55 protein-coding genes are annotated in these 56,333 nt (G+C 63.7%); 19 read left to right on the plus strand and 36 right to left on the minus strand.

Translation table 11 applies throughout. From position 1 onward, the window contains the following. Positions 1–259: 259 nt before the first annotated feature. Both JWR51_RS14255 and JWR51_RS14260 read right to left on the minus strand, forming a co-directional pair. The gene (locus JWR51_RS14255) at positions 260–1,180 is read right to left on the minus strand and encodes a cell wall hydrolase (protein ID WP_299748593.1); all 921 of its coding nucleotides are present in this window, start codon (positions 1,178–1,180) and stop codon (positions 260–262) included. Between the two features lie 368 nt (positions 1,181–1,548). Further along, positions 1,549–2,232, minus strand: coding sequence for an HAD family phosphatase (locus JWR51_RS14260; protein ID WP_299748596.1), 684 nt, complete (start codon positions 2,230–2,232; stop codon positions 1,549–1,551). A gap of 76 nt (positions 2,233–2,308) precedes the next feature. Between JWR51_RS14260 and JWR51_RS14265 the strand changes: the two genes are divergently transcribed. From JWR51_RS14265 to JWR51_RS14280, 4 genes are all read left to right on the plus strand, one after another. Then, the gene (locus JWR51_RS14265; RefSeq protein WP_299748599.1) at positions 2,309–3,736 is read left to right on the plus strand and encodes a protein adenylyltransferase SelO; all 1,428 of its coding nucleotides are present in this window, start codon (positions 2,309–2,311) and stop codon (positions 3,734–3,736) included. 75 nt (positions 3,737–3,811) lie between these two features. Continuing rightward, entirely contained in the window at positions 3,812–4,585 is a 774-nt protein-coding gene (locus JWR51_RS14270; protein ID WP_299748602.1) for a DeoR/GlpR family DNA-binding transcription regulator, read from the plus strand. A 117-nt stretch (positions 4,586–4,702) separates the two neighbouring features. Next, positions 4,703–7,360, plus strand: a complete 2,658-nt coding sequence (locus JWR51_RS14275) for an EAL domain-containing protein (RefSeq protein WP_299748605.1) — start codon at positions 4,703–4,705, stop codon at positions 7,358–7,360. Between the two features lie 9 nt (positions 7,361–7,369). Then, positions 7,370–8,413, plus strand: a complete 1,044-nt coding sequence (locus JWR51_RS14280) for a Gfo/Idh/MocA family oxidoreductase (RefSeq protein WP_299748608.1) — start codon at positions 7,370–7,372, stop codon at positions 8,411–8,413. On the opposite strand, the gene JWR51_RS14285 is transcribed toward JWR51_RS14280, so the two are convergent. From JWR51_RS14285 to JWR51_RS14305, 5 genes are all read right to left on the minus strand, one after another. Then, positions 8,410–9,243 (minus strand): dipeptide ABC transporter ATP-binding protein, encoded by an 834-nt coding sequence (locus JWR51_RS14285; RefSeq protein ID WP_299748612.1) that lies wholly within the window; start codon positions 9,241–9,243, stop codon positions 8,410–8,412. The two genes, JWR51_RS14280 and JWR51_RS14285, sit on opposite strands and share 4 nt — an antisense overlap. After that, positions 9,240–10,088: an ABC transporter ATP-binding protein gene (locus JWR51_RS14290; RefSeq protein WP_299748615.1), complete on the minus strand. Its 849-nt coding sequence runs from the start codon at positions 10,086–10,088 to the stop codon at positions 9,240–9,242. Before JWR51_RS14290 ends, JWR51_RS14285 begins: the two co-directional genes overlap by 4 nt. 4 nt (positions 10,089–10,092) lie before the next feature. Continuing rightward, a complete protein-coding gene (locus JWR51_RS14295) occupies positions 10,093–10,989 on the minus strand; it encodes an ABC transporter permease subunit (protein ID WP_299748619.1) in 897 nt (298 codons plus the stop codon). Positions 10,990–10,996: 7 nt separating this feature from the next. After that, positions 10,997–12,004, minus strand: a complete 1,008-nt coding sequence (locus JWR51_RS14300) for an ABC transporter permease subunit (protein WP_299748622.1) — start codon at positions 12,002–12,004, stop codon at positions 10,997–10,999. A 63-nt stretch (positions 12,005–12,067) separates the two neighbouring features. Further along, entirely contained in the window at positions 12,068–13,666 is a 1,599-nt protein-coding gene (locus JWR51_RS14305) for an ABC transporter substrate-binding protein (protein ID WP_299748625.1), read from the minus strand. Between the two features lie 221 nt (positions 13,667–13,887). On the opposite strand from JWR51_RS14305, the gene JWR51_RS14310 reads away from it, so the two are divergent. The 3 genes from JWR51_RS14310 to JWR51_RS14320 are packed head-to-tail and all read left to right on the plus strand — an operon-like array spanning position 13,888 to position 15,735. Then, positions 13,888–14,313: a VOC family protein gene (locus JWR51_RS14310; protein ID WP_299749363.1), complete on the plus strand. Its 426-nt coding sequence runs from the start codon at positions 13,888–13,890 to the stop codon at positions 14,311–14,313. Further along, positions 14,283–14,807 (plus strand): hypothetical protein, encoded by a 525-nt coding sequence (locus JWR51_RS14315; RefSeq protein ID WP_299748628.1) that lies wholly within the window; start codon positions 14,283–14,285, stop codon positions 14,805–14,807. The genes JWR51_RS14310 and JWR51_RS14315 overlap by 31 nt, the downstream gene beginning before the upstream one ends. Before the next feature lies 1 nt (position 14,808). Continuing rightward, positions 14,809–15,735: an aldo/keto reductase gene (locus JWR51_RS14320; RefSeq protein WP_299748631.1), complete on the plus strand. Its 927-nt coding sequence runs from the start codon at positions 14,809–14,811 to the stop codon at positions 15,733–15,735. Between the two features lie 134 nt (positions 15,736–15,869). On the opposite strand, the gene JWR51_RS14325 is transcribed toward JWR51_RS14320, so the two are convergent. The 3 genes from JWR51_RS14325 to JWR51_RS14335 all read right to left on the minus strand — a co-directional run bounded on the left by JWR51_RS14325 (position 15,870) and on the right by JWR51_RS14335 (position 18,621). Next, entirely contained in the window at positions 15,870–16,808 is a 939-nt protein-coding gene (locus tag JWR51_RS14325; protein WP_299748633.1) for a Gfo/Idh/MocA family oxidoreductase, read from the minus strand. 73 nt (positions 16,809–16,881) lie between these two features. Next, positions 16,882–17,235: a VOC family protein gene (locus JWR51_RS14330; protein ID WP_299748636.1), complete on the minus strand. Its 354-nt coding sequence runs from the start codon at positions 17,233–17,235 to the stop codon at positions 16,882–16,884. A gap of 132 nt (positions 17,236–17,367) precedes the next feature. Next, a complete protein-coding gene (locus JWR51_RS14335; protein WP_299748638.1) occupies positions 17,368–18,621 on the minus strand; it encodes a glycerate kinase in 1,254 nt (417 codons plus the stop codon). A 141-nt stretch (positions 18,622–18,762) separates the two neighbouring features. Here JWR51_RS14335 and JWR51_RS14340 point away from each other — a divergent pair, with 141 nt between their 5' ends. The 5 genes from JWR51_RS14340 to JWR51_RS14360 are packed head-to-tail and all read left to right on the plus strand — an operon-like array spanning position 18,763 to position 21,539. After that, entirely contained in the window at positions 18,763–19,458 is a 696-nt protein-coding gene (locus tag JWR51_RS14340) for a DUF1045 domain-containing protein (protein ID WP_299748640.1), read from the plus strand. After that, positions 19,458–20,588 (plus strand): alpha-D-ribose 1-methylphosphonate 5-triphosphate diphosphatase, encoded by a 1,131-nt coding sequence (locus tag JWR51_RS14345; protein ID WP_299748642.1) that lies wholly within the window; start codon positions 19,458–19,460, stop codon positions 20,586–20,588. The genes JWR51_RS14340 and JWR51_RS14345 overlap by 1 nt, the downstream gene beginning before the upstream one ends. A gap of 3 nt (positions 20,589–20,591) precedes the next feature. Beyond that, positions 20,592–21,155 (plus strand): phosphonate metabolism protein/1,5-bisphosphokinase (PRPP-forming) PhnN, encoded by a 564-nt coding sequence (gene phnN, locus JWR51_RS14350; protein WP_299748644.1) that lies wholly within the window; start codon positions 20,592–20,594, stop codon positions 21,153–21,155. A 53-nt stretch (positions 21,156–21,208) separates the two neighbouring features. Beyond that, entirely contained in the window at positions 21,209–21,355 is a 147-nt protein-coding gene (locus JWR51_RS14355) for a hypothetical protein (RefSeq protein WP_299748646.1), read from the plus strand. Further along, on the plus strand, positions 21,348–21,539 hold the full coding sequence (locus JWR51_RS14360; protein WP_299748648.1) for a hypothetical protein: 192 nt from the start codon (positions 21,348–21,350) through the stop codon (positions 21,537–21,539). Before JWR51_RS14355 ends, JWR51_RS14360 begins: the two co-directional genes overlap by 8 nt. Positions 21,540–21,603: 64 nt before the next feature. Here JWR51_RS14360 and JWR51_RS14365 read toward each other — a convergent pair whose 3' ends face one another. Continuing rightward, positions 21,604–21,822 (minus strand): hypothetical protein, encoded by a 219-nt coding sequence (locus tag JWR51_RS14365; protein WP_299748651.1) that lies wholly within the window; start codon positions 21,820–21,822, stop codon positions 21,604–21,606. 489 nt (positions 21,823–22,311) lie between these two features. On the opposite strand from JWR51_RS14365, the gene JWR51_RS14370 reads away from it, so the two are divergent. Then, positions 22,312–23,358 (plus strand): LacI family transcriptional regulator, encoded by a 1,047-nt coding sequence (locus JWR51_RS14370; RefSeq protein ID WP_299748654.1) that lies wholly within the window; start codon positions 22,312–22,314, stop codon positions 23,356–23,358. A gap of 182 nt (positions 23,359–23,540) precedes the next feature. Here the strand turns inward: JWR51_RS14370 and JWR51_RS14375 are convergent, their stop codons facing one another. Beyond that, entirely contained in the window at positions 23,541–25,352 is a 1,812-nt protein-coding gene (locus JWR51_RS14375; RefSeq protein WP_299748657.1) for an ATP-binding cassette domain-containing protein, read from the minus strand. A 520-nt stretch (positions 25,353–25,872) separates the two neighbouring features. Here JWR51_RS14375 and JWR51_RS14380 point away from each other — a divergent pair. From JWR51_RS14380 to JWR51_RS14390, 3 genes are read left to right on the plus strand one after another with little or no spacing between them, the layout of a single operon-like run. Next, positions 25,873–27,156: a polysaccharide biosynthesis/export family protein gene (locus JWR51_RS14380; protein WP_299748660.1), complete on the plus strand. Its 1,284-nt coding sequence runs from the start codon at positions 25,873–25,875 to the stop codon at positions 27,154–27,156. Between the two features lie 19 nt (positions 27,157–27,175). Further along, a complete protein-coding gene (locus JWR51_RS14385; RefSeq protein ID WP_299748663.1) occupies positions 27,176–27,967 on the plus strand; it encodes a family 16 glycosylhydrolase in 792 nt (263 codons plus the stop codon). Positions 27,968–28,009: 42 nt separating this feature from the next. Then, positions 28,010–28,903: a polysaccharide pyruvyl transferase family protein gene (locus tag JWR51_RS14390; protein WP_299748666.1), complete on the plus strand. Its 894-nt coding sequence runs from the start codon at positions 28,010–28,012 to the stop codon at positions 28,901–28,903. A 256-nt stretch (positions 28,904–29,159) separates the two neighbouring features. Here JWR51_RS14390 and JWR51_RS14395 read toward each other — a convergent pair whose 3' ends face one another. From JWR51_RS14395 to JWR51_RS14425, 7 genes are all read right to left on the minus strand, one after another. Continuing rightward, positions 29,160–30,641, minus strand: a complete 1,482-nt coding sequence (locus JWR51_RS14395; RefSeq protein WP_299748669.1) for a lipopolysaccharide biosynthesis protein — start codon at positions 30,639–30,641, stop codon at positions 29,160–29,162. A 25-nt stretch (positions 30,642–30,666) separates the two neighbouring features. Beyond that, positions 30,667–31,668, minus strand: a complete 1,002-nt coding sequence (locus JWR51_RS14400) for a glycosyltransferase (RefSeq protein ID WP_299748672.1) — start codon at positions 31,666–31,668, stop codon at positions 30,667–30,669. Continuing rightward, complete coding sequence (locus JWR51_RS14405; protein WP_299748675.1) at positions 31,661–32,932, minus strand: O-antigen ligase family protein; 1,272 nt, start codon at positions 32,930–32,932, stop codon at positions 31,661–31,663. The genes JWR51_RS14400 and JWR51_RS14405 overlap by 8 nt, the downstream gene beginning before the upstream one ends. Further along, positions 32,929–34,140, minus strand: coding sequence for a glycosyltransferase family 2 protein (locus JWR51_RS14410; RefSeq protein ID WP_299748678.1), 1,212 nt, complete (start codon positions 34,138–34,140; stop codon positions 32,929–32,931). Before JWR51_RS14410 ends, JWR51_RS14405 begins: the two co-directional genes overlap by 4 nt. 34 nt (positions 34,141–34,174) lie before the next feature. Next, complete coding sequence (locus JWR51_RS14415) at positions 34,175–34,540, minus strand: hypothetical protein (RefSeq protein ID WP_299748680.1); 366 nt, start codon at positions 34,538–34,540, stop codon at positions 34,175–34,177. A gap of 10 nt (positions 34,541–34,550) precedes the next feature. Beyond that, positions 34,551–35,222, minus strand: coding sequence for a sugar transferase (locus JWR51_RS14420; protein WP_299748683.1), 672 nt, complete (start codon positions 35,220–35,222; stop codon positions 34,551–34,553). A 467-nt stretch (positions 35,223–35,689) separates the two neighbouring features. Next, a complete protein-coding gene (locus JWR51_RS14425) occupies positions 35,690–35,863 on the minus strand; it encodes a hypothetical protein (protein WP_299748686.1) in 174 nt (57 codons plus the stop codon). Positions 35,864–36,417: 554 nt separating this feature from the next. Between JWR51_RS14425 and galU the strand changes: the two genes are divergently transcribed. Then, positions 36,418–37,329: a UTP--glucose-1-phosphate uridylyltransferase GalU gene (galU, locus tag JWR51_RS14430; protein WP_299748689.1), complete on the plus strand. Its 912-nt coding sequence runs from the start codon at positions 36,418–36,420 to the stop codon at positions 37,327–37,329. A gap of 82 nt (positions 37,330–37,411) precedes the next feature. Here the strand turns inward: galU and JWR51_RS14435 are convergent, their stop codons facing one another. The 5 genes from JWR51_RS14435 to rirA form a co-directional block, all read right to left on the minus strand. Continuing rightward, complete coding sequence (locus tag JWR51_RS14435) at positions 37,412–39,721, minus strand: Wzz/FepE/Etk N-terminal domain-containing protein (protein WP_299748691.1); 2,310 nt, start codon at positions 39,719–39,721, stop codon at positions 37,412–37,414. A gap of 21 nt (positions 39,722–39,742) precedes the next feature. After that, complete coding sequence (locus JWR51_RS14440; protein WP_299748694.1) at positions 39,743–40,654, minus strand: glycosyltransferase family 2 protein; 912 nt, start codon at positions 40,652–40,654, stop codon at positions 39,743–39,745. A gap of 9 nt (positions 40,655–40,663) precedes the next feature. Continuing rightward, complete coding sequence (locus JWR51_RS14445; RefSeq protein WP_299748696.1) at positions 40,664–41,665, minus strand: glycosyltransferase family 2 protein; 1,002 nt, start codon at positions 41,663–41,665, stop codon at positions 40,664–40,666. Next, positions 41,662–42,822, minus strand: coding sequence for a glycosyl transferase family 1 (locus JWR51_RS14450; RefSeq protein ID WP_299748699.1), 1,161 nt, complete (start codon positions 42,820–42,822; stop codon positions 41,662–41,664). Before JWR51_RS14450 ends, JWR51_RS14445 begins: the two co-directional genes overlap by 4 nt. Before the next feature lie 396 nt (positions 42,823–43,218). After that, complete coding sequence (gene rirA, locus JWR51_RS14455) at positions 43,219–43,683, minus strand: iron-responsive transcriptional regulator RirA (protein WP_299722921.1); 465 nt, start codon at positions 43,681–43,683, stop codon at positions 43,219–43,221. A 240-nt stretch (positions 43,684–43,923) separates the two neighbouring features. On the opposite strand from rirA, the gene JWR51_RS14460 reads away from it, so the two are divergent. Continuing rightward, entirely contained in the window at positions 43,924–44,247 is a 324-nt protein-coding gene (locus JWR51_RS14460) for an integration host factor subunit alpha (protein WP_299748702.1), read from the plus strand. An 86-nt stretch (positions 44,248–44,333) separates the two neighbouring features. Beyond that, on the plus strand, positions 44,334–46,073 hold the full coding sequence (locus JWR51_RS14465; RefSeq protein WP_299748704.1) for an acyl-CoA dehydrogenase: 1,740 nt from the start codon (positions 44,334–44,336) through the stop codon (positions 46,071–46,073). A gap of 3 nt (positions 46,074–46,076) precedes the next feature. Here the strand turns inward: JWR51_RS14465 and JWR51_RS14470 are convergent, their stop codons facing one another. From JWR51_RS14470 to JWR51_RS14525, 12 genes are all read right to left on the minus strand, one after another. Beyond that, on the minus strand, positions 46,077–47,006 hold the full coding sequence (locus tag JWR51_RS14470) for an FAD-binding protein (protein ID WP_299748707.1): 930 nt from the start codon (positions 47,004–47,006) through the stop codon (positions 46,077–46,079). Position 47,007: 1 nt separating this feature from the next. After that, entirely contained in the window at positions 47,008–47,757 is a 750-nt protein-coding gene (locus JWR51_RS14475; protein ID WP_299748710.1) for an electron transfer flavoprotein subunit beta/FixA family protein, read from the minus strand. 81 nt (positions 47,758–47,838) lie between these two features. Then, the gene (locus JWR51_RS14480) at positions 47,839–49,470 is read right to left on the minus strand and encodes an electron transfer flavoprotein-ubiquinone oxidoreductase (protein ID WP_299748713.1); all 1,632 of its coding nucleotides are present in this window, start codon (positions 49,468–49,470) and stop codon (positions 47,839–47,841) included. A gap of 123 nt (positions 49,471–49,593) precedes the next feature. Further along, a complete protein-coding gene (locus JWR51_RS14485) occupies positions 49,594–50,697 on the minus strand; it encodes a TonB family protein (protein WP_299748716.1) in 1,104 nt (367 codons plus the stop codon). A gap of 1 nt (position 50,698) precedes the next feature. After that, positions 50,699–51,148, minus strand: coding sequence for a protein TolR (tolR, locus tag JWR51_RS14490; protein WP_299748719.1), 450 nt, complete (start codon positions 51,146–51,148; stop codon positions 50,699–50,701). After that, positions 51,148–51,837, minus strand: coding sequence for a protein TolQ (gene tolQ, locus JWR51_RS14495; RefSeq protein ID WP_299748721.1), 690 nt, complete (start codon positions 51,835–51,837; stop codon positions 51,148–51,150). The genes tolR and tolQ overlap by 1 nt, the downstream gene beginning before the upstream one ends. 11 nt (positions 51,838–51,848) lie before the next feature. Continuing rightward, positions 51,849–52,271 (minus strand): hypothetical protein, encoded by a 423-nt coding sequence (locus tag JWR51_RS14500; RefSeq protein WP_299748724.1) that lies wholly within the window; start codon positions 52,269–52,271, stop codon positions 51,849–51,851. Next, positions 52,271–53,089: a heme ABC transporter ATP-binding protein gene (locus tag JWR51_RS14505; protein ID WP_299748727.1), complete on the minus strand. Its 819-nt coding sequence runs from the start codon at positions 53,087–53,089 to the stop codon at positions 52,271–52,273. Before JWR51_RS14505 ends, JWR51_RS14500 begins: the two co-directional genes overlap by 1 nt. Positions 53,090–53,093: 4 nt before the next feature. Beyond that, positions 53,094–54,194 (minus strand): iron ABC transporter permease, encoded by a 1,101-nt coding sequence (locus tag JWR51_RS14510; protein WP_299748731.1) that lies wholly within the window; start codon positions 54,192–54,194, stop codon positions 53,094–53,096. Next, positions 54,191–55,030, minus strand: coding sequence for an ABC transporter substrate-binding protein (locus JWR51_RS14515; protein ID WP_299748734.1), 840 nt, complete (start codon positions 55,028–55,030; stop codon positions 54,191–54,193). The genes JWR51_RS14510 and JWR51_RS14515 overlap by 4 nt, the downstream gene beginning before the upstream one ends. A gap of 48 nt (positions 55,031–55,078) precedes the next feature. Continuing rightward, positions 55,079–56,071: a ChuX/HutX family heme-like substrate-binding protein gene (locus JWR51_RS14520; RefSeq protein WP_299749365.1), complete on the minus strand. Its 993-nt coding sequence runs from the start codon at positions 56,069–56,071 to the stop codon at positions 55,079–55,081. Positions 56,072–56,145: 74 nt separating this feature from the next. Next, positions 56,146–56,307 (minus strand): hemin uptake protein HemP, encoded by a 162-nt coding sequence (locus JWR51_RS14525; RefSeq protein ID WP_299748737.1) that lies wholly within the window; start codon positions 56,305–56,307, stop codon positions 56,146–56,148. Positions 56,308–56,333: the final 26 nt, after the last annotated feature.

Genomic DNA, 56,333 nt, shown 5'->3' on the forward strand with positions numbered 1-56,333 from the left:
GCCGTGGGGAGTTTGGTGGGAGGGGAATGCGGTCGCGCGATCCCTGGGCCAGCGCGACGTTCGTCATCCCACTCAAAGGATGGCCACGTTCGGGCGGCCAGAAACCCCATCGCATGCGGCGAGACGCGGTCTCGCTTACTAATATAACCCATGAGGCACGTCTCGCCGCATGCCGCAGTCTTTCAACCGCAGGTGCAAGCCATGCGTCGCTTCAACACGTCTATTTTCGAGGGAAACCGGGGCCAATGCCCCACCGCACTCAGTTCGGTGCGTAGAACAGGTGCGAGCCGATCTGGGCGACCTGCGTGTAGGTATTGGACCAGGACGGGTTGGACGAGCGGGTATGGTAGTACAGCACCGAGCGCGGCAGCGAGTCCATCTGCTGGCCGGTGGCGAATTCGGCATAGACGGCTTTGGCGATGGCCTTGGAGCGGTTCCAGGCATTGCGTTCGCCGGGGGTGTCATCCTTGCCGTCGCAGGCGAAGGTGAACTGGCAGCGATGATAGCCCTTGCTGGCATTCTGGTAGATCACGCCGCACAAAGTGGCGGGGAACTTGCCCGAGAGCGCGCGGTTGACGATGACATTGGCCACCGCATATTGGCCGGCTTCGCTCTCGCCGCGGGCTTCGTGATAGATCGCTTGTGCCAGGCAATCGCTTTCGGACTGGCCGGCGCCGGTCGCGGCCAGCGCCAGGTTGCGCTTCTTGACGCGCTCGGCCGTGGGCTCGAAACCAGCATCGATATAGCGCGCCAGAAAGGTCGGGTTCAGCGCCGGCTCGGCGGGCTTGGCCGGGGTGGTGAAGCTGGCAATGGCCGACAGCGCGCCATTATCGCCACCGAAGGAGGCGCGGGCGATATAGCCCATCAGCACGTCTTGCGTCAGCTCGGCCTGCGGTTCGGCGGCATCGACGTTGAAATCGTGCAGCGCCTTCTGGCGGGCAACGTAATTGGCCAGCAGTTCGGGCGTCAGCGCCTGTTCGCCCGGCGCCGGCGCCACCATGGCGGGCTGCGAGCGTACCTGCACCAGATCGGGCGGCAGTTGCACGGGCATTATATCGGCAACCTGGGTGGTTTCAGCGTGGGCGACGCCAAAGGTGATGGCGAGCACGAGCACAGCGGCACAGACGGCAAGCGCGCGCGAAGCGGCACGCGATGCGATGGTCAGCCCGGATTGCGTCAATGCCCCGTCCTTGCCCCTGAGCCGCGTCCGGTCGTATCCGGCGGGCCTTCTTGGTGGGTCCCTCATTGGAGACCCCGTCACTTCCCGGCTGCACCCTATCCAAGCTTTTGCCCGGAGGGAACCCAAAATTTACCGGTAATTAACCATACCGGTTAGTCTCTTAAGTTAGGGTTAACCGAGAGGGCGCCATCTGAAAACCCTTGCTGGGCAATGGTTTGCCGGGTGGAGAACAGGACTTTAAGGGGATCGCTAAAGGTTTACGCAGTTCCGGGCCGCCCGAGTCGCTTTTCCACCGCGTGTTGCGTGGCAGAAACGCAAACGCCCGGCACGAGGCCGGGCGAGTGGAAAAATCAGCGGTGAAAAGCGCGCTAGTGGGCGGGGAAAGCCGCGTGCCGGACGTGGTCGAGGCTCTCCATGATGGCGATGCCCAGGGCGCGGATTTCGTCGCTGGGATGCACCAGATCGGGCACCATGATGGTCTGCATGCCGGCGGCATGGGCTGCCCGCACGCCGGACGGGCTATCCTCCAGCGCCAGGCACACCAGCGGATCGACCCCCAGCCGTTCGGCTGCCAGGAGGTACGGTTCGGGATGCGGCTTGGGATTGATGACGTCGTCACGCGTCACGATGGTCTGGAACATATCGATCAGCCCGACGGCCGCCAAATGCGTCTGCGCATGGGGCGAGCGCGAGGACGTCGCCACCGCCATGGGAATATTGCGCTCGCGCAGTTCGACCAGCAGTTCGCGCGCCCCGGTCTTGACCGGCACGCCCTCATGAGTGCGTTCGCGCATGGTGATGCGGCAGCGCTCGTCGAACTGCGTATAGGGGAAGCTCACCCCATAGGCCTCCACCAGCAGCCGATTGGTGGTCTCGTGGCTGGAACCCACCATGGACATGTGGACCGCTTCGGTCATTTCGAAGCCGAGATCGGTGCAGACCTCGAAGACGATGGTCTTGAAGACGCTCTCGGTATCCAGAATGGTGCCATCCATGTCGAAGATGACGGCCTCGAAGGGGCGCAGGCGCAGTGTGTCGAAATCAGTTTTCATCTGTCCCGATATAGTGCCGATCACGCCGCTTCGCTAGCCGCCTGCGCGAAAGGCTGGGTTGCAGCCAGGCGCCACGATGACTAGCTTCCGCTCCATGGACTCATTCAAGCCAGCCCGCCAGCACGAAAGTCTGGGTGATGCGTTTTATGACCGCGTCGCCCCGGCCAACTTCCCCAAAACTATCCTGCGCCACCGCGACCAGCGCTGGGCCAGCCGCGTTGGGCTGGACGGATTGGACGAGGCGGAATGGCTGGCCCATTTCGGCCGCTTCGAACCCCTGCCCGGCTCGCTGGAAACCCCGCTGGCGCTGCGCTATCACGGCCACCAGTTTCGCACCTACAATCCCGACCTCGGCGATGGACGCGGGTTCCTGTTCGCGCAGGCCTATGACCTCAAGGACGGGCGGCTGCTGGATTTCGGCACCAAGGGCAGCGGGCGCACGCCGTGGTCACGGGGCGGCGACGGGCGGCTGACGCTCAAGGGCGGCGTGCGCGAGGTGTTGGCCACCGAGATGCTGGAAGCGCTGGGCGTCAACACCTCCAAGAGCTTTTCGCTCATCGAGACCGGCGAAGAACTGCAGCGCGGCGACGAGCCATCGCCGACCCGCTCATCGGTGCTGGTGCGGTTGAGCCATTCCCATATCCGCATCGGCACCTTCCAGCGGCTGGCGTATCTGGAGGAGCATGCGGCTATCCGGCAACTGCTCGACTACGCCATCGCGCAATATTATCCCCACCTCGCCGGCGAGGGCGATACTGCAGCCAGGTTCCTGGGGGCGGTGGTCGCGACCGTGGCGAAGACAGGCGCACAGTGGATCGCGGCGGGTTTTGTGCATGGGGTGCTCAACACCGACAATATCAACATCACTGGCGAGAGCTTCGATTACGGCCCGTGGCGGTTCCTGCCGGTTTACGACCCCAATTTCACCGCCGCCTATTTCGATGAAACCGGGCTCTATAGTTTTGGCCGGCAACCCGACACGCTGGCCTGGAATTTAACGCGGCTGGCCGAATGCCTGCTGCCGCTCTCCAGCATCGAAGCGCTGGAGCCGGCGCTGAATAAGATCTGGCCGATTTTCCGCGCCGAATTGCCCAAGGCCATGCTCCGGCGGCTGGGGCTCAAGCCGCGCGGCGAGGAGGCCGACAGCGCTTTCATCACAGCCCTGTTCGGCTTTCTGTCGGCCTCGCAGGCGCCCTATGAGCAATTCTTTTTCGACTGGCGCGGCGGCTCACAAAGCGTCGAGCGCGCGGCCCGGGGCCCGAGCGCGGCATTTTATGCCACCGAGGCCTTCGTGCCGATTGCCGATGCGATGGAGGGTTACGAGGCTACCGATGACGTCAATCTCAACCATGCCTATTTCGCCCGCAATACGCCGCGTACCATGCTGATCGAGGAGGTCGAGGCGATCTGGGCGCCGATTGCCGAACACGACGACTGGGGCGTGTTCCACGCCACCCTGGCCGAAATCGCGGAAATGCGCGAGGCCTATGGCGTGACGATCTGACTTCCGCAACGCCTTCCCTCAGGTTTCGCTTTGCCCTAATTTGCGCGTGAAACGAAAGGCAGGCCAGTGGCGGGATTGAGCGAGCGGCACCAGCGGATATTGGAGCTGGCACGGGTGCGCGACCGGGTAACGGTCGAGGGCCTCGCGGCCGAATTCGGCGTCTCGGTGCAGACGATCCGCAAGGATCTCAATACGCTGTGCGACAACCAGGTGCTCAAACGCGTCCATGGCGGGGCTGAGCTGCCATCGGGCATCGAGAACTTGCAATACGAAGCACGGCGGCTGATCGCGGCCGCCGAAAAGGACGCGATCGGGCGGGCGGCGGCGGCGCTGATCCCCAATGATGCGTCGGTGTTCATCAATATCGGCACCACAACTGAGGCCGTCAGCCAGGCGCTGCTCAACCATTCGGGCCTCATGGTGGTCACCAATAACATCAACGTCGCCAATCGCATGCGGATCTATCCGCAGTTCGAAGTGGTGATCGCCGGTGGCGTCGTGCGCGGCTCGGACGGCGGCATCGTGGGGGAGGCTGCGGCGGCGTTCTTCTCGCAGTTCAAGGTCGACTATGCGGTGATCGGGGCCTCGGCACTGGACCAGGACGGCGCCCTGCTCGACTATGACTACCGCGAGGTCAAGGTGGCGCAGGCCATCATCGCCAATGCGCGCCACGTCATCCTCGTCGCCGATGCCAGCAAGTTCGCCCGCACTGCGCCGGTGCGGATTGCGCGCATCGACCAGATCGGCACCTTCGTGACCGACCGTTGCCCGTCCGAGCGCTTCGCGGCCCTCTGTCGTGCTGCCGGGGTGGTGCTGGTGGAGACGGAGGGCCAAAGCCCCGCCAGCTAGCCGTTTGCATCCTGTTTACCACGCTGGCGAATGGGGCCACCGGTAAGCCAAATGGTAACCGTCGTTCCGTTAATTTGGCGGCAGGGCGGCCTTAGGGGCCAAGGGGCGGTCAGGCTGGTGGCGTTTTTAGCTTCGAAAGACGGACGACGCAGTTGGCTGCGCCCGACGCTGATCCCGGCTGCCATCGCCCTGGTGGTGATCGTGGCCGCGGGCTTCTTCGCGGACCGTCAAAACAACGTCATCAGCGAAGAGCGCAGCCGCAGCACCGTGCTGGATCAGGTCGCGGTGATCCGCGCCAAGCTCGAAGGCAATCTCAACGCCAATATCCAACTGGTGCGGGGCCTCGTCTCCACCATTTCCACCGAGCCGGATATGGACCAGGCGCGCTTTGCGGCCTTGGCCAGCAACCTATTCGAGGAACAGAGCCAGTTGCGCAGCCTCGCCGCCGCGCCGAACCTGGTGGTCAGGCTGATGTATCCGATGGCGGGCAATGCCCAGGCGGTCGGACTGGATTATCGCACCAATGATGCGCAGCGCGCCGCCGCGTTCCTGACGCGAGACAGCGGCAAGCTGGTGCTGGTGGGGCCGGTCGATCTGGTTCAGGGCGGCCGCGCCTTTATCGGCCGCTTCCCCGTCTATGTCGACGGCACCGACAAGCGGCAATTCTGGGGGATCGTGTCGGCGGTGGTGGATGTCGATCGGCTCTACGCCGATAGCGGCCTGCTCGATCCGAACCTGCCGCTCGATATCAGCATCACCGCCACCGATCCGGCGACCCACCTCAAAGACCGTTTCTTCGGTCCCGACCTGACCGGCACCGATCCGGTGACCGCCACCGTGCTGGTGCCCTCGGGCGGCTGGGAGATCGCCGCACAACCCAAGGGTGGCTGGGGTGATACGCCCAACGCGTGGATGTTGCGGCTGGGCATGGTGGTATCGGCGCTGCTGATCCTGTGGCCGATCGTGGTGACCGGCCGCATGGTGGGCGAGCGGCAACAGCATTTCCGCGTACTCAAGGACCGCGAGGCCGAACTCGAGCGGCTATCGCGGCGGCTGGGCCTGGCGCTGGACAGCTCCCAGGTCGGCGTCTGGGAGACCGATATCGCCACCGGTGACCTGGTCTGGGATGCGCGGATGAACGAACTCTATGGCCTGCCGGAGGATGGCGGGCTGCGCGACTACAATCATTGGCGCGATACCCTGCATCCCGACGACCTGGCCCAGGCCGAGGCCGACTTTGCCCTGGCCCTGCGCACCGGTAGCTATCGGTCGGAATTCCGCGTGGTGCACAAGGATGGTTCGAGCCGCAACATTCGTGCCATCGGAGCCGTCTATGTGGGCGCCGACGACGCCCCCAAAATCCTGGGCGTGAACTGGGACGTCACCGCCGACGTGGCGCTCAACGCCGATTTGAAACGCGCCAAGGAGCTGACCGAGGCGCGCAATCACGAGTTGGAACTGGCGCGGGTCCGCATCGAGCATAATGCCCTGCATGACAGCCTGACCGAACTGCCGAACCGGCGCTATCTCGACGAAGTGCTCAAGCGCCACGCCGCGACCGGCTACCTTGGCAGCGGCAGCATCGCGCTGCTGCATATCGATCTCGACCGCTTCAAGCAGATCAACGACACGCTGGGCCATGCGGCGGGCGACGCCATGCTGATCCACGCGGCACAGGTGCTGCAGCGCAATAGCCGGCCGGGCGATTTCGTGGCGCGTATTGGCGGCGATGAGTTCGTCGTGGTGTGCACGGCCAGCGACGGCGACAGCGAACTGGCGGCATTAGCTGACCGCATCGTGCAGCAGATGCGCCAGCCGGCGACCTATGAGGGCCACCAATGCCGCTTCGGCGTTAGCATCGGCATTGCGGTGGAACGCGGAGCCGAGCTCGACGTCAAGCGCCTGCTGATCAACGCCGATATCGCGCTCTATCGCGCCAAGGGCCGGGGCCGCAATCGCTTCGAATTCTTCAGCGCGGCGCTGCAGGCCGAGGTGGTCAAGACCAAGCGCGTGGCCGACGAGATTTTGAGCGGGCTGGAGCGCAACGAATTCGTGGCCTTCTACCAGCCGCAGTTCGACGCCCACACGCACGACATGGTGGGCGTCGAAGCCTTGGCGCGTTGGCAGCACCCGACCCTGGGCCTCAAATCGCCCGACGCCTTCCTCGCCATCGCCGAAGAGCTCAACGTGGTCGCCACCATCGACCGGCTGATTCTCGAACAATCGCTGGCCGATCTCGACCGCTGGGCGGCAGCTGGGCTCGATGTGCCGCGCGCCTCGGTCAACGTCTCGCTGCGCCGGCTGCACGACGAAGACCTGATCAAGGGGCTACGCCAACTCGATATCCAGCCGGGCCGGATTTCGTTCGAACTGGTGGAATCCATTTATCTCGATGAGAACGACGCCATCGTCGGCTGGAACATCGACCAGATCAAAGATCTGGGCATCGATATCGAAATCGACGATTTCGGCACCGGCTACGCGTCGATCGTCTCGCTGCAAAAGCTGCGACCCAAGCGCCTCAAGATCGACAAGCAATTGGTGGATCCCATCGTCGAGGAACCGGGGCAACGGCGCCTGCTGGCCTCGATCGTGGACATCGGCAAATCCATGGGCATCGAAGTGGTGGCCGAGGGCGTCGAGACCATGGAACAGGCGCGGCTGCTGCGCGAGCTTGGCTGCGACATCCTGCAGGGCTATGTGTTCGCCAAGCCGATGAGCGCCACGGACCTCGCCGCGTTCATCACCGAACAGCGCTGGCGCAAGGCGTCCTAGGATAGATCGATGACGAACCCAAAACGCCTCGGCCTCGGCATTGTGGGCGCCGGCATGGGGGCCAAGCCGCATGCGCTGGCGCTGCAGGCATTGACCGCCGAAATTGACGTGCGCGGCGTCTATCGGCGCAACGCGGCCGAGCTGCAGACGTTCTGCGACGCCTACGGCTTCCCGACCGCCGCCAGCTACGAGGCGCTGCTGGCTGACCCGGAAATCCAAGCCATATTGGTGCTGACGCCGCCCAATGCGCGCGAAGACATCGTCGCGGCGGCGGCGCAGGCCGGCAAGCATGTGCTGCTGGAAAAGCCTGTGGAACGCACCATCGCGGCCGCCGAACGCATCGTCGCGAGTTGCGCTGAGGCCGGGGTGACGCTGGGCGTAATCTTCCAGCACCGCTTCCGTGCGGCTTCAAAAGCGCTCGCCGCCAGCATCGCGGCCGATGCCTTCGGGCCATTGCGCGCGGTCCATCTAACGGTGCCGTGGTGGCGGCCGCAAACTGGATACTACGACCAGAAGGGGCGCGGCACACTGGCCCAGGACGGCGGTGGGGTCCTGATCACCCAGGCGATCCACTCGCTCGACCTGATGCTGAGCCTCTGCGGACCCATCACTGAAGTGACCGCCATGGCGGTGACGACTGGCTTGCACCAGATGGAAACCGAAGACTTCGTGTCAGCCGGTCTCTTGTTCGCCAATGGCGCCGTTGGCGCGCTGGTGGCGACGACGGCCAATTATCCCGGCGGGCCGGAAATGCTGGTGCTGAATTTCGACCGCGCCAGCGCGACCCTGACCGCCGGAGCCCTGACCATAAGCTGGATGGACGGCCGGATCGAAGAGATCGGCGAGCCCGGTGAGGGCGGCGGCGGGGCCGATCCAATGGCGTTTCCCTTCGCCTGGCACAAGGCGCAGATCGCCGATTTCGCGGAGGCGATCCGGGCCGGACGGCAGCCGCTGTCGACCGGCGTGAGCGCATTGCGCGTGCATCGACTGATCGACGCACTAATGGAATCGGCGCGACAGGGAACGAGAATTCGCCCGGCCGACGAAAGCTAGCCCGCCAAAGCGGCCTTCTTCGCCAGTCGGGCCTTGATGCTCTCGACATCGGCACGGGGCGTCGCGGCGAATAGCGAGCGGGTGTAGGTGTGCTGCGGATCGCCGAATACGGCGTCGCGGCTGCCGTGCTCGACCACGTCGCCGTAATACATCACCATGACTTCGTCGGCGATGTAGCGCACCACCGACAGGTCGTGACTGATGAACACATAGGTCAGGCCGAACTCGTCCTGCAGATCCTTGAGCAGGTTGAGGATCTGTGCCTGCACGCTGAGGTCGAGTGCGGACACGGGTTCATCCAGCACGAGGAAGCTGGGATTGAGCATCAGGGCCCTTGCGATGGCGATGCGCTGGCGCTGGCCACCCGAGAACATGTGCGGATAGCGGTTGAAGTGTTCTGGGGCGAGACCGACCTTGGCCAGCATGGCGCGGGCGCGGTCCTGCCGTTCCGACTTGGGCATGTCGGTATTGAGCAGCAGCGGCTCGGCCAGTACGTCGCCGATCTTCTGGCGCGGATTGAGCGATCCATAGGGGTTCTGGAACACGATCTGCACCTTCTGGCGCATCTCGCGGGTGACGCCGTGGGTGGCGTCGACGGGCTTGCCGTCGATCAGGATCTCGCCCGAGGTGGGTTGGTCGATCAGCGTGATCATGCGCGCCAGCGTGGACTTGCCGCAGCCGCTTTCGCCGACCACCGCGAGGGTCCGGCCCTTCTCCAGCGTGAAATTCACGCCCTTGACCGCATGGACGACCTTGGCCGGGCGAAACAGGCCGCCGGAGCCGTGATAGTCGCGCTTGAGGTCTTTGACTTGCAGGACTGGGACGCTCATTGGGCGGCTCCGGTTTCCGGATCGAAGGCAAAATCGGCGACGGTGGGCAGCCGGTTCCCCACGGCGTTTTCCGGCAGCGCCGACAGCAGCGCACGGGTGTAGCTGGAGGCTGGGTTTTCAAACAGGGTCAGCACATCGGCCTCCTCCATCTTGTGGCCTTTGTACTGCACGATCACCCGGTCGGCCGTCTCGGCGACGACGCCCATGTCATGGGTGATCATGATCAGCGCCATGCCGTATTGCACCTGCAAATTTACCAGCAGGTCGAGGATCTGCTTCTGGATAGTCACATCGAGCGCGGTTGTCGGCTCGTCGGCGATCAGCAGTTTCGGATTGCAGGCGATGGCCATGGCGATCATCACGCGCTGGCATTGCCCGCCGCTCATCTGGTGCGGAAACGCCCCGAGGCGCTGGGCGCCATCGGTGATGCCGACCAGGCGCAGCAGTTCGATGGCGCGCTGGCGGGCGGCATTGCCGCTCAGACCCATATGGCGGTTGAGCACTTCCTCGATCTGAAAGCCGACGGTGAAGCAGGGATTGAGACTCGCCACCGGCTCCTGGAAGATCATGGCGATATCCTTGCCAATGATCTGGCGACGCTCCTGGTCACTCATGGTGAGCAGGTCGCGCCCCTCGAACAGCATCTTGTCGGCGGTCACGGTGGCGCTGGAGGGCAGGAGGCCCATCACTGCCAGCATGGCAACCGACTTGCCCGAGCCGCTCTCGCCCACAATGGCCAGCACTTCGCGCGCATCGACCGAAACATCGATGCCGTCGACCGCCTTGAACAGGCCGATCGAGGTATCGAAGGCGACGGTGAGGTTCTTGATTTCAAGCAGGGGCATGGCCTCAGCTCCGCTTCAATTTTGGATCGAGCGCATCGCGCAGACCATCGCCGACCAGGTTGATGGCGAGCACGGTGATCAGGATGGCAAGGCCCGGGAAAGTCACGACCCAGGGTGCACGCAAGATGAATTCGCGGGCGGTGGCCAGCATGGTGCCCCATTCCGGCGTCGGCGGTTGTGCGCCCAGGCCCAGGAAGCCGAGCGCGGCTGCTTCCAGAATGGCGTTGGAGAAGCTCAGCGTCGCCTGAACGATCAGCGGACCCACGCAATTGGGCAGGATGGTGACCAGCATCAGGCGGATATGGCCGGCCCCCGCCACCTTGGCGGAGGTCACATATTCACGGCTCTTCTCTGCCATCACCGCAGCGCGGGTCAGGCGGGCGAAGTGCGGCTGTAGCACCACCGCGATGGCTAGCATGGCGTTGAACAGGCCCGGCCCCAGGATGGAGACCAGCACCAAAGCCAGCAGCAGCGACGGGAAGGCCAGGATGATATCCATGACGCGCATGATCAGCGCATCGACCCAGCCGCGGAAATAGCCGGCCAGAGCCCCCAGGATAATGCCGGAGAACAGCGACAGCACCACCACGACGAGGCCGATGAACAGTGAGTAACGCGAGCCGTGGATCAGGCGCGACAGCATATCGCGGCCCACCGGATCGGTGCCGAGGAGGAACGCGGCTTTGCCGCCGGCCTCCCAGACGGGGGGCGTGAGCAGGCTGTCGCGGAACTGCTGGTCGGGCGAATAGGGCGCAATCCAGGGGGCGAACAGCGCCACCACTACGAGCAGAACGAAGACCACGAGGCCGACGACGGCCCCCTTGTTCATGGCAAAGTAATGCCAGAATTCGCCCAGGGCGCTGGGCGGGCGGCGGGTAACGATGGTGCGGCTATCGGTCATTGTGGCCTCACTGCACACGAATGCGCGGATTGATGACCGCGTAGAGCACATCGACGATCAGGTTGACCGCCATGACGATGAGCGCGATCAGCAGCAGGCCCGATTGCACGACCACATAGTCGCGCTTGGAAATGGAATCGATCATCCACTTGCCGATGCCGGGCCAGGAGAAAATGGTTTCGGTCAGGATGGCGCCAGCCATCAGCGTGCCGACCTGCAGGCCAATGGTGGTGACCACCGGGATCAGCGCATTGCGGAAGGCATGCAGGCCCACGACACGGCGTGGCGACAGGCCCTTGGCGCGGGCGGTGCGCACATATTCCTCGCCCAGCACTTCGAGCATGGCCGAGCGCGTCTGGCGGGCGATGACCGCCAGCGGAATCGTGGCTAGCGCGATCGAGGGCAGGATCAGATAGCGCAAGGACGACACGAAGGCCGGCCAATTGCCATAGAGCAGGCTATCGATGGTCATGAAGCCCGTAATGGGCTTGAGGAAGAAATTGAGCGCGATGCGGCCGCTCACCGGGGTCCAGCCCAGGTAACCGGAAAAGAAGATGATCAGCAGCAAGCCCCACCAGAAGATTGGCATGGAATAGCCGGTGAGGGCGACGCCCATGGTGATCTGATCGAACCAGGAGCCGCGCTTGACAGCGGCGAAAATGCCGGCGGGAATACCCAGCGCCACCGCGATGATCATGGCGACCAGCGCCAGCTCGACCGTGGCCGGGAACAGGGTCAGGAATTCGGTCAGCACCGGACGCTTGGTGGCAACGGAAATGCCGAAATCGCCATGCAGCACGCCGCCGACATAATTGAAATATTGCTGCCAGATCGGCAGGTTGAAGCCGAACTGCTCCTTGAGGATTTCGTAGCGCTCGGGGGTGATGCCGTGTTGGCCGGCCATGGCCAGGATCGGGTCACCCGGTAGCAGCCGGATAAAGGCGAAAGCCGCAATGGTGATGCCGATCACCGTCGGTACGATCAGTGCCAGTTTTTGAAGAATGTATCGGAGCATGGGCCTGCCATGAAATGAGGGCGGCGCCGCGAAGGCGCCGCCCTGCTTGAACTGTGGCTTAGACTATTCGGTTACGTCGACATTGTCGAAGCGATGAATGCCCAGCGGGTCCATGGTGAAGCCGGAAACGCGCTTGTTCATGGGCATGAAGACCTTGGAGTGCGCCAGGGTCAGAGCCGGAGCCTGCTCCTTGAAGACTACCTGGGCCTGCTCGTACAGCTTGGTGCGCTCGGCCTGATCGGAGGTCTTCTTGGCATCCTGGATCAGCTTCTCGAAGTCGTCATTGCACCAGCTCGAATAGTTCGAGACGCCAATGGCCGAGCACGAGAACAGGGTGGCAAAGAAGTTATCCGGATCACCATTGTCGCCGGTCCAGCCGATCTGGAATGCGCCCGGACGATCCTTGGCCTTGCCGAGTTCGCGATATTCAGTCCACTCGTAGGTGACGATATTGGCCTTGACGCCAACAGCGGCCCAGTCGGCCTGGATCAGTTCGGCAACGCGCGCGGCGTTGGGATTGTAAGGACGGCTAACGGGCATGGCCCACAGGTCGATGGTCAGGTCCTTGACGCCGGCGGCTTCGAGCGCGGCCTTGGCGGCTGCGGGATCGTAGGCGTCGTCGACGATGTCCTTGTCATAGGACCACATGGTCGGCGGGATCAGGTTGACGGCAACCTGGCCGGCGCCCTGATAGACTGCGTCGATGATCGCGGGCTTGTTGATGGCCATGTTGAGGGCCTTGCGGACCGCCACATTGTCCATCGGCGCGATGGTGGTGTTGTAGGACAGGTAGCCGATATTGAGGCCTTCCTGTTCTGCGACAGTCAGGTTCGTGTCGGCCTGCAGGTCAGCGATGTCGGCAGGATTCGGATAATCCATGATGTCGCATTCGCCGGCCTTGAGCTTCTGCACGCGCACCGCGGGGTCCGTGGTGATGGCGAAGATCAGATCGTCGATGGCGACCTTGCCCTTCCAGTAGTCGGGGAAGGCAGCGTAGCGGATGACCGCATCGGTCTGGTAATCGACGAACTGGAACGGGCCAGTGCCGACCGGCTGGGAGGCCAGCAATTCCTTGGTGCCGGCAGCGTCGAGCTGATCGGCATATTCCTTGGACATGATGGACGCGAAGTCCATGCCCAGGTTCGCGATCATCGGGGCATTGGGCTCGTTGAGCGTCATCTTGACGGTCAGGTCATCGACCTTTTCGATCGACTTGAGGAACTTTGGCATGTCCATGCCCTGGAAATAGTCCCAGGAAATGCCCTCGAGGTAGTTGTAATAGGCGTTGTCTTCTTTCCACTGGCGCTCGAAGGAGAAGATCACGTCGTCGGCGTTGAAGTCGCGCGTCGGGGTGAAATACGAGGTGGTATGGAACTTGACGCCCGGACGCAGGTGGAACGTGTAGGTCAGGCCGTCTTCAGAGACGTCCCAGCTCTCAGCCAGGCCCGGCTCGACATCGGTGCCGCCATGCTTGAACTCGACGAGGCGGTTGTAGATGGTGCGCGAGGAGGCGTCGAAGTCGTTGCCGCCAGTGGTCGGACCTGGATCGAAATGAGCGGGCGAGGCTTCCGAGCAGAATACCAATTGTTTGGCCTGCGCGGCGCCAGCGCAGACGGCAAGCGTCGCGACAGCGAGCATCATGCCCTGCATCAGTTTTTTCATGATTGTTGTCTCCCGATAAGTTTTTTGCGCATCCGGTTAGCCGGCCGGAGCTTGGCGGCCAACAAAGCGTAGAATCTGTTTGGGCGCAATGGGGAGTTTGACCATTTGGTCAATCTCATGACGGGTGCAAGACCTTTGCGTGAAACCAGGCCCGATTGGACGATCTTTCCAAGAAGCGTTCGGCGCTTGACGCGGGTGGCGGCGCGGTGGCCAAATCGGGCATGACCCAGACCATTGCCACCATGACGCTCGTCGTCGCCGACTATGACGAAGCCATCGCGTTCTACACCCAAAAGCTGGGTTTTCGGCTGCATGCCGATACCGATCTGGGCAAGGGCAAGCGCTGGGTTGTGGTCGGACCGGACGGCCCCGGCGCTCGACTCCTGCTGGCACAGGCGGACGGGGAAAAACAGCGCGCAGCCGTCGGCAACCAGACTGGCGGGCGGGTGATGGGTTTTATCGAAACACAAGATTTTGTAGGCGATTTCGCCGCCATGACGGCGCGGGGCGTCAGCTTCATCGAGGCGCCACGGCACGAAGCCTATGGCAGCGTGGTGGTATTCGAGGACCTCTATGGCAATAAATGGGACCTGATCGAGCCCAAGGGGTTAGCAGAATGCGGGAAGCGATTATCGTCGCGGCGCTGATGCTGGCGGCGCCAGTGTGGGCGCAGGAGGCGGGCTGGCATTATTCGCCGCTGCCGGGCGAAGGCGACCGGGCGGCCCTGGGCTGCGCCAGCGGTTCGACGCCCGAAAACTACGCCTGCGTGGCGGTGCGCTGCGAAGATGATTTTGGCGTCGGGCTGCATCTTTATACCAGCCGTAGCGAGGGCGACGCCGGCGACTGGGTTGTGGATATCGACGAGGACGCCCACCCGGTTTCGGCGCAAACCGACACCGGGCCCTATGGCGCCAGAATCACTGGCGACGGAACGGCGCTCCGCGATGGCCTGGAGCAGGGCGCGGTGGCCTATCTGCAGCCCAAATCCGGCTCACCGCTGGAGCTGGCGGTGATCCCGCTGAGTGGGTCGCTGACCGCGATTAACAATGCCCTAGCCTATTGCGCGCCGCGCGTGCCCAAGGCCGTGGCCGAACCGAATGCCGATGCAGGCGTTGAACAACACAGTATCAAGGAGAACTAATATGGATCGTCGCCCGCTTGGACGCAGCGAACTCGTCACCGAACCCTGGGTTTTCGGGGGCAATATCTTTGGCTGGACGGTGGATCAGAATGCCGGTTTCCAGGTGCTCGACGCCTTTGTGGATGAAGGCTTCAACGCCATCGATACCGCCAATGTGTATGGCAAGGGCAAGTCCGAGACCATGATCGGGCAATGGATGAAGGAGCGCGGCAATCGCGAAAACCTGCTGATCTTCACCAAGGTCGGCGCGGACATGAGCGACACCGAAAAAGGCCTAAAGACCGCCTATATCAAGACCTCGATCGAAGACTCGCTGAAGCGCCTGCAGACCGACTATGTCGATCTCTACCAGAGCCACAAGCCGGACGACAGCACACCTTATGAGGAGACGCTGGAGGCCTATGACGTGCTGATCCGCTCGGGCAAAGTGCGGGTGATTGGCTCGTCCAACTTCTCGCCCAAGCAGATTCGCGACGCGCATGACACCGCGGTGGTCAAATCGCTGCCACGCTACGAGACCGAGCAGCCGCTCTATAATCTCTATGACCGCGAGGTGTTCGAGGGCGAATTGCAGGACCTGGCGGTCAAGGAGGAAATCGGCATCCTGCCGTTTTTTAGCCTCGCGGCGGGGTTCCTGACCGGCAAGTATCGCTCGGCCAAGGACTTCGACAAGAGCCCGCGCGGCGCGCGCATGGAGAAGTATCTCAACCCCAAGGGGTTCAGGATCCTCGACGCGCTGGACAAGATCAGCAAGGCCAATGACGCCACGCCGGCGGAAGTGGCGCTGGCGTGGCTCGTGGCACAGCCCGGCGTCAGCGCGCCGATCGCTTCGGCCACCTCGGTGGAACAGGTCAAGAGCCTGGCCAAGGGCGTGCGGCTGGCGCTGAGCGATGAGGATTTGGCTGAGCTGACGGCGGCAGGGAAGTAAGACCCCTCGCCCGCCCTTCGGGCACCCTCTCCCACGAGGGGAGAGGGGAGGCTCGGTATATGTGGCAGGAGTGGAGCTCCCCTTCTCCCTTGTGGGAGAAGGTGGCCCGCCAGCGCCGGATGAGGGGGCTTAGCCTACCACTCAAACGGCTCGGCGTTCACCCGCGCACCCAGCAGGAACGCGTCGGCGACCAGCCGCAGCGGGGCGGCGTGGACATCGCTTTCGTGATTGTCCAACAGCACGGCAAAACGCTCGTAGATACGCTCATATTCTTCGGACGGCGCCTCTACGATGATCTCGTCATTGACGCGCAGCACCGTGCCGCCTTTTTCCAGCTTGAGGCTGTCGCCCGCCACGGTCTCGAAAGCGATGGTCCAGATCTCGCCGCTCTCTTCGAGCCAGTTGAAGCCGGCGCTCATGGTGGGCTGGTGAATCTGGCCGGACTTGAACACGATCTCCACATCGACCGGAGTCTGTTTATTGACCGGGAAGGTCAGCTTCGAGCTTTGCACGAAGACCGGGAACGGCATGACCTTGGTGAAGATCGAGAGCGCGTTGATGCCCGGATCGCAGACGCCGAACCCGCCGGGCTCCCAGACCCAGTCCTGGCCCGGATGCCATTTGCGCACGCTTTCGCGCCAGTCGATGCGCACGGACTTGACCCCATCGGCGGCCAGGATATCGCGAGTGCGGTCGACCGCCAGATTGTACTGGCTGTGCCAGGTCTGGAACAGCACGCGGTCTAGGCTCTTGGCATAGGCCACAAGGTCATCGAGTTCGGAAATGGTAGTGGTGGGCGGCTTTTCCATCATCACGTCCTTGCCGGCGTCGAGCGCCTCGCGGACATATTGATGGCGAATGCCGGGCGGGGTGCAGATGGCGACCAGGTCAATCTCGGGCATGGCGGCATAAAGCTCGGCCGGGGTCTTGAACACCGGCTTGCCATTGTGGCCCAGGCCGCGCGTTGACACGGTGGCAGCGAGTTCGAAATCCTCAGATTTGTCGATCACCGGCAGATGCTGGTCCTGCGCGATCTTGCCCACGCCGATGACGGCGATCTTACGTTTGGCCATGACTTAGCTCCCCTCGGGTTTTGGCGGAGGATAGAGCAGATCGGGGGCGCGATTGGAAGCCAGTTTGCGCCGCTCAGTCCGCGGGCGGCTGCCACAGTTCGATCTGGTTGCCTTCGGGATCGGCAATGCGCGCGAAGCGCCCAGTCTCGGGCGTATCCCATTCGGCGCGGGTCTCGATGGCGATATCGGTGGCGGCCAGCTGGGCCATCAGCGCATCCAGATCATCGACGCGAAAATTGATCATCCATTGCTTGTGGATGGGGAAATAATCGGTATCTGCAAAAAAGGGCGCAAAGACCGTCATGCCGGCGTCCTGGCTCCAGTAATTGCCAATGCCGAGATGGATCTCGTACCAGGAGGCGAGCCCCTTGGGGTCGCGGGCGCGGAAGAAGACGCCGCCAATGCCGGTTGCCTTCGCCTTTGCCATCAATGCACCTCCCCTGTTTTGCAAGGCAGAGCAAAGCAGATCGAATGGGTGATGGGAAGCTAGCCCAGCAGTCGATTTGCCTCCCCACAAGGGAGGAGGGTTACTAGATCGAAGGCGCTCGATCGTCGCGGCCTACCGGATCAAAATCGCCCGGAAATCATTCACATTGGTCCCCGTCGGCCCGGTCACCAGCAGGTCGCCGATAGCGGCGAAGGCCGAATAGGCGTCGTTATTAGCCAGCGCCCCGAGCGGATCGATGCCGGCCTTGCGCAGGCGGGTGGCGGTGGTGCCGTCCGCATAGGCGCCGGCATTGTCCTCCGAGCCATCGATGCCATCGGTATCGGCCGCCAGCGCACTGATGCCTTCAGTGCCGTCGATGGCGATGGCGAAGGCCAAGAGGAACTCGGCATTGCGCCCGCCACGGCCCTTGCCGCGCAGGGTGACGGTGGTTTCGCCGCCCGATAGCACCACGACTGGTTTCCTGAACGGGCGGTTGCGGGCGGAAATTTCGCGCGCAATGGCGGCATGAACCTGCGCCACGTCACGCGCCTCGCCCTCGATGCTGTCGGACAGGATGGCGGCCTCGACACCCTGGCTGCGCGCCAGGTCGGCGGCCGACTCCAGCGACAAGGCGGCCGACGCGATGGTGCGCACGGTATTGGCCGCAAAGCCCGGCGCGTCGGCCAACGGCGCCGGATTGCCGTCGCCTTCGAGCAACGCCGCGGCGGCGGGTGGCAAAGCCAGGCGATAAAGCGTGGCATATTTGCGCGCCAGCTCGCGCGTGCCGGTGAGCGCAATGGTGGGGCCGGAGGCAACCACGGCGGGATCATCACCGGGCACGTCGGAAACCACCAGCGTGGCGACGCGGGCCGGGCCCGCATGGGCCGCCAGCCGTCCGCCCTTGATGGTGGAGAACTGGTTGCGAATCAGGTTCATGACGCCGATGGGCGCGCCCGAGGCCAGCAATTGCCGGTTGATGGCCTGCTCGTCTTCCAGCGTCAGGCCAAGCGCCGGCGCCGGCAGCAGCGCCGAGCCACCGCCCGAAATCAAGGCGACGACCAGATCATTGGCGCTGAGGCCGGACACGGTTTCCATGATGCGCCGCGCGGCCAGATAGCCGGCTTCGTCGGGCACCGGATGGGCGGCCTCGACGATTTCGATCTGCCGGCAGGTGGCTCCGTAGCCGTAGCGGGTGACGACGAGGCCGGAGAGCGGGCCATCCCAGGCCGCTTCGAACGCTTGGGCCATCTGGGCCGAGGCCTTGCCGGCGCCCACCACGACGGTACGGCCGCGCGGCTTGGGCGGAAGATTGAGGCGCACGGCAAGGGCGGGCTGAGCTTTGGCGACAGCACGAGCGAACAATGCGTCGAGCAAGGAGCGATCCATTGCGGTCTCCGGCTTGCGATTCGGTCGGGGCAAGGGTAGCCAGACGATAGGGGGCAAGCCGCAAGGCTGTCCAGCCAAGCTTGGATGAACTGACACGGGACCGACATGTTTGCCGGGTAATCGAGCCCGTCTGGAGTAGCAATGGCCGAACGTTATGCGATTTATCATGCCCCGGGGGTAACGGGCTCCCTGTGGGAGAAGGCTTCAACCTGGCTGGGCCGGGATGCGGCGACCGGCGATCCGTTCGACGGGCCCGTGGCGGGAATCGACCGCGACCGGCTGCTGAACCTGACACAATCGGCCAACCGCTACGGCTTTCACGCCACCATCAAGGCGCCGATGGCGCTGGTGGATGGCGCCCTGCCCGAGGATTTGCACGCTGCGTTGCAGGCTTTTGCGGCCAAGCACGAGCCGGTTGATATGGGCCGGATGACGCTGGCGCTGATCGACGGGTTCATCGCGCTGGTGCCGGCTGAACGCAGCGAGGCGCTGCAGGATTTCGCCGCCCATGTGGTGGAAACCTTCGAGCCGTTCCGCGCGCCGATGAGCATCAAGGACCGGGCGGCTCGGGTCGCCAGGGGATTGACGCCGCGGCAGGAGGAACTGCTGGACGGCTACGGCTATCCCTATGTGTTCGAGGAATTCCAACTGCATATGACGCTGACCGACCGCTTGAGCGCGACGGACCGCGACGAGCTGTTCGCGGCGGCCACCACTTGGTTCGGCCCGCTGCTTGAGCAGAACATGCTGCTCGACCGGCTGACGCTGTTCGAGGAGCCCGAGCGCGGCCGCCCCTTCATCCGCACTGCCGAATTCATGCTGGGTTCGGTGCGCTGATGGCCAGCTTTCGCAATGCAAGGATCGTGCTGGCCGACCGCGTCATCGAGGGTTCGCTCAACGCCGAAGACGGGTTGATCGCAGCCGTTGATGACGGTGCGACATCGGTCGGCGAGGATTTCGAGGGCGACTATCTCATCGCCGGGCTGGTCGAACTGCATACCGACCATCTGGAGAATCACTATCGGCCGCGGCCCAGCGTGTTCTGGGACCCGATGGCGGCGCTGCATGCCCATGACGTGCAGATTGCCGGCTCGGGCATCACCACAGTGTTCGACGCGGTGCGCATCGGCTCGGACCTCGATGTGCCCGACATGAAGCCCCATGCCGAAAAGCTGGTGCAGGCCATCCGCACCGCGCGCGACGACGACCGGCTACGCATCGAGCATTTCATCCACCTGCGCTGCGAATTGCCCAGCCACGACGTGCTGGAGCATTTCGAGGCCTTTGCCGACCACCCGACCACGCGCCTTGCCTCGGTAATGGACCATACACCGGGACAGCGGCAGTTCACCTCGATCGAGGCCTATAAGCTGTTCTACAAAAAGCAGATGGGCGGCACCGAGGCCGAAGGCGACGCCTATGTGGCCGACCGACTGGCCGAACAGGCGCGCTACTCGACGCCCCATCGCAAGGCCATTGCGCGACGCGCCAAGGAGCTTGGCCTGGCGCTGGCCAGCCATGATGACGCCACGCTCGCCCACGTCGAAGAGGGCGTCGAGGACGGCGTGCGCATCGCCGAATTCCCCACCACGCTGGAAGCGGCGGCGGCGGCCCATGATGCAGGGCTTGCAATCCTGATGGGCGCGCCGAACGTGGTACGCGGCAAGTCACATTCGGGCAATATCTCCGCCACCGACCTGGTGCGGGCGGGCATGATGGATATTCTAAGCTCCGACTACGTGCCGTTCGCCCTGCTGCAGGCGGCGTTCCTGCTGCCGGAGCGGATCGAGGGTTTTGGCCTTGCCAAGGCTTTGGCCATGGTGACGGGCAATCCGGCGCGCGCGGCCGGGCTGGACGATCGCGGCGAGATCGCCGTGGGCAAGCGCGCCGACCTGGTGCGAGTGCGGCTTATCGGCGGCACGCCAGTAGTGCGGGCGGTGTGGCGACAGGGCAAGAGGGTGAGCTAGGCGATGGCAAGGCCACTGGGGGCGCTGGTGCTGGTGGTCGGCCCTTCCGGGGTCGGCAAGGACACGCTGATCGCCGGGGCCAAGCAGGCGCTGGATGCGGACAAGCAATACGTCTTCGTGCGCCGCATTGTCACCCGCCAGGCCCATGTGGAGGTCGAGGACCACGATAGCCTCGATCTGCAAACCTTCATCGCCCTGGAGGCGGCTGATCGCTTTGCGCTGAGCTGGGAAGCCCATGGCCTGCGCTACGCCTTGCCGCTGAGTGTCGAGACCGATATCGCGCTGGGCAAGGTCGTGGTCGCCAATGTGTCGCGACATATGGTGGCTGGCGCCTGCGCCAAATATCCCAATTGCTCGGTGATCCTGATTACCGCTGAGATTTCGCTGCGGGCCGAGCGGTTGACCCGGCGCGGCCGCGAGAGCCGCGAACAGATCACCGGTCGGCTGGCACGCGAGAGCGCGCCGGTGCCGGCCGGCATCTCGCCGATCGTCATCGACAATTCCGCTTCGGTGAGTCTCGGGGTAACTGCCTTCGTTCTGGCGCTGCGCCGCATTGCGGGAGAATGAACCCCTTGGGTTCTGGCGCGTTGGATCATGATCCAGCAGCGTCAGGAGCTTTCATGGAACGGAATGGACTTTACCTTGTGATCGCGGTGTTGCTCATCGCTGTCGTCGGCTTTGGCATCTATACCTACCAGCAGCAAAACCGCCCGGGCGTCGAAGTGCGCGTGGACAATAACGGGATCTCGATCGATGGTAATGGCTGACGAGGTCGTGGCAAGCCGCCGCGAAAGTATCACGACGGCAATCCGCGCGGAGCTGCAGCGGCAAGGCGTGAGCGGTGTCGATATCGAGGCGCTCGCCGAAGCCATCGAGACCGCCATCGCCGCTCATGCGCCGCTCAGCGAGGGCCGGCACCCCGACGAATTGAACGCCACAAACGACGACTGATCGCCAGCCTCCTACCTCCCCATAGAGGGAGGCAGGGAGATGGTGACAGCCAGGCCGAGCGCGACTAGGCCGCGTCTGAACTCTTGTTCACCGCGGCCTTGACGGCGAAATGGGCCTTTTCGACGGTCTCGAACTGATGGCCGTCGATGGCAAAAGCGGGCAGGCGCACGGCGACGAAGCGGTAGCCGCCTTCATGCGGCACGACAATGCCCTGCGGCTCGCCCGCAACTTCGATGACTATGGGGCGTAGGGCCGAAGCCCGGTCGACAGTTGATTCATGCATGGGTGGATGCTCCACTTGCGCGTCCGGCGAGAACCTGACCTTAATCGAAATTCGTGGCGCGGTTCTGGCAACGCTGGGGTCTTATCGGGTCTGTGAGACAAATGCGTGACCGGTGGTCACATTCGTTTCGAGAGACAGATCCCTTGCCAGCGTTTGAGGCTTTGCAGGTGGGTAATGCGTACGTTCAGGCACCCGGAATGGATGGTGAAGGTCGTCGATGGGGTCATCTTGCTTCCTCTCCTGGGTGGTTGAACACGCACGCCGACCCTTGGTCCGGCGCCAGACGAAGATAGGACGAGGCGCGCCAATTTTCCAGCCCCCTGATCGCTCAACCTCGATACAATTATGAAAAAGCCTGCTCGACTTTAGTCGGGGCTTAGAATGGGCCGAATTGATGCATCCTATGTCTTGCTTGTCCTCTTGATGACAATCTGATGATGTCTGCACACTGTCAGCCGGCCGATCATCGCCGGCACAGGGGGAAGTCCAGTGTCCGAAGACGACGTCACACCCATTGCGCGCAAGCGCGGCGTCAAGCCGTCCGGCAAGCCTACGCTCAAGACCATCGCCACCATGACGGGCCTCGCGGTCACCACCATTTCGCGCGCGCTCAACAACGCGCCCGAGCTGGCGCAGGACACGCGCGACCGCGTGCAGAAGATCGCCGCCGAAATCGGCTATCTGCCGGACCGCGCGGCTTTGCGCCTCAAGACCGGCCGCACCAATGTGATCTCGCTGGTGCTGGAGCCGGACGAGCAGATTTATGGTTTCGGCTCGTCCATCGTCACCGGGCTGACCGAGGCGATGCGCGACACCGCCTATCACCTCGTCATCATGCCGCAATTCCGCAATGCGCAGCCCATGGAGCCGATCCGCCACATCGTACGCAACCGCATGGCTGATGGGGTGATCTTCTCCAAGATCGAGCCGTTCGACGAGCGCATCCGCTTCCTGATCGACAGCGATTTCCCCTTTGTCAGCCACGGACGCAGTTCCTGGCCGGACCGGCATGCCTGGGTCGATTTCGACAACGAGGCGTATGCTTATGGCGCCACCAGGCGCCTGGCGCAGAAGGGCTGCAAGAAAGTCTCGATCGTGCTGCCGGACAGCGCGCTCAGCTATACCGAGCATCTCAAGAACGGCATTATGCGCGGTGCGGCCGAGACGGGGATCGCCTATGAATTTGCCGCCGACGTCAATATCAACAGCCCCACCGACGCGATCCGCAATTATGTGGTCAAGCGCGCCAAGCGCCCGGACGCGCCCGATGGCTACATCTGCGCCTCGGAGATTTCAGCACTGGCGGTGATCGGCGGGCTGACCGATACCGGCATGGTGGTGGGCAAGACCGCCTACGTCGTGGCCAAGCAGGCCTCGCCACTGTTCGATCAGTTCCAGCCCGGCGCCGATACGGTGCACGAGGATTTCGCCAATGCCGGCCGGCACTTGGGCAGGCTGCTGCTGCGGCAGATCAATAGTGAGGAATCCGAAGGGTTGAGCTACCTGGACGAGCCGAAGTTCGAGTGGAAGGACTGAGGGGCGTTTAGGGCGCTGCGTCGAAGCGCTACCGCCCCACCACCCACCGACCTTCCCACGGGCCTGACCCGTGGGCCTTCCTCCACTTGTGCCGAGCTGCCAGAGGCCCGCGGATCAAGTCCGCGGGAAGGAAAGAGGGGGAAGTTTCCTGCCCGAGCAGGTAAGCGTCCTGCCCCGACCTCTTACCCCTCCAGCTCTTCCCGCAGCACTTCCAGCTCCAACCATTCCTCTTCCGCCTTCGCCCGCTTGGCCTCGGTGGCGGCCAGCAGCTTCGACTTCTCCGCAAAGGCGTCCGGGTTCTTGGCATAAAGCTTCGGATCGGCCAGCGCCGCATTCAAAACCTTGATCTCGCCCTCGAACTTTTCGATCTGCTTGGGCAAGGTCTCCAGCGCGTGCTTTTCCTTGAAGGACATCTTGCGCTTGGCGGTCGCCAAAGTGGTCTGCGGCAGCGCGGTCTTGCCGGCGCGGTGCGCCTTGGTGATGGCGGCGCGGGCATTCACGCCTTCGCCGCGCTGTACCACCATGTCAGAATAGCCACCGGCATATTCGGTCCACACGCCCTCGCCTTCGGCGATGATGATCGAGGTGGCGACGCGATCGAGGAAATCGCGGTCATGGCTGACGATGATGGCGGTGCCGGTATAGTCCGACACCATCTCTTCGAGCAGATCGAGGGTTTCCAGATCCAGATCGTTAGTCGGCTCGTCCAGCACCAGGAAGTTCGACGGCAGTGACAAGGCCCGTGCGAGAGCGACTCGTGCCCGCTCACCACCCGACAGCTTGCCGATCGGGGTATTGGCCTGTTCGGGGGTGAACAGGAAGTCTTTCATATAGCCCACGACATGGCGCGGTTCGCCATTGATGTGGATGGTGTCGCTGCCGCCGCCGGTCAGGGCGTCCTTGAGGCGGGTTTCGGGCAGCAGCTTGGCGCGGCCCTGGTCGAGCATGGCCAGCTCCAGCGCCGAGCCCAGCTTGATCTTGCCGCTATCAGGCGCGAGCAGGCCGGTCAGCATCTTGATCAGCGTGGTCTTGCCGGCGCCATTGGGGCCCACGATACCGATCCGGTCGCCGCGCAGCACGCGCGTCGAGAAATCGCCGACGATGACGCGATTGCCGTAGGATTTGTGGATGTTCTCGGCTTCCACCACGAGGGCTCCCGAGGTGCGGCCCTCGGAAACCTGCATATTGACCGAGCCGGTGACACGGCGCTGTTCGCGGCGGTCCTGGCGCAAATCGCCCAGCCGTTCGAGACGGCCAACATTGCGCTTGCGGCGCGCAGTCACGCCATAGCGCAGCCAATGCTCTTCACGCACGATCTGGCGGTCCAGCTTGTGGCGGTCGCGCTCTTCTTCTTCCAGCACCACATCACGCCAGGCCTCGAAAGCCGAAAAACCCTTGTCGAGGCGGCGGGTGAGGCCACGGTCAAGCCAGACGGTGGCGCGGGTCAGATCGCTGAGGAAGCGCCGATCATGGCTGATCAGCACCATGGCCGAGCGCATCGAATTGAGTTCGGACTGCAGCCACTCGATGGCGGGCAGATCGAGATGGTTGGTGGGCTCGTCGAGCAGCAGGATATCGGGCTTGGGCGCCAGCACGCGCGCCAAAGCAGCGCGACGGTTTTCGCCACCCGAAAGCGATTTCGGATTTTCCTCACCGGTCAGTCCGAGCGAGTTCAGCAGATACTGGGCGCGATAGATATCGTCGCCTGGCCCTAGGCCGCCTTCGACATATTCCAGCGTCGACTTGAACGCCGACAGATCTGGCTCCTGCGGCAGATAGCGCACGGTGGCGCTGGGCTCGAGGAAGCGCAGGCCGCCATCATGGCCGACCTCGCCCGAGGCGATCTTGAGCAGCGTCGATTTGCCCGAGCCGTTGCGGCCGACCAGCGCGATGCGCTGTCCCGGCGAGACGATCAGCTCGGCGCTTTCGAGCAGGCGGGTGCCGCCAAAGGTCAGCGAAATATTCTGGAGCGAGAGAAGGGGTGCAGCGGCCATAAGATTTCCGGTGGTTTGGCCGGGATAGAGCATAGTGGGGGGTTCAGATCAATGCGCCGTGGCGGTGGCCGGGCATGCAGCAGGAATCCCACCGGCGCTCGGTGCCGGGATAGACTGCAAATGGGGAGATGAAAGGGGCTAGTCAAGAAAAGGCTGACCAAGGTGTTGAGGACCTTGGTCAGCCCGGGGAGACGGCAGCAGCAAGCCCCGTCATTCCGCAATCGCCACTGGCGGAGGTCAGCCCGTCGCAATCTGTGGAGGGAGATAATCATGATTTAATATGAGTGTCAAACTCATATTTGAAACGACGCCGAAACCGGCTTTTTGGCCGCTTCGGGCGCGCATGTCTGCCTTGAGCTGTGCGGGCAGCACGAGCCTCGCGACGCGGAAATGCCCAGAAATGCTGGGGTTTGCGAACACGAACCCGCGAGCGGGCGGAAAAAAATGAGGTGGCGTCTCGCCCCATTGCGGGCATCATCTGCGTCGACCATCGCGCCCAGCACAGTAGCGAGGACACGCCATGCGAGACGATCCGATGCGAACGCGGCGATCGGCGCGACACTTTTTGGGTATTGCGGCCGTCAGCCTGATGCTGGTGGGCAGCACTGCCGCCAGCGAACCCTATCTGCTGTCCATCTCCGACAAGCTGGTAGTCAAAGTCGTGGAATGGGATGCCGGCCAGTCGACCTTCGAGGAACTGACGGCTTTGGGCGGCGAATATGTCATCGGCGCCGATGGCCAGGCGTCGTTCCCCTTCGTGGGCGCCATGCCGAGCGCCGGCAAGAGCACCACCGAACTGGCGGCCACGCTGGGCACCCAATTGCAGCAGGCGCTCGGCCTGACAGTCGCCCCCAATGTCACCATCGAGATCGCCACCTATGGGCCGGTCTATGTCAGTGGCGATGTCAGCACCCCGGGCGCCTATCCGTACGCACCCGGCTTGACGGTGATCAAGGCGTTGACCCTGGCGGGCGGCGAACGCGGCGCGGCGAGTGCCGCCAGCCGCCCCGAACGCGAATTGCTGACCAATTCGGGCGCGCTCGACCTGCTGGTGGACGAGCATATGCGGCTGCAGGTGCGGCTGGCACGGCTCGATGCCGAACTGGCCGGGGCGCAGACTGTGACCCTGCCGCCGGAGCTGGCCCAGGTCGAGGGCACGCAGCCGCTGGTGGCGGCCGAACAGTCGATCCTCCTGGCCCGGCAACGCCAGATGACCGCGCAGACCACCTCGCTGGACGAAGAAGTGGCCTTGCTCAATCGCGAGATCGACACTTTCGAGCAGAAACGCACCGCAATGGAGCAGCAGCTCGAGCAGGCGCGCGATCAACTCAACAAGATCAACGAATTGTCCGATAACGGGCTGGCTTTGGCCTCGCGCGTCACCGCGCTCCAAACCAGCGTGGCGGACCTACAAAGCCGCTTGCTCGATCTGGATACCTCGAGCCTGCAGGCCAAGCAGGATATCGGCACCGCCGAGCGCGAACGCGCCGAACTGGGCGATGCACGGATTTCGGACCTGTCGCTGGAGCGGCAGACCGTGGATGGCCAGATCGCCGCCCTGGCGCTCAAGATCACCAACCAGCAGGCGCTGTTGCAGGAAGCCGCGGTCTATTCGGGCGTCACCGCCACGGCCAATGCATCGCTGCCGATCTACACCTATTCGATCGTTCGCGACGGCGCGGAAGTCAGCGCCGAAATGAATACCGCGGTGCAGGCCGGCGACGTCATCGTCGCCCGGCTCACCCTGCCCGATGGGGCCGCCGCACCCGTTCCCGATCAGGCAGCGGCCGCTCCTTCCAATTGATCAGCGTAAAGGCGTATCCATGACCAAGACGATACAGAACCGAATGCGGGCCCTTCTCCCCATCCTGATGGTACTGGCACCCACGGCCGCCATGGCGCAGGGCGCCAGCTTCCACGACGGCTTCGACACTCTCGACACCAAGCGTTGGTATGTTTCGGACGGCTGGGCCAATGGTGCACACCAGAACTGCACCTGGTCGACCAGCCAGGTCAAAAGCGTGGACGGCATGCTCAATGTGGGTCTCGCGCCGCTTCCCAAGGGCGACCGGCAATATAGCTGCGGCGAGGTCCAGACCAAGGAAGCCTATGGCTACGGCACCTATGAGGCGCGCCTCAAGACGCCCAAGGGCTCGGGCCTGAACGCGGCGTTTTTCACCTATATCGGCGCCGAACAGAAAAAGCCGCATGACGAGATCGATTTCGAGATCCTGCTCAAGGATACCTCGACCGTCCAGACCACGACTTTCGTCAACGGCAAGAGCGGCGATGGCAAGGTTGGCTCCGGGCAGAAGCATACCCTGCCCCATCCCTCGGATAGGGACTTCACCACGTTCGCCATGACCTGGGAGCCGAGCGAGATTCGCTATTACATCGACGGGCAACTGGTCCGCACCATGAGCGACCCAACCACCATCCCTACCAATCCGCAGCGCGTTTTCTTCAGCCTGTGGGGCACCGATACGCTGACCGACTGGATGGGCAAGATGGACCCGCAGACTGGCCCCATCGCCATGCAGGTGGACTGGGTCGCTTTCACCGCCCAAGGCGAAGCCTGCGCATTCCCCGAATCCGTGCTGTGTGCGCAACCGTAATGGCCAAAACCATCACCAATTCGTAACAATAAGAGGGCTTTGATGAAGCTGGTATTCTTCCGGGGCACCGTGCCCAATTTCGGCGATGAGCTGAACCTGCATGTGTGGCCGGCTCTGCTACCCAAGGGGTTCCTCGACGAGGATGAGAGCGAGCTGTTCGTCGGCATCGGCTCGATCATCGGCACGCAGATGGACCCCAAGGCCCGCAAATTCGTCATGGGCTCGGGCTATGCAGGCTATATGGGCCTGCCCGATGTGCATGACGGCACCTGGGACATTCGGTTCGTGCGCGGGCCGCAGACCGCCAGCAAGCTCAAGATTTCGCCGGACCTCGCCATCTGCGACAGCGCCGTATTGCTGCGCGCCATGGACCTGCCGGACCCCGCCAAGGACGTCGGCGTGGCCTTCATGCCGCATTACGAGAGCCTCGAGCGCGGTAACTGGGCCGAGGCCTGCCGGCTGGCCGGGATCACGCTGATCGACGCCACCGAGCCGGTCGACAAGGTGCTGAGCCAGTTGCGTGGCGCGAAACTGTTGATCACCGAGGCCATGCATGGCGCCATCGTGGCCGATGCCCTGCGCACACCCTGGATCGGCGCCAAGCCGATCTATGGTGGCCATCACATGAAATGGCTCGACTGGGCCGGCGCACTCGATATCGACCTGCGCATGAACCTGCTCAAGCCCACCAGCGTTCTCGAATACTATATCGGGCGCACCGGCCGCGGCGGTGGTCAGGGCAAGGTGGGCAAAATCAGCCAGTCGGCACTGGCCGGCATTCCCAACACCATGCTGACCCACTCAGCCGCCCGGCATCTGCAGCGGATGGCCAAGCTGGAACCCCAGCTCAGCGCCGACAGCAATATCGCCCGGGCGACCGAACGTGCGCAAGCGGCCGTGTCCGACTTCGTGCAGAGCCGCGTTTCGGTGAGTTGATCTTTCACCTCGCCCGCTGGGAAGAATAGAACCTGCGGCGTCGGGCAGGAAAACTTTCCATCCACTGTCCTTCCCGCGGACTTGATCCGCGGACCTCTGGCAGCTCGGCACATGTGGAGAAAGGCCCACGGGTCAAGCCCGTGGGAAGGACCGTGGCTGTGGCAAGGTGAGCTTTACTGGGTGTGATGCCTGGGGAAGGCCCCCTCACGCTACGCGCCGACCTCTCCACCAAAGGGAGAGGTGAAGGCTCCCGGCCCTACCTACGCCGCTGCAGCGTCGCCATGATCGCCAACATCTTGCGGCGGCCGAGCAGCAGCACGACCGCCCCGTAGACAAGGCCGGACGCCCCGATGGTCGCGCCGAGCCGGACGAGCGGGGTGCTCCCCGCCAATTCATACTGCACCAGCATCCCCGCCCCCAGCATGATCAGCGTGGCAAACGCCGGCAGGGCAAAACTGCCCAGATACGCCCAGGGCGAAATCCGTAGCAGCCGCACCACCATATGTACCGTGGGCAGCCACATGATAAAGTTCTGGATGACCAGCGCATTGGTGAGTGCACTCACGCCCCAGCCGCTGAACAGGAACACGTAGAGCACCGTGATCGCCATCTTGCTGGCCATGTAATAGAACCAGAGATCTGCCTGGCCCTGGCTTTTGACCAGCGACGCCTGCAATACGCCGATGGCCGAGAGCAAGCCGAGCGCACAGAATGCCTGCACCACCGGCACGGCCTCGACCCATTGCGACCCAAAGGCGAAGGGAATGAAATCGGGCGCGATCAATGCCAACCCGACGAAAACCGGGAAGGCGATGATCGAGGACGCGAACGTGCCGAACAGATAGGCCTCGCGCAGTTTTTCCTGTTCCTGCTGCATCGAGGACAGCAGCGAATAGGACACCAGGTTCAGCGCCCCGGTAATCAGATCGGTCAGGATCTGGAAGATGCGCCGGGCAAAGCCATAAATGCCCAGCCCGGCCGGCCCCAGCAACACGCCGATCAGCAACTGGTCGATGCTGACCGTGGTGATGAAATTATTGCCGGTGGCGAACAGGCCAAAGCTGCGCAATTCCTTGAGCGCCTTGAGATCGAAACTGAAGCCCGGCCGCCAGCGCGAGGCGACCAGCGCGCCCACGCAGGTTACGATCGAGGTTGCCAACTGCGAAAAGGCCAGCGCCCAAAGCCCGAAGCCGAACCACAGCAGCACGAGGCAACCAATCGCCGCGACCAGCGAGGCGGCGGCGGTGCGCAAAGCCAGCTTCTTGAACGACATGCCGCGGACCAACAGGCCGTTCGGCACGGTGGCGGCCATGTCGAACACGACGCGCAGGCCGATGAATGGAATGAGCAGTGTCAGTTCCGGCTCGCCGTAGGCGGTGGCGATGGGGTGCGCCGCGGCGACGATGACGCAGTAGATCAGCACGGCCGAGCCGACGCTGAGCCAGAACACAGCATCGAGATGGCGCGCGGTGATGGAGGTGCGCTGGATCAGCGCATCGCGGAAGCCAGCCGGCGCCACTGCCATGCCGAAGGTGGCAATGCTGGCGGCAAAGGCCACAATGCCGAATTCGGACGGCCCCAGCACGCGCGAGGTCGCCATGAACACCACGATGCCGAAGGCGGCCGGCGCGAAGCTCGACAGCATCGACCACAGCGCGCCGCGCATCGCCGCGCCGGCCCGTCCGGTCTTGACGTGGTTGAGGTCGGGGCCGGAGCCCAAAACGTCTATCGCCGCCATGGGCGCACCGACTGGAGGAACTGGCTCAGGAATGGGACAACGGCACGGCGCCGCGCTCCCGCACAAAAGTGTTGAACTCGGGCGTCACGCGACCCAGCAGCCGAATGGCTAGCCCCCGCCCACGCAGCCGCCAGGCATCCTGCGACGGGAGGTAATCGCCGATCGGCTGTGCCAGCAGCGCCTTGGCCACGCCAAGGGCCCTCCCCTTGGGGGAAGCCGCAAACCGTGGATTGGTCATGAAGCCAGCGCGCTGTGCCGGTGTCGCTTCGTGCCACACCTGACGCTGCAGCGCCTGGATCGAACGCTTTAGGTCCAGTTCACGGCGCATATAGGACGCCTTGAGCTCCGCATTGCGCGTCGTCTGCTCGGCATTCTCGGCCCATACCGCCAGTGGCGTCATCGCCACGTAAACCGGCTCTGCAATGGCGAACGTGCGCAGATATTCCTGCAAGGTCGCCGTGCAGCCATACTGGATTTCCAATTGGCTGCGCGCATGGCGCGACCAGAACAGCCCGCCATTGGACACCCCGATGCCGATCAGCAGCGACAGACGGAAATCGGGCGCGTCATAGAGCCCCTCGACGAACAGCTCATCGAGCACGCCGCCCTCGCTCAGCCGGGCCGCATCAGTGCCGCTGGCATGTTCGACCAACTGGTTGCGCAGCACGATCTCGACGCCCTGCTCCTGGCACAGCGCGATGTTCTCCGCGCAAAACGTCGGCAGGATGAAATTGTCGTCCTCGACCACGCAGAAATAATCAGCACCGCGCGGATTGTCCGCGGTGAAGCAGCCATCGATATTGCGCGAGGCAAACCGCTGCGGGACGTTGTGGGTATAGTGGATACGCGGATCGCCCAGCGCTGCGCAGACGGCACGGCCCGACGCCGCTGGGTCGTCATCATAAACATCGCAGACCCAGTTTTCCCAGGTCTGGGCGATCATCGATTCCAGCGCCCGCTTGAGGGCGGCGGGACGCTTGTAGGTGGGGGTCCGAATCTGGACCAGGCCGGCGGTGGCTTCACGCATCGATCAGTCCTTTTCGCTGGTAGGGATAAACATTGCGGGATCGCTCGCGCGCTTTCGCCTCGGCGCGCAGGGTCAGCAGGCCCTGCGCCGCATAAATGAAGGTGCAGACGGCCAGCATCGAGCGGATGGAGAACTCGAAGAACACTTCCACCTCGATGAAACTGCGCAGGATCATCAGCACCTGCATGCCCAACAGCAGCGCATTGGCCGGGTTGGGCCGCGCCATCGCATAGGCGCCGATCATGGCGGCTCCGCCATACATGATCATCATTTGCAGCAGCAGACCGATCATCCCGATCTCCACCGCGTTGGAAATATAGGTGTTGTGGAAATTAAAGCCCGCGCCCGAGGGCACAAGGAACATGGCCCACAGCTCTTCGGCCGGGGCAAAGCCGCTCACCCAGAAGGCGCGATAGCCCAGCCCCTGCAGCGGGCGTTCGGCAATGAAACTGAACCCTGTCGCCCACAATTCCGTGCGCCCGGTCAGCGTGGGGTCCTTGCCCGACCCCTCCAGCACGTCGGCCAGTATTGTATCGCCCATCGTGACAACGACCAGCGCCAGCGCGGCCAGCACGATAGCCATGAAGATGCCGAGGAAAAGCTTCTGCTGCGGGCTCAACCGCCCGGTCAGCAGCACCAGCACGATGATGATGACGCAGGGCACCACCATCATGATGGCGCCGGCCGATTGCGCCAAAATCAGCAGCGGCCCCGAGATCAGCGCGCCGCCAATGGCCCCGATCCGCAACAGCGGATGGGCGCCACGGTCGGCCGCCATGGCCACGGCGATCAGCGCAAACACCGCAATATGGGCCGCAAAGGCGTTCTTGCTGCCGAAAATACCGAGCCAGGCCGCCCCGCCATTGCGGCCGATGACGACGCTGAACACGACGCCAATGGCATAGACCACGAACAGGCCGCGCATCAGCGTCGTCGTCGACATGCGCCCGGTAATGACCACCGCCACCACCAGCGTGAAGGTCAGTTGCAGCCCGTAGCGCAGGGTATTGTCGGGATATTGCGACCACAGCGCGCTGAGCAGGCAATAGGCCGGCAGCAGCAGTACGATCCACCAGCGCATGACGCTGTCCAGGCTTTGGGGAATATTGGTGAGGATCAGCAGTCCGCCGCAGACCATGAAGACCAGCGCCGCCATGGAGCCCAGCATGGCGTTTAGGACCAAGGCCGCCAGAGCGAGAAAGGTCAGCACAGCGGCGAAATTGACCGTGAGGTAATGGCGTTGGCCGGGCTGGCGCATCATCATTTGACCAGCTCCGCTTCGGCTTGCGCGACCGCTTCGCGTATCCGCACCAGCGGAATGAAGCCGGCCGCATGGCGCGACGCGTCATCCAGGCAGATAACGTCGATAGGTTGGCCATGGCCGAGATCGGCCAGTTCAAGCCAGGCCTGGCGCTGACGGGGAGCGGTCCAGTCCTCGGCGTCCACCGGGACATAGTCAGGCACACCCCGCCCGGACGGCCCAAGCGTCACTGCCACGGGCGATTGTTGAACGCGCGGCGCCTGTGCCTTGCGGCGCCGGCCTTCGCTGAACGACTGCCATAGCCGTTGGCCCAAGCGCGGCTCGCGCACCAGCAACGAGGCCACCTGTACCAGACGCCGGCCTTTGACGGCGGCCACCAATTCTTCGAAGGCAAGCCCGTTGCCAAGTTGCTCTTGCCGGCGATCGAACGATTGCGCCAACTCCTCAGGCACGTTGCCCAGCCAGGCCCGCATGACCGTCTGGCTGATCAGCATGGCTTCGAGATCCGCAACCGACAGGCGATGGGAAATCGAGCCGCTGTGGCGACGGTAAAGGTAATAGGGCTCCGGGAGAATGCTCATGCTGGCGCCGGCTAGCAACAGGCGCAGCACTAGGTCATAATCCTCCCCAATGCGCAGGCTCTCGTCATAGCGCAGATCGGCCAGCACCTCAGCACGGATCATCGGCTTGAGATAGCCTAGCGGCGCCGAGCCATCGAAACCGGCACCGACCCACTGCGCCGCATCGACGGAAAATAGCGTGTCCTGCCCAGCACGAAGCAGCAGGGTGGCCTGCGCGCCATCCTCATAAAAGTGCAGCAGATCGTCGGCGATGATATCGGCGTCCGCATAGTTCGCGGCGGCCAGCAGCCGCTCGAAGCGTTCGGGATGAATGATGTCGTCGGAGTCCACGATCGCGATCCACTGCCCGCGCGCCACCTCCAGCCCGCGATTGCGGCTGCGCGCCGGCCCGCCATTGGCGTCGGCCCGGATCAGGCTGATGCGGGGATCATCGCGCATGAAGCGCTCGGCAATGGCGACGCTGTCGTCGCCCGAGGCGTCGTCGCAGACGATCAGTTCGAGATCGGCCACGCTTTGCCGCAACACGGACTGCATGGCCGGAACGAGCTTGTCGCCCGCCTGATAATTGGCCATGACCACTGAAATCAATGGCGTGGCGATACGTGCCGCTTGCGGGCTGATCGATCGCATAGTCTCACCATTTTGTTTGTCGGCCCAGCGTGCGCTAGGCCGCGGCATCGCTCATGATGCGATCGAATTCGGTCAACATAGTGCCGAGTTTGACGATCTGGGCGTCGATCTGGCCGATCCGCGTGGTGGCGATGGCGGCCTGAGCCTCGGCATCGCGGATCGACTGCTCGTCCTCTTGGCTGCGTTCGCCATATTCGCCCGAATTATCAAGCAAGTTGGTGGCCTGGGCGTAATAGACGTCCACGCGCAGCTGCAGGCCCTGCCGTTCCTGCTCGGCATCCGCAATGGCGGCGGCGAAGGCTCTGCGCACGGTCATCAGGCGATCGAGGTCCGTATTGCTATCACGGGCGGGGTTGCGGGTGCGGAACAGCTTGGGTCTCAGCGAAAGCATGGATGCCATGGTGGGCTCCTTAGCGGCTGCCGGTGCGTGCGATCACGACTTTGACGGTCTTGAGCAGAATGAGCAGATCGCCGGCAAAAGTCCATTCCCGCACATATTGGCTGTCGAGCCTGACGCGATGGTCATAATCGACGTCGCTGCGACCGCCGACTTGCCAGAGGCCGGTAATGCCCGGGCGCGTCGCCGTATAGTGCTCGATCTCGGCGGCGTAGCGGACCACTTCGTCCTGCACGATGGGGCGGGGACCGACGAGGCTCATCTCACCACGGATGACATTGATCAACTGGGGGAGTTCATCGAGGCTGGTGACCCGCAGGAACCTGCCGATGGCGGTGATGCGCGGATCGTCGCGCAGCTTCTGGCTGGCTTCCCATTCGGCGCGGGCCAGGGGAAACAGTTCGAGATGACGCGCCAGAGCCGTTTGGGAGTCCACCACCATGGAGCGGAATTTGAGGCAGCGGAAACGCTTGCCGTTGTGCCCGATGCGCTCGTGGCCGAACAGAATTGGCCCGCGATCTGTCGAGAACATGATGACGGCGATGAAGAACATCGCCGGCAAGGCAAACAGGAGCATGGTCGAGGCGACAACCACATCGAAGGCCCGTTTGGCCACTCCCCCCTTGGGCACTTTCAGCTTGGATGACTGGCTCGATAGATCAAGTTCAGCATTTACGATCGACATGGCGCTATCTCGCTAAATGGAAGGTAGAGTGGCCGGCGGATTTGGCCTTCGAACCGTTCTTTCTTGGCGCTTAAGTACAGTTTACCGAGAATTTTACCTCTCGCGCACAACACCAGCAACAGACGCAATTGTCCGACGTATTTTGATCAATACGTCTTGACGAATACCGGGATTGGTCTTGCTCCAGTGCGCCGCAAGGCGAAGCAAAACGGGGTGGCTATCCGTCATCACCCGAATGGGACCATGATTGCCGGTGAGTGGCAACCCTCCGGCTGCATAGCTGCAATGCACTGTAGCTGCCGCAAAATTGGCCAAATTGGCACCGGCAGCGAACATGCGGCGCGTCGCTTGCGGATCGCGACGGGCGAGAAACAGTCGATCTTCAATAGACCAAACGGGCTATGAGACTAAGGAGCCACAGTTGCAGTCAGCCGGGCAAGACTGCAATTATTCTTTCGAAGATCCAACTATAGCTGCGACAGGAACACAAAGCCGTTCCACAGCAGATAGACCCCCACCCAACCCAGCGCGAGGATGGCCACGGCGATGATGCCCCAGGGCCAGTGTATGACCGCGCGCTCGACCGGCAGCGGTTTGCTGGCCTTGTTGACGACCGGCTCGTCTGGCCCGTCCTTCTGCATGTCTGGCCTCCCCGGAGGCTTCTGCCTCGTTGATGCAATGAGCGTAGACTGTCGTCCTAAAAACTTAATGCAAGGTCACGTCGGACGCGCAGTTTGCAATCTGCGCTGTTCTCGAACCGACATGCGCCCTCAGTAGTCACGAAACTGTGAAAACCAGCCCGTCGATAAATTTCAAGTGTCCAAACCGGACGAGCATTGCCCATTGGAGCGTCAATACAGTGTTGCCGAGCGCAGCACAATGCGTCAACTATCACGGTTTTTTGCGAACCGTCGCAGTCAGTCAAAAGGCGAAGTAGAATCCATAGATACACTCAAGCAATCAATCGGAATACGCAAAACACCAAACAAAGTAGAAATTAAAACTTTAGGCAATAGCGTCAATAGATGGCCCCAAATTTGGCAGGTTTATGACGGTTTTATAGGCCTTTAGCCTAATTAAAACTCTGCCCTCAGCGCATCATAGCTATGCGTTTCGTTTGGGCATTTTGGGTGGACTTGCGGCACCTGCCTGTGTTGCCCTTGCGCTGTTTCCAATGCTCAATCAGGAGTTTGCCGTGGTTAAGCGCGTTAGAACAGCAGTGTTTCCGGTAGCGGGGCTCGGAACGAGGTTCCTGCCGGCGACCAAGGCTATGCCCAAGGAGATGCTGACGGTCGTGGACCGTCCTCTCATCCAATATGCGGTCGATGAGGCCCGCGAGGCGGGCATCGATCATTTCGTATTTGTCACCGGCCGCAACAAGGGGGTCATCGAAGACCATTTCGACCGTCAGTTCGAACTGGAGACCACGCTCGAAGCGCGGGGCAAGGACAAGGCTTTGTCCGAATTGCGCCGGGACCTGCCCTCGGCAGGCCGAACCAGCTTCACGCGCCAGCAGGAGCCGCTGGGGCTGGGCCATGCCGTGTGGTGCGCCCGCGAAATCGTCGGCAACGAGCCGTTCGCCCTGTTGCTGCCGGACATGCTGTTCCAGGCCAAGCGCGGCGTGCTCAAGCAGATGATGGAAACCTATGAGGAGACCGGCGGCAATGTGATTGCCGTCGAGGAAGTGCCGCCCGCCGAGGTCTCATCCTATGGGGTCATCGCGCGGGGCGAAGGCCCCGATTCGGGCTTCCGCATCAGCGGCATGGTGGAAAAGCCCAAGCGGGACGAAGCACCGTCGAACCTGATCATTTCGGGCCGCTACATTCTGCAGCCCGATATCTTCAACCTGCTGGCCGACCAGCCCAAGGGTGCGGGCGGGGAAATCCAGCTCACCGACGCGATGCAGACACTGATGCACGAGCAACCCTTTGTGGGCGTGCAATATGAGGGGCAGTCCTTCGACTGCGGCTCCAAGATCGGCTTTCTCACCGCCAACGTGGCCTACGCGCTCGATCGCGAGGACATTGCCGACGATTTCCTCGTGGCATTGACCAAGCTACAGCTCGATTCGGCACTGTCGGAAGGCTTCCGCAACGCGGCCGAATAAAGCCAGCCCCACCAACACAAACGGCGCGCTCCAATCATGGAGCGCGCCGTTGTGCTATCTGGGATTTTAAGGACCGGTGGTCCTAGCGCGCCGCGGGTTCCACCTCAGTCTCAACCTGATAATAGCGCTGATAGACATCGACGAACCGCTCGACCCCGCCGGCCTCGCTGTAGCGCGGCAGCTTCTTGAAATCGACCTTGTTGAGCACAACGCCCAGCAGCTCGCCCGATAGCTCGGGTTCGCGCCCGATGATGGTGCGCACCAAGCGGCGGGGTGTCTTGCCCCACTCGGTGACGAGGATGAACCCGTCCGTCCAGGGCAGCACCGACATGGCATCGACCACCGGGCCGAGCGGCGGCAGGTCGATCACCACATAGTCGAACTGTCGCCGCGCTTCGGCGAGGAAGGTCTGCATAGCGGGCGAGGAGAGGAAGTCATTGGTGCGCCCAACCACGCCCGAGGTATTGGCCGGCACGGTGACGAGGCCGGTTTCGGGATCGGTCTGGGCGATCTCGCGCCAGTTCTTGCCTTCGGCCAGGTCCATCAGGCCAAATTCGGCTGCGCTGGCGATCAGCCTTGTGGCGCCGGGCTGGCGCAGATCGGCGTCCACCAGCAGCACCTTGCTGCCGCTACCCACCAGCATTTCGGCAAACGCCACCGCGAACGTGGTCTTGCCCTCGCCCGGCAGGGCCGACACGACGCCGACCACGCCGCCGCCATCCTTGCGGGCGGAGCGCAGGGCGAGCTTGCCCGACTTGAGCGTCTCAAGGAACGGCGTTGTCGGAGTGTTGCTGCCGCGACGGACCACCTGATTGCGCAGGAAGCGGTGAATGAGATTGGCGCGCTGCTTGGGATCGCGGCTTGCCTTGCCCAATTCAAGCTGCGGCAGGTAGCCTAGGAACCTGACACCCAGCTCGTTGCTGACCTGCGCGCCGGTGCGGAATGCCCGCTCGCGCAATTCGTTGAACGTGCCGAAGCCGAGGCCCATGAACAGGCCGCCGATCAAAGCCGCCGCCAGCACGATCAGCGTACGCGGGCTCGACGGGCTATCCGGCAGCAGGGCCTCGGTGATCACCCGAACGGCGGGGATCGGGAAGGACTGCTGCTGGATGGCCTCTTCATAGCGGCCGAGGAACGTGTTGTAGAGCAAGCCCAGGGCCGTCGAGCGCTGCTGCAGCTCGTTGAGCTGGATCTGCGCCTGGTTGGCGTCGCTATCGGCATTGCCCTCATTGTCGATGTCCCGACGCAGGCCGACTTCCTGCTGTTCGGCGATCTGCAACTGGGTCAGGTATTGCTCATTGAGGCCCTGGAGCTGAGCGAAGATTTGCCCGTTCAGCGCCGCCTTCTGGGCATTGAGCGCCACCAGTTGCGGGTGGTTGGGTCCGAAGGCGCTCGTCACCTCGGCGATCCGGCTGACCAGATTGGCATATTGGGTGCGCACGGTGGCGACTTGCGGATTGGCGGTGGTGGTTTCCGACTGCGCCAGCAGCCCCACATTATTGGCTGCAGCCTCGGGGCCGGCGGCAATCACCGCCTGCACCTGGGCGGACAGGGCGCGGATGCGGCCGGTTTCGGCCTGGGCCGTCGCTAATTGCTCCGACAGCGCTTCGACGCGCTTGTCGCTCAGGGTGCGGTCCTGATCCACCGACAGGCCAGAATCCTGACGGAATTTCTGGATCGCGAGGTTAGCCTCGCGCTGGCTGGCGCCGATTTCGGTGAGGCGTTGCTGCATCCAGTCGCCGGCCGCCTTGGTGGCGTCGAGATCGGCATTGAGCTGGTCCTGCACCACCGCATTGCCATAGGCGCGGGCGATGCGCTGCGCCAGTTCGGGCGAGGACGCCTCATAGCTGACGCGAATGATGGCGCTGCGCCCCATGCGATCGACCTGCACATTGGCGCGCAGCATGCCGGCGACATCGTCGATGCTGGCCTGCGGCGGCGCTGCGTCGACCACAGCACCCCGCCCGAAAAAGGGCGACAGCAAGCTACTGAAGGCTCCGCGTATCCGGCCGGTAAAGGACGGCGGCGGGCTGAGGAATTCGGCATCGGTGGTCAGGTTTTCCGCCTTGGCGACCGCCATGGCGATCCGGCTCGAACGCAGCACCTCGATCTGGTTGAGCACCTGGGCTTCCAGATCAACAGCGCTGACCGACACCGTAGTGCCGTCTGCGACCTGTTCGAGATTCTTGTCGATCAGGATTTGCCCGGCCGACACGTAGCTGCGCGGGGCCAGCGTCAGGTAGATCAATCCCAGCGCCAGCATGATGGCGACGCACAGCCCGATGACCCGCATTTGCCGCCGCAGGACGGAAAAGATCCGATCAAGATCGATGAACTTGAGGTCCATCGGCTGCGGCGCCAGGGTTTCTGGATAGTTGCCTCGTTCAAGCATGGTTTGCCTCCGGGGGCAGGTCTAGTGAATGGGGTTGCTCGCGCTTTGCGCGGCGCCGTCGCCATAGTGGACGGCCGGGCGAATGCCCATGATACCGCCGACCACTCCCATGTGGAGTACGGCGCGCAGCAGGTTCTTGCGCCGCGCAATGGGCGAAAATGCGGTCAAACCGGTCATGGCGACACAAAAGCCCGCTTTTGCGCTGGCGACGGCCGCAGCGGTCAGCCGCGAACCGCCGATCAGTTTGCCATGGGTCTGGCCCATGCGCAGCCGCCGGCGGACCAGCCAGGCCATGACGGCGCGGTCGGCCGGCACCGGCTCGTAGACCAGCGCCTGGGGCGCTTCGACGATGGTGCCGCCCAGAGAAGTCAGGCGGTAAAAGTAGTCGGTATCCTCGCCGCCGGACTTGCCGAGCGACAGATCGAAACGCAAGGCGGCCAAGGGTTCGACACGCCGGATCAAGACGTTACAGGTGTAGCCGGTGCGGATGGCACCGTTGACCACGACAGGCAATGTCGAGTGGAAATCGCCTCGCACCATCCATTCGGGGGTCTCGGGATCGTAGACGGCGCGAACCGGACCAAGAACTGCATCGGCGCGGGTTTCCTGTGCGGTCGCCAGCAGCGCGCCGAGCCATTGCGGCGAGACGGTCTCGTCGTCGTCGATGAAGGCCACATAGTCGGCCGAAGCTGCATCCAGGCAGGCATTGCGGGCGATGCAGATATTGGCCGAGGGGGCATGCACATAGATGATGGCGTGGGGAAAGCCGGCTCGCGCGCTGTCAACGAGCCCTTGAGCGGACGGCGTGATGTCGTTGTCGGCGATGATGACGCGCACATCGACGTTCTCGATCGCCAGTGCCGCGACGGAAGCCAGAGTTTCAGCCAGGAAGGGGCGGCGGAAGGTGCAGATGCAGATATCGACGGAAACCATGGCGCCCTCCTATGCGGTGCCGGGACGTGCGGTGGCGGTGCGGGCGAGATGCAGCCAAAAGCCTGATGACCAGGCGAAATGCATGATCATCGCCGCCACGCCGACCAGAGGCACCTGAACCAGGCGCAGGCCATACTCCTTGACGTGCTGTCGCGCCGCGACGGCGCCGAGCGCGAAACAGGCCGCTCCCCAGGCCAGCAGCGGCACGAGGAAGCCCCAATGCACGAAGCAGAGCACCGCGAGCAGCACCGTCGGCAGGATCACCAGCGGCACCATCTGGCGAATGCGCGGCTTCATGCGGTGCTTGACGATATTGCGCGCCCGCCCGCCCCCATAGCCGAAATACTGCTTGAACAGGCCCGACATGGTCGAGCGCGGGAAATAGGTCATCGATGTCGCATCGGTCAGCCAGACGCGATAGCCGGCCTGGCCCAGGCGGTAGTCGAGTTCGGCGTCCTCGTTGAAGCGAAAAGTCTCGTCATAGCCGCCAACGGCGCGATAGGCCGCGACGCGCATCAGCGCATGGTGGCCGTGATCGACCTGCTGCGCCCGCTTGCCGGTCCGGTGCGCCGAGCCGCCGGTGCCGACCAGCGAATTCTGCGCCGTCGCTACCGCGCGCTGGAACGTGCTGCGCCCAACCGTCGTCATCGGCACCACGATGCTGTCGACACCAAGCCGTTCGGCCTCGGCCAGCAGCTTGCGGCAATAGTCAGCCGGATATTTGCCATGAGCATCGATGCGAATGACGAAGTCGGTATCGTCGCCAAATTCCGCCACCGCTAGGTTCATCGCCGCGCTCTGGATGCGCTTGGGATTGTGGATCAGCGTCACTCGTTTCTCGGTCGCCGCGATATCGGCGACGATGGCGGGCGTGCCATCGGTGCTGCCGCCGTCGGCCACGACGATCCGCGCATCCATAGCTTCGGCCTCGATGAGCAGGTCGTGCAGCAGCGGTCCGATATGACGCGCTTCATTAAGCGTCGGCACGACGATCAGGCAGGTCTGGCTCATGCGGCCTCCGTCAGTTCTGGCCGTGTGCCGGGCAATCCGGCGAGCCTGTCAACCAAAGCCGCGCAGGCCTTGGCATTGACGGCAAAGTGGCCGGTATCCTGCGCCGCGACCGCTGTTGCCAGTTGCACCAGCCGCTCGCGCGTCAATCCGCCCAGCATGGATCGCAGGGTCTCCGGCGCGATATCGGGCAGCACGATGCCGATGCCCTTATGGGCGATGAAGGCCGCTGTCTCGGTCCCGGCGAGCGCCACGGGGATGGCACCATGTAGGCAGCCCTCATAAATGCGGTTGGGGAGCAGCCATTGCGAATTCTGGCCGTCCTCGAAGAAATCGATGGCCCAGGCCAGATGCACGTCCGAATAGATCGCCGCCAGATCGTCGGGATTGCGGTACGGACCATCGAAGCGCAGATGCTTTTGGCGCGCGACGATGGCGGGGAAATCGTCGAATTCGGTCAAGGCCGGCCGACCGCGCAGCACCACTTCGACATCGCCATCGAACGCATCGGCCAAGCCGCTCAGGGCCTGCAAGGAGCGGGTGCAGCGCAAGGCGCCAAACCAACCGATCCGCACCGGGCCGTCGCCGGCGGCTTCGGCCAGCGCCGGATTGCCGCCCCGTTCGCCATCGTCCCAGATCACCTTGTTCTCGACGATTTCCGTCGGCAGGGCATTGTGGATGTCGAAATAGTTGCGCACGAAAGCGGGCGAACTGGTCAGCAGCAGCGAGGCCTGCCGGCTCCAATGCCGCTCGGCCCCACGCATAGTGCGGCCGATCGCGTCGCCGCGCAGCATCAGGCGGTGAACGTCGAGGCACTCGTAGACAATCGGCGGATTGCCGGGCCAAAAGCTCTGCAGCCGACTGGCCAGCGCCAGCATTTCGAGATTGCGCGCGACAATCACGTCTGGCCGCGGCAGGCGGGCCGCCCAGGTGCGCACCTTGGAGCGCGCCCGGACCGTCGCCAGCATGCGCTGGGCGAAGCGCGCATCGAAGGTTTCGTCGAGTTCGAGATAGGTCTCGACATCAAGACTAGGCACTGCGGTGCCAGCGCGGCGAAAGCCGGCGACATCGATTTGCGCGCCGCCGAGGCGCAGCATGTCCACGCGCCGCGCGACGGCCGGGTCTGCAAGATTGGGGACGAGATAGAGAATTTTCAGCAACGACGCGTCTCCTGTCGCAAGCGGTGGCCGGGCTTGTGGCGGTGTGGGGCGGTTGCTCGCAATTGCTCGCGAACAGAGGCAGCCAGGGGCTGTTGAATATCGCGGCGCCCCCATTTCAGGAGCACCGCTAGATCATATGATGGAGTAGGAACCGATGCCGCCGCAGGGTCAATGAGGGCAGGCGGGCAACTGAAATGCGGTCAGCGCATGCCTGAAAAAGGGCTCAATCGTCTGCAGACCGGGGTTTGGGGCAAGTCGAACAGCGGCCACAAGGTGAGCTCTGGGCGCGCCATTGTGCGCGGCGCCACAGGCCCGATCGCATTGGCGGCGTTAGGGAAAGTCGTCGCGCAGCAAGGGCCGCGCGAACAGGTCTCGGTCAGGCGAGGAAATGCGGCATCAATGGGCGACGGCGAGTTCCGGCTCGGGCAGGAGCAGGCCGAGGCGTTCGCGCAGGGAGCGTTTTTTCTGTGCGAGATCGGCAATGGTGTAGCCTTCGAGCACGGAGAAGAAGGCGCCGAGGGCTTCACGCAGAGCACTATTGAGGTCGCATTCGCCGATCAGCGGGCAATCGGCGCCGCCATCCTCGAAGCACTCGGCCAAAGCAAAGTTTTCTTCGGTCAGCATGATGGTTTCGAGCAGGGTGATCTCATTGGCCGGCTTGCCGAGGCGCACGCCGCCATGGCGGCCGCGCACGGTTTCCAGAAGGCCGTTTTCCACCAGTGGCTTGATCAGCTTGAACAGGAACAGTTCGGAGATGGCGTAAGCCTTGGCGATGTCGGCCACGCGGCTGAGGCCGGGCTGGTTGACAGCGCAATAAACCAGGGCCCGAATTGCATAGTTGGACTGGCGCGTAAGTCTCACTTGGGACCTTTTCCCGGGCAATGCCCGCCGATTCGTCTGCTTGAGCGGAGCCAGAGCTCCAGCTATTCCGGGAGCCTTCACCCCTGGAACGGCTTATAGAATGCTCGCCAGCTTATAACCATTCTAAAATATGTCAACTTAACTTGAACAGTTTCGTCATGTTTCTAAATGTGATCGCCACCCGATAGACACGTTTTTAAATTCCTCGTATGAACTTAAATGTAATGAGGAGGTAAGATCGTGACGGAAACGATCACCAAGGCGATGTTATGCGCCGCCGTGGCACGGCGGACGGGCTTGCCCAAGGCCGATGTGGCGGCAATCAGCGACGCAATGTTCGCTGCCATGAGCGCTGCGCTGACGGCCGGCGACTATGTCAAGCTAAGCGCCTTCGGCACGCTGGCGGTTCGGCCTCGTGCCGAACGGGTGGGCCGTAATCCGCGCACCGGCGAACAGCACCGGATTGCCCCCCGCCATACCGTAACCTTCATCCCCAGCGGGCAATTGCGCGAGGCGCTGTGCGACCTGACAGAAACCAGGACGTTGGTGTCAGCGGATAGCTAGGCGTCGAGCGCTGACGGACGAAGGCGCAGCAGCATAGACAGGGTTCCCCGACGCCAGTAGCGTCTCCTCGGAGTCGGGGGATCGTCATGAGCTATACCGCGCCGCTTGCCGAGATATGCTTCGTTCTGGACGAACTGTGCGGTTATGCCGACATCGTTTTGCTACCCGGGCTGGGAGATGCCGATCGGGACCTGGTCGCTTCGGTACTCGAAGAGGCAGGCAAGTTCGCCAGCACTGTGCTGGCCCCACTTAATCGTGTCGGCGACAAGCAGGGCGCGACATGGTCTGCGGGGGGCGTAACCACGCCGCCGGGCTGGGTCGCGGCCTACAAAAGCTTCACCCAAAGCGGCTGGAACAGCCCGTCGGCGAGCGCCGAGACCGGCGGCATGGGCCTGCCTTACGTGGTCAATGCGGCGATCCAGGAAATCTTCCAGAGCGCTAACATGGCCTTCGCGCTGTGTCCCATGCTGACGCAGGGCGCGATTGAGGCGATCGACAAATATGCGGCGCCCGAGCTGCGCGCGATCTATCTGGACAAACTGGTCAGTGGCGAATGGACCGGGGCGATGGACCTGACCGAGCCGCAGGCGGGCTCGGACCTGGCCGCGGTGCGCACCACCGCCATGCCCGACGGCGATGCCTTCCGGCTCAAGGGGCAGAAGATCTTCATCACCTATGGCGAGCACGACATGGCGGACAATATCGTCCACCTGGTGCTGGCGCGGTTGCCCGATGCGCCGGCGGGCGTGAAGGGGATTTCGCTGTTCCTGGTCCCCAAACTCCTGGTTGAAACCGATGGCAGCCTTGGCGCGCGCAACGATGTCAGCTGCGTCTCGATCGAGCACAAGCTGGGCATCCACGGCAGCCCGACCTGCACCATGGTCTATGGCGACGGGCCGGGTGCGCTGGGGTTTCTGATTGGCGAGGCCAATCGCGGGCTCGAATATATGTTCACCATGATGAACGCGGCGCGGCTCAGCGTCGGCCTGCAAGGTGTGGGCATTGCCGAGCGGGCCTATCAGCAGGCATTGGCCTTTGCGCGCGAGCGTAAGCAAGGTCGCGCGACGGGCGCCAGCGGATCGTCGGCTATCATCGAGCACGCCGATGTCGCCCGCATGCTGGGCCTGATGCGTGGTAAGACCGAAGCGGCGCGGGCAATCTGCTACCAGGCGGCGGCGGCGCTGGATCTAGCGACCCGTTCGGAGGATGCGGAGGAACGCGCAAGGCAGCAGCGACGGGTCGATTTGCTGATCCCGATTGCCAAGGGCTGGTCGACGGAAATCGCCGTCGAGGTCGCGTCGCTGGGTATCCAGGTGCATGGCGGCATGGGTTTTATCGAGGAAACTGGCGCAGCGCAGCATTTGCGCGATGCGCGCATCACCACCATCTATGAGGGCACGACAGGCATTCAGGCGCTGGACCTGGTGGGCCGCAAGATTGCCCGCGACAAGGGCCAGGCGGTGCGCGAACTGGTTGAGGACATGCGCAATAGCGCCAGCGCAGGCGGCCGCCCGGTCATGGGCATGACGACCCAGGCCGCCTATTTGATAGAAGAGGCGGCGCGCTGGTTGCTGGACGAAGGGGCCAAAAATATCGCCCTGCCCAGCGCGGCGGCCGTTAACACGCTCCATCTGTTCGGCATCTGCATCGGCGCCTGGCGGGCGGCGGAAGCGTCGCACGCGGCAATCGATACCGCCTTTGCCGAAACCAAAGCGGCGATGGCGGCCTTCTATGCCGACCAGATATTCCCCGAAGCGCGGGCTCGGCTGGACGGCATTGTTGGATCGAGCGCCGTGCTGAACCTGCGCCCCGACCTGTTCAACTGAGGCTCAGTCGAGGGCCTTGACCAGCGCCGGCACCAGGGTGAACAGATCGCCCACCAGGCCGAAATCGGCGACCTGGAAGATTGGCGCATCGGCGTCCTTGTTGATGGCGACGACGATCCGGGAATCCTTCATGCCGGCCAGATGCTGGATGGCGCCGGAAATGCCGATGGCGATATAAAGCTCGGGCGCGACGACCTTGCCGGTCTGGCCGACCTGCATGTCGTTGGCGGCGTAGCCGGCATCGACCGCGGCGCGCGAGGCGCCGATGGCGGCATTGAGCTTGTCGGCGAGTGGGGCCAGCACTTCATCGAACTTTTCGGCCGAACCCAGGGCGCGGCCGCCGGAGACGACGATGCGGGCGCCGGCCAGTTCGGGACGAACGGAAGCGGAAAGTTCGGCACCGAGCCAGCGCGATCTGCCGTCATCGGCGGGGACGGCCAGGGCCTCGATTGGCGCATTGCCGCCCTCGCCTGTGGCGGTGAACGCCGAGATGCGGATGGTCAGCACCAGCTTGCCGGAGGCCTGCACGGTTTCGATGGCGTTGCCGGCATAGATCGGGCGCTCGAAGGTATCGGGGGCGATGACCTTGCTGACTTCGGAAACCTGCATCACGTCGAGCAGAGCCGCGACGCGCGGCAGTGTGTTCTTGCCCGTCGAGGTGGCGGGCGCGACGATCGCGTCATAGTTGCCGGCCAGCGATACCAGCAGAGCTGAGAATGGCTCGGCCAGTTGATGGGCCAGGCTTTCGGCATCGGCGCTCAGCACCTTGGCGACGCCGTCGAGCTTCGCTGCGGCAGCGGCAATGGCACCGACCTCGTGGCCGGCGACGAGGATATGCACCGGCGCGCCGAGCGCTTTGGCGGCGGTCAGGGCCTTGGCGGTGGCTTCGTTGAGGGTTTTGCCGTCGTGTTCGGCGAGGATCAGGGTCGTCATGTCAGAGCACTCCCGCCTGCTTGAGCTTGGCTGCCAGTTCCTCGGCAGAGGCGACGATGATGCCGGCGGTGCGACCGGCGGGCTCGGTGGTTTTGAGTACGGTCAGGCGCGGCGCGATGTCGACACCCAGGGTTTCTGGGCTCGTCTCATCGAGCGGCTTCTTCTTGGCCTTCATGATATTGGGCAAGGACGCATAGCGCGGCTCGTTGAGGCGCAGATCGGCGGTGACCACGGCGGGCAGCATCAGGCGCAGGGTTTCGAGACCGCCATCGATCTCGCGGGTCACATCCATGCTGCCGGTGCCGATGACGATCTTGGAGGCAAAGGTCGCCTGCGGCCAGCCCAGCAGGGCCGAGAGCATCTGGCCGGTCTGGTTGCTGTCGTCATCGATGGCTTGCTTGCCCAGGATCACGAGGTCTGGCGCTTCTGATGCAATGACGGCTTTTAGCACTTTTGCGACTGCCAGCGGCTCGATGCGGGGGGCGTCGGTCTTCACATGGATGGCGCGGTCGGCGCCCATGGCAAGGCCAGCGCGCAGGGTTTCGGCGGACTTTTCAGAGCCCACGGTGACGATGACGACCTCGGTGGCCGTGCCGGCTTCCCTGAGGCGCAAAGCCTCCTCGATGGCGTTTTCATCAAACGGATTCATCGACATTTTGACATTGGCGGTATCGACGCCCGATCCGTCGGGTTTGACGCGAATCTTGACGTTGGCGTCCACCACCCGTTTGACGGGCACGAGAATCTTCATGTCGGAAAGTCCTCCGCAAGCACTGCCGCGCTTAAAGCAGGACGGGGCGGAGCGCGCAAGTTTTAGCGCCCCGGCTGCGCCTCACATATTGACGTAGTTCGGCCCGCCACCGCCCTCGGGCGGGACCCAATCGATGTTCTGGTTTGGGTCTTTTATGTCGCAGGTTTTGCAGTGGACGCAGTTTTGCGCGTTGATGACGTAGCTGCCGTCCACCCATTCATAGACGCCGGCGGGGCAATAGCGGGTGGAGGGCCCGGCGAAGACATCCAGTTCGCTGGCTTTCTGCAAGGCCAGATCGGCGACATGCAGATGGGGCGGCTGATTTTCCTCGTGATTGGTGCCGGAAATGAACACCGAGGAGAGCCGATCGAAGGTCAGCATGCCATCGCGCTTGGGGTAATCGATCGGCTGGTGCAGGGCGGCGGGTTCGAGCGTGGCGTGATCGGGTTTGCCGTGGCGCAGCGTGCCAAATAGCGACGCACCGAAAAGGGTATTGCACCACATATCGAAGCCGGCGAGGCCCATTCCGAAGAGGGTGCCGAAGCGGGAGAGCAGCGGCTTGACGTTGCGGACCTTGTGCAGGTCCTTGCCGATGGCGCCCGCGCGGAGGGCGGCGTCGAGATCGGCCAGCGTATCGCCGGAACGGCCCGCGGCTAGAGCGGCGGCGACGTGTTCGGCGGTGACGATGCCCGAGAGCACGGCGTTATGGCTGCCCTTGATGCGCGGGAGATTGACGAAGCCGGCCGCGTCACCAATCAGCGCTCCGCCGGGGAAGGCGAGCTTGGGGATGGACTGGTAGCCGCCCTCGGAAATGGCGCGGGCGCCGTAAGATAAGCGCTTGGCACCCTCGAAAGTGCCCTTGATGGCCGGGTGGGTCTTGAGGCGCTGGAATTCGTCGAAGGGGGAGAGGTATGGGTTTTTATAGTTGAGGTGGACAACGAAGCCGATGGCGACCTGGTTGTCTTCGAGGTGATAGATATAGGAGCCGCCGCCAACTGTATCCTGCAGCGGCCAGCCCAGTGTGTGCTGCACGAGGCCGGGCCTGTGGTTGGCGTCGGCGACCTGCCAGATTTCCTTGAAACCGATGCCGTATTTCTGGAAATCGGACTCTTTGGCCAGGCCGAATTCGGCGATGGCCCGCTTGGTGAGCGAGCCGCGCACGCCTTCGGCGAGGAGCACATATTTGCCCTTGAGCGCCATGCCGCGGGCGAAATTTGGGCCCGGCTGGCCGGATTTCTCGATGCCCATGTCGCCAGTGGCGACGCCCACCACGACACCGTCCTCGACCAGCAGTTCGGCGCCGGCAAAGCCGGGATAGATGTCGACGCCCAGCGCCTCGGCTTCGGTCGCCAGCCATTTGCAGACGTTGGCGAGCGAGACGATGTAATTGCCGTGATTGCTCATCAGCGGTGGCATGATGAAGTTGGGCAACGGGAAGGCGGATTTTTCCGTCAGCCAGACGAAGCGATCATCGGTGACGGCCGTCTTGATCGGCGTTTCGCGTTCTCGCCAGTCGGGGATGAGCTCATCGAGGCCGGATGGATCGATGACCGCGCCCGAAATGATGTGCGAGCCGACTTCGGCGCCTTTTTCCACGATCAGGACGCTCAGGTCGGGCGAGAGTTGCTTGAGCCGGATCGCTGCGGCAAGGCCTGAGGGGCCGGCGCCGACGATGACAACGTCGAATTCCATCTCTTCGCGCGGCTCGGTCATGGTCTGTCTCGCTGGGAACGTGGCTGGGCCTTACCATCCACGTTTCGGCGACTGCAAGCACGCAATTATGTGAGTGGAAATGCTTTTCGCCGCAGCCGCCCGCGACAGCACGATGATGCCGGATCAGCCGCGAACAAAGGCCAGTGGCACGGTGAAGGCCCAGCTATTGCGATCGGCCCCCGCGGGGATCGGCGGGAATGGCGCGGCACGGGTCACGGTATCGACCCCAGCCTGGTCGATGGCGGCATTGCCGGACGACTTGACCACGCGGATGCCCGAGGGCTGACCACCAGCCGAAACGGTGAACTGCACATGCACTTCTCCAGCGGCACCGCCGCCGCCACGTGGATAGCGCAGGGCACGGCGCAGCTTGGACACGACCTGGGTGGGATAGCGGGCCACATCGGCATCGCCGCCCGAACCGGAATTGCCCTGCTGGCCGGCCGAGGGTTTTGCCGCAACGGTGTCGGCCTGGTTCTGGCCGCCATTGCCGGCAGGGACGGACGGACGCAGCTGCGCCTGTTGCTGCACCGGCGGCTTGGGCGTGGCGCGCGGCGGCGGGGCGGCGGCGACCTGCTGGCGGGGGCGCTGCATCGGCTCGGATGGACGGGGACGGCTGAGGGTATGGGGAACGGGCGCAACCTTGAGGTCGGTGACCTCGGTGGGCTGCAAGCTTTCCTGTTGTACCGGCTGGACCGGGGTTGCGGTTTCGGCCCGCGCTGCGCTCGGGATGAGCGGCGCGACGGCTTCGGCTTCCAGCGGCTCGGGCGAGATGGCACTCAATATGGCCACCTCCACGCGGTCCGGTTCGACTTCGCTCAACTCGACCGGCTCATCCGGGGTCACCGGGGTGGCGCTGGTGGCTTCGACCGGCTCGATCTCGGTGGGTTCGACGGGCTTGGCCTCAGTGGACTTGACCGGCTCGGGTGGTGGCGGTTCGGCGGATTCGCGTTCCACCGGCGGCTCGAGCGTTTCGGGCTCGACGGCCTCGATGGTCTCGGGCACGGTCGGCGGCAGCGCTTCCGCACCGGCGGATACCAGCGTTTCGGTGGCGTCGCTTTCGACGGTGCTGGTCTGGTTGGCGGAGACCGAGGCGATGGAGATGACGTCGACCGACACCGATTGGGCGGCCGGCGCATCGTCGGGTTCGGGCCAGGCGAACATCAGGAGGCCAACGCTGAGCACGGCTGCATGCACCAGCGCTGATCCCGGCAGGGCAAAGTGCATTTCAGGGCGCCTGCTGCTGTTCGGTGATGAGGCCGATCTTGTCGAAGCCGGCGCCGGACAGCGCGCCCATCACCTGCATGATCATGCCGTATTGGGCGGTGGAGTCGCCGCGCACGTAGAGGCGTTCGTCGGTCCCCTGGTTGGCCAGGGACTGCACCGTTGAGACAAGCGCGTCGATGGCGACCGGCTCGTTGTCGATGGAGATAGCGCCATCAGGCGTCACGGTGACGGTAATCGGCTTGGCATCGACCGGCATGGCCTTGGCGCGGGTCTGGGGCAGATCGACGGGGACGCCCATGGTCATCAGTGGGGCCGCGACCATGAAGACGATCAGCAGCACCAGCATGACGTCGACCAGGGGGGTGACGTTGATCTCGCTGATCGGGCTATTGCCACGGCCGCGACGGCCTCGCCGGCCGCCGGACTTGGCGCTGCCTGCCGACATGCCCATCAGAGAGCCCTGCCCGCATCGATCTGGCGCGACAGCAGCGCGACGAGGCGGTCGGCGAAGCCTTCGAGCCGTGCGATCAGCTTGCCGGCATCGGCGCTGAGCTTGTTATAGGCAATGACGGCGGGGATGGCTGCGAGCAGGCCGAGAGCGGTGGCCAGCAGGGCTTCTGCAATACCGGGCGCAACGACGGCAAGACTGGTGTTCTCGGCATTGGCAATGGCGGTGAAGGCATTCATGATGCCCCAGACGGTGCCGAACAGGCCGACGAACGGTCCGGCGCTGCCGATGGTGGCGAGAAAGCCGAGGCGCTGTTCGAGCTTGGCGCTTTGTTCGGTGACGGCGAGGTCGAGGGCGATTTCGAGGCGGCTTTGCAGGCCTCCAGCGGCGGCTTGGGCGGCGTGGCTTTTATCCCATTCGTCCATGGCGGCGGCGAACACGGCGGAGAGGCCGCTGGGGATCTTGCCGGCATAGTCTTGACGCAACTCGGCCAGGGGGCGGCCGGCGGCGAAGGCCTTGTCGAAGGCCGCCATGTCACGGCGCGCCTTGGCATAGGCGGCAATGCGGTTGGCGATGATGGCCCAGCACCAGATCGAGGCGACCAAGAGGCCGATCATGACGCCCTTGACCACCCAATCGGCCTGCAGGAACAGGGCCAGCATGGAGAAATCATGGGCGGGGGCGGTTTCCATCAAAGATATCCTTAGAGGCCGAAGGTGATGCTTGGTCTTGTCGTGGTCTTGAGATTGTCGAGGCAGGCCGTGGGCGCGAGCCCGGTGCCCTCGCAGGCCGAGACAGTGTTGATCAGCACGCGGCCGATGCCGTCACAGGGCAGGTCAGCCAGTTCGAACTGCAGGACCTTGGTCTTGCCTTCGGTCAGGCCCTTGAAGTCCAAGTTGACGATCCGGTCGATGGCACCATCGGCATCGAACAGGGCGGTTTCGATGCCGGCACGGTCGAGCGGGGCACCCAGCTTGTTGGTCGCGAGGAAGGTGACCTTGCAGCCCTTCTCGGTGGGCTGGAGCGCGTTCAGTTCCAGATCGAGCGAGATGGGCGCAGTCGCCTGCGCGAAGGCGGGAGCGGAGAAGGCGAGGACCAGCCCGATGGCTTTGAACAATGGGGACATCAGGCGACCTTGGTTTGAATTGCGTCGCGGCGGACGGCGGATTGGGGGAGGACGAAAGGCATGCCGGGGGCCGGGGTGTGATTGACCTGCATCGGGCAATCGAAGACGTCCGCCAGTAGGGCATCCGTCAGCACTTCGGAGGGCGTGCCGAAGCCGGCGACACGGCCCTGGCGCAGGGCCAGGATCTGGTCGGCATACATGGCGGCCAGGTTCAGATCGTGCAGGATGGCGATAACGCCACCGCCCGCATTGGCGAAGGAACGGGCCACATCCATGATCATCAACTGGTGCTTGATATCGAGGCTGGAGACGGGCTCGTCGAGGAACAGGTAGCGCGGCACGCCATCAAGCACCGGCATCCAGACCTGGCAGAGCACGCGAGCGAGCTGGACGCGCTGCTGTTCGCCACCCGATAGTTCGCCATAAAAGCGGCCAGCGAAACCATTGAGATCGACGCGGGCCAAAGCCAGTTCAGGCAGACGCTTGCGGGCAGAGAGCGGCACGCCGGAGAGGCCTGCGGTGAGGCCGAGAGCGACGACTTCGCGCACCGTGAAGGGGAATGGCAGCGCGCTCTGCTGCGGCAGCACGGCGCGGAGCGTGGCGGTCTCGATGGAGCGGAGCAATTGCAGATCGCGGCCATTGATGGAGATCAGGCCGTCATAGGCGTAGTCGCGGCACAGGGCCTTCATCAGCGTGGTTTTGCCGGAACCGTTGGGGCCGATAACGGCGGTCAACTGGCCGGGTTTAGCCGTGAGGCTGACCCCTTCAAGGATGCGGCGACCGGAAATTTCGACGCTGACGTCGTACGCTTCGATCATGGCATCACCACGCGATCGCATTGCGGCGGCGCAGCAATATCCAGAGGAAGAACGGGCCGCCGACGGCAGCGGTGACGATGCCAATGGGCAATTCAGCCGGGGCGACGACGAGGCGGCTGACGGCATCGGCCATCAGCAGGAACGAAGCGCCCAACAGAGCGGAGGCGGGCAGCAGGTAGCGGTGGTCGGGCCCGATGACGAGGCGCAGCAAATGCGGCACGACGATGCCGACAAAACCGATGCCGCCCGAGACCGCGACCGAGGCGCCGGTTGCAGCAGCGACGGCCACGATGGCGGCGAGCTTGAAGCGCTGCACCGGCAGGCCGAGGTGACCGGCGGTGGCTTCGCCGAGCGTCAGGGCGTTGAGACCCTTAGCGAGGAAGGCCGAGGCGGTTAGAGCCACGACAATGATCGGGCCGGAGGCCATGATCTTGGTCCAGTTGGCGCCCGAGAGTGAGCCGAGGCCCCAGAACGTCAGGTCGCGGAGCTGGCTGTCGGTGGCGACATAGACCAGAACACCCGTGATCGCGCCAGCGAGGGCGCCGATGGCGATGCCGGCGAGCAGCATAGTGGCAATGGCAGTCTGGCCGGCCTTGGTGGCGACGCGGTAGAGAATGAAGGTGGTGATCAGGCCGCCGATGAAGGAAGCCATCTGGAGGGAATAGATGCCCAGCAGGGCGGTCAGCGGCGCCAGCATGGTGGTGCCGAGGACGATGATGCCGACGGCGCCGAGACCCGCGCCGGCCGAGACGCCGACGAGGCCCGGATCGGCCAGGGGATTACGGAACAGACCTTGCATGAGCAGGCCCGAGGTGGCGAGCGCCGCGCCGACGAGGACGCCGAGGATCATGCGTGGCAGGCGGATATTGTAGATGACGGTCTGGTCGCGCAGCAGGGCGGCCGGGTCGGCGGTGGTGCCGCCAAACCAGGAGCCGATCAGGTTCAGCGCTGAAGCGCCGGAGGCACCGGTGGTCATCGAAATGACCATGGTAACGAGAAGCAGGACGGCCAGCACGACGATGGCCAGCCGGCCGAGGGACGAGCGGTCACCCGCCAGGCGCTCGGCGCGGCCAAGTCCGCCGGACATGGAAAGCGCAGCAGTCATAAGGCCTTACCATAGAGGGCATCGACCAGCTCGCCGACAGCACTGGCGGTGCGGGGGCCGAAGCCGAGGAGGTAGGCGCCGTCGAGGCGGATGATGGCGTGGGCCTTGCCAGCGTTAGTGAGGGCGATGGCGGGGTGGGCAAGCAGTTCGGCATCGGTGCCGCCATGGTCGCCGCCGCGGTCCATCATCAGGATGACGTCGGGATTGGCGGCGATGATGGCTTCTTCGGTCAGCGCCTCGTAGCCGGAATAATCTGTGACGGCGTTGAGCGCGCCGGCCAGTTCGATAATGCCATTGGCGGCGGTATCCGTGCCCGAGGCCTGGATCTTGCCGCCTTGGGTGGAGAGGATGAAGAGGACCTTCTTGCGCTCTGGAATGGCGGCGGTGCGGGCTTCGACGGCCTTGAGCGCGGTATCGAGTTGCGCGGCAAGAGCCTCGGATTTATCAGGTACGCCAAGGGCTTGACCGACGGCGCGGACCTTGGCGAGAATGCCTTCGTGGGAGAAACCTTCGGAGACGGTCTGGTAGTCGACGCCGGCATGGGAGAGTACGTCGAGGGCTTCGGGCGGGCCGCTACCTTCGATGACGAGGAGCGCGGTCGGGGTGACTGAGAGCACGCCTTCCGGGGCGAGGGCGCGCATGTAGCCGACGTCGGGGAGCGCCAGTGCGGCCTCGGGGAAAGTGGCGGTCTGGTCGCGGGCGACGAGGCGCTTTTCTTCACCGAGGGCGTAGATGATCTCGGTCAGTGAGCCGCCGATGGAAACCAGGCGCGAGGTGTCGGCGAAGGGTTTGAGGTCCTGCGCAAAGGACTGCATCGGGGTCGAAAGTGCTAGCATTATGCTAACGGCGACGATCGCTTTCGGGGCAAAACGCATCACAGGTCCTCAGGCGGCGTTGGTCTGGGCGTAGAGCGGCAGGTTTTGCACCAGATCGCGCCAGGCGCCGCGTTCGTCGGAGCCTTCGACGCGCTTGCCGAAGAACTGGATGATCAGCTCGCGGTTTTCGTCGTAGACCTCGACTGAGGTGACGTGACCGTCCGACGTGGGCTTGCGCACGCCCCAGACCGAGGCGACCTGATCGAGCCGTAGGTGCAGGTGGAAGGTGTCGTCGAGCACGTTGAGCCAGGGGCCCATGGTCTTGATGTTCTGGATCGGGCCGGAATGGATCTGGATGCAGCCGTGATTGCCGACGAAGGCCATGACCGGGAGGGTCTGGTCGGCCGCGGCAGCGCTGAACAGGCCGGCGACGGCGGTGTGATCGAGCTGCCAGGCGTAGTCTTCGCCGACGGTTTCGAGCGCGGTGAGGCGGGGGTAGTTCAGTTTCTTGAGCAGGCCGAAGAACTGGTGCGTGTCGGTCAGGGCCGACCAGCCGGCGCGGAGGTCTTCCAGCGGCGCAGGGGTGCCGAGCGCAACTGGAACCGGCTTGGGCTGGGTGACGATGGGCGCCTGCTCGGGCGAACGCAGGTTGGCGACAAGGATGGCCCAGGCTTCGAGGTTCGTCGCGGGACGGGCATGGACCTTGAACACGGCATCGCCCTGGGCGTCGAAGAACTGCACCGAGTGGCGGATGGTGCCATCGTCTTTGGCTTTTTCGACAGCGAAGCCGAAGGCCCACTTGGATGGGAAAATACGCAGGTCGATCTGCTCGCCCAGCACCATAGAGGCATGCGGGCCGATGACGACCTTTTCCACGGGGCCGATCTTTTCGTGCACGGCGCTTTCGTTGCGGGTCAGGGCCATGATCTCGCCGCAGGCGGTCAGGCCGTTGAGCAGCAGGTCGATATTGGGTTCGATGCGGGTGACGTTGAGGCCCACATAGGCGGCAACCAGCTCGGCCTCGGAAATGGCATGGATGCGGGCGAAATCGCGCTCGCGCATTTCGGGGTGCAGCGCGCGCAGGTCACGGATTTCGGCTGGGGTCTTGGTCTTAGAATTGGTCACTGGATCGGGCCCTATTTGGTCAGAATGAGTTTGTCCTGGCGCGTGATGCGCAGGCGGTACGGGCTGCCATTGTGGATGATGATCAATTCATTGCCGCCAGCGAACAAGGCGGCTGAATCGATCGAACGTGGCGCAATCTGGGCGCCCTGTGCGGTCTTGTCGCTTTCGTCCATTGCTGTTGCTTCCATCCACATAGGCA

The sequence above is a fragment of the Devosia sp. genome (assembly GCF_028290625.1).
Classification (GTDB): domain Bacteria; phylum Pseudomonadota; class Alphaproteobacteria; order Rhizobiales; family Devosiaceae; genus Devosia.

Bases quoted from the DNA above. Each gene is read 5' to 3' on its own strand.
- JWR51_RS14520 (WP_299749365.1), bottom strand. From the start codon at position 56,071: ATGCGCGAGCGCGATTTCGCCCGCATCCATGCCATTTCCGAGGCCGAG.
- JWR51_RS14415 (WP_299748680.1), bottom strand. From the start codon at position 34,540: ATGGCATCCATGCTTTCGCTGAGACCCAAGCTGTTCCGCACCCGCAAC.
- JWR51_RS14285 (WP_299748612.1), bottom strand. From the start codon at position 9,243: ATGAGCGTCCCAGTCCTGCAAGTCAAAGACCTCAAGCGCGACTATCAC.
- JWR51_RS14325 (WP_299748633.1), bottom strand. From the start codon at position 16,808: ATGGCCAAACGTAAGATCGCCGTCATCGGCGTGGGCAAGATCGCGCAG.
- JWR51_RS14260 (WP_299748596.1), bottom strand. From the start codon at position 2,232: ATGAAAACTGATTTCGACACACTGCGCCTGCGCCCCTTCGAGGCCGTC.
- JWR51_RS14295 (WP_299748619.1), bottom strand. From the start codon at position 10,989: ATGACCGATAGCCGCACCATCGTTACCCGCCGCCCGCCCAGCGCCCTG.
- JWR51_RS14320 (WP_299748631.1), top strand. From the start codon at position 14,809: ATGGATCGTCGCCCGCTTGGACGCAGCGAACTCGTCACCGAACCCTGG.
- JWR51_RS14265 (WP_299748599.1), top strand. From the start codon at position 2,309: ATGACTAGCTTCCGCTCCATGGACTCATTCAAGCCAGCCCGCCAGCAC.
- JWR51_RS14305 (WP_299748625.1), bottom strand. From the start codon at position 13,666: ATGAAAAAACTGATGCAGGGCATGATGCTCGCTGTCGCGACGCTTGCC.
- JWR51_RS14420 (WP_299748683.1), bottom strand. From the start codon at position 35,222: ATGTCGATCGTAAATGCTGAACTTGATCTATCGAGCCAGTCATCCAAG.
- JWR51_RS14335 (WP_299748638.1), bottom strand. From the start codon at position 18,621: ATGGATCGCTCCTTGCTCGACGCATTGTTCGCTCGTGCTGTCGCCAAA.
- JWR51_RS14465 (WP_299748704.1), top strand. From the start codon at position 44,334: ATGAGCTATACCGCGCCGCTTGCCGAGATATGCTTCGTTCTGGACGAA.
- JWR51_RS14440 (WP_299748694.1), bottom strand. From the start codon at position 40,654: ATGGTTTCCGTCGATATCTGCATCTGCACCTTCCGCCGCCCCTTCCTG.
- JWR51_RS14340 (WP_299748640.1), top strand. From the start codon at position 18,763: ATGGCCGAACGTTATGCGATTTATCATGCCCCGGGGGTAACGGGCTCC.
- JWR51_RS14485 (WP_299748716.1), bottom strand. From the start codon at position 50,697: ATGCACTTTGCCCTGCCGGGATCAGCGCTGGTGCATGCAGCCGTGCTC.
- JWR51_RS14365 (WP_299748651.1), bottom strand. From the start codon at position 21,822: ATGCATGAATCAACTGTCGACCGGGCTTCGGCCCTACGCCCCATAGTC.
- JWR51_RS14445 (WP_299748696.1), bottom strand. From the start codon at position 41,665: ATGAGCCAGACCTGCCTGATCGTCGTGCCGACGCTTAATGAAGCGCGT.
- tolQ (WP_299748721.1), bottom strand. From the start codon at position 51,837: ATGGAAACCGCCCCCGCCCATGATTTCTCCATGCTGGCCCTGTTCCTG.
- JWR51_RS14310 (WP_299749363.1), top strand. From the start codon at position 13,888: ATGACCCAGACCATTGCCACCATGACGCTCGTCGTCGCCGACTATGAC.
- JWR51_RS14360 (WP_299748648.1), top strand. From the start codon at position 21,348: ATGGCTGACGAGGTCGTGGCAAGCCGCCGCGAAAGTATCACGACGGCA.
- JWR51_RS14280 (WP_299748608.1), top strand. From the start codon at position 7,370: ATGACGAACCCAAAACGCCTCGGCCTCGGCATTGTGGGCGCCGGCATG.
- JWR51_RS14500 (WP_299748724.1), bottom strand. From the start codon at position 52,271: ATGTCCCCATTGTTCAAAGCCATCGGGCTGGTCCTCGCCTTCTCCGCT.
- JWR51_RS14525 (WP_299748737.1), bottom strand. From the start codon at position 56,307: ATGGACGAAAGCGACAAGACCGCACAGGGCGCCCAGATTGCGCCACGT.
- JWR51_RS14505 (WP_299748727.1), bottom strand. From the start codon at position 53,089: ATGATCGAAGCGTACGACGTCAGCGTCGAAATTTCCGGTCGCCGCATC.
- JWR51_RS14515 (WP_299748734.1), bottom strand. From the start codon at position 55,030: ATGCTAGCACTTTCGACCCCGATGCAGTCCTTTGCGCAGGACCTCAAA.
- tolR (WP_299748719.1), bottom strand. From the start codon at position 51,148: ATGGGCATGTCGGCAGGCAGCGCCAAGTCCGGCGGCCGGCGAGGCCGT.
- JWR51_RS14355 (WP_299748646.1), top strand. From the start codon at position 21,209: ATGGAACGGAATGGACTTTACCTTGTGATCGCGGTGTTGCTCATCGCT.
- JWR51_RS14510 (WP_299748731.1), bottom strand. From the start codon at position 54,194: ATGACTGCTGCGCTTTCCATGTCCGGCGGACTTGGCCGCGCCGAGCGC.
- JWR51_RS14315 (WP_299748628.1), top strand. From the start codon at position 14,283: ATGCGGGAAGCGATTATCGTCGCGGCGCTGATGCTGGCGGCGCCAGTG.
- JWR51_RS14410 (WP_299748678.1), bottom strand. From the start codon at position 34,140: ATGCGATCGATCAGCCCGCAAGCGGCACGTATCGCCACGCCATTGATT.
- JWR51_RS14290 (WP_299748615.1), bottom strand. From the start codon at position 10,088: ATGCCCCTGCTTGAAATCAAGAACCTCACCGTCGCCTTCGATACCTCG.
- phnN (WP_299748644.1), top strand. From the start codon at position 20,592: ATGGCAAGGCCACTGGGGGCGCTGGTGCTGGTGGTCGGCCCTTCCGGG.
- JWR51_RS14300 (WP_299748622.1), bottom strand. From the start codon at position 12,004: ATGCTCCGATACATTCTTCAAAAACTGGCACTGATCGTACCGACGGTG.
- JWR51_RS14380 (WP_299748660.1), top strand. From the start codon at position 25,873: ATGCGAGACGATCCGATGCGAACGCGGCGATCGGCGCGACACTTTTTG.
- JWR51_RS14385 (WP_299748663.1), top strand. From the start codon at position 27,176: ATGACCAAGACGATACAGAACCGAATGCGGGCCCTTCTCCCCATCCTG.
- JWR51_RS14435 (WP_299748691.1), bottom strand. From the start codon at position 39,721: ATGCTTGAACGAGGCAACTATCCAGAAACCCTGGCGCCGCAGCCGATG.
- JWR51_RS14480 (WP_299748713.1), bottom strand. From the start codon at position 49,470: ATGACCGAGCCGCGCGAAGAGATGGAATTCGACGTTGTCATCGTCGGC.
- JWR51_RS14395 (WP_299748669.1), bottom strand. From the start codon at position 30,641: ATGGCGGCGATAGACGTTTTGGGCTCCGGCCCCGACCTCAACCACGTC.
- JWR51_RS14425 (WP_299748686.1), bottom strand. From the start codon at position 35,863: ATGCAGAAGGACGGGCCAGACGAGCCGGTCGTCAACAAGGCCAGCAAA.
- JWR51_RS14330 (WP_299748636.1), bottom strand. From the start codon at position 17,235: ATGGCAAAGGCGAAGGCAACCGGCATTGGCGGCGTCTTCTTCCGCGCC.
- JWR51_RS14470 (WP_299748707.1), bottom strand. From the start codon at position 47,006: ATGACGACCCTGATCCTCGCCGAACACGACGGCAAAACCCTCAACGAA.
- JWR51_RS14375 (WP_299748657.1), bottom strand. From the start codon at position 25,352: ATGGCCGCTGCACCCCTTCTCTCGCTCCAGAATATTTCGCTGACCTTT.
- JWR51_RS14405 (WP_299748675.1), bottom strand. From the start codon at position 32,932: ATGATGATGCGCCAGCCCGGCCAACGCCATTACCTCACGGTCAATTTC.
- JWR51_RS14390 (WP_299748666.1), top strand. From the start codon at position 28,010: ATGAAGCTGGTATTCTTCCGGGGCACCGTGCCCAATTTCGGCGATGAG.
- JWR51_RS14400 (WP_299748672.1), bottom strand. From the start codon at position 31,668: ATGCGTGAAGCCACCGCCGGCCTGGTCCAGATTCGGACCCCCACCTAC.
- JWR51_RS14345 (WP_299748642.1), top strand. From the start codon at position 19,458: ATGGCCAGCTTTCGCAATGCAAGGATCGTGCTGGCCGACCGCGTCATC.
- JWR51_RS14475 (WP_299748710.1), bottom strand. From the start codon at position 47,757: ATGAAGATTCTCGTGCCCGTCAAACGGGTGGTGGACGCCAACGTCAAG.